The 40,983-nt window shown below is 62.2% G+C and carries 42 protein-coding genes, 4 tRNA genes and 1 riboswitch; of the genes, 24 read left to right on the top strand and 22 right to left on the bottom strand.

What is annotated here, in order from left to right; all coding sequences use genetic code 11:
• Window positions 1–88: 88 nt before the first annotated feature.
• From GNZ13_RS14250 to GNZ13_RS53460, 3 genes are all read right to left on the bottom strand, one after another.
• Entirely contained in the window at window positions 89–1,336 is a 1,248-nt protein-coding gene (locus tag GNZ13_RS14250; RefSeq protein ID WP_172165211.1) for a hypothetical protein, read from the bottom strand.
• Window positions 1,337–1,346: 10 nt separating this feature from the next.
• The gene (locus tag GNZ13_RS14255) at window positions 1,347–3,248 is read right to left on the bottom strand and encodes a hypothetical protein (protein ID WP_172165214.1); all 1,902 of its coding nucleotides are present in this window, start codon (window positions 3,246–3,248) and stop codon (window positions 1,347–1,349) included.
• 122 nt (window positions 3,249–3,370) lie between these two features.
• Window positions 3,371–3,496: a hypothetical protein gene (locus tag GNZ13_RS53460; protein ID WP_268959155.1), complete on the bottom strand. Its 126-nt coding sequence runs from the start codon at window positions 3,494–3,496 to the stop codon at window positions 3,371–3,373.
• Window positions 3,497–3,658: 162 nt separating this feature from the next.
• Between GNZ13_RS53460 and GNZ13_RS14260 the strand changes: the two genes are divergently transcribed.
• Entirely contained in the window at window positions 3,659–3,901 is a 243-nt protein-coding gene (locus GNZ13_RS14260; protein ID WP_172165217.1) for a hypothetical protein, read from the top strand.
• Between the two features lie 240 nt (window positions 3,902–4,141).
• Here the strand turns inward: GNZ13_RS14260 and GNZ13_RS14265 are convergent, their stop codons facing one another.
• From GNZ13_RS14265 to rph, 5 genes are all read right to left on the bottom strand, one after another.
• Complete coding sequence (locus GNZ13_RS14265) at window positions 4,142–4,543, bottom strand: hypothetical protein (RefSeq protein WP_172165220.1); 402 nt, start codon at window positions 4,541–4,543, stop codon at window positions 4,142–4,144.
• Window positions 4,544–4,687: 144 nt separating this feature from the next.
• Window positions 4,688–4,777 (bottom strand) — tRNA-Ser (locus tag GNZ13_RS14270).
• 55 nt (window positions 4,778–4,832) lie between these two features.
• Window positions 4,833–6,062 (bottom strand): radical SAM family heme chaperone HemW, encoded by a 1,230-nt coding sequence (gene hemW / locus GNZ13_RS14275; protein ID WP_172165223.1) that lies wholly within the window; start codon window positions 6,060–6,062, stop codon window positions 4,833–4,835.
• Window positions 6,059–6,706 (bottom strand): RdgB/HAM1 family non-canonical purine NTP pyrophosphatase, encoded by a 648-nt coding sequence (rdgB, locus tag GNZ13_RS14280; protein ID WP_172165226.1) that lies wholly within the window; start codon window positions 6,704–6,706, stop codon window positions 6,059–6,061. Before rdgB ends, hemW begins: the two co-directional genes overlap by 4 nt.
• Window positions 6,699–7,439 (bottom strand): ribonuclease PH, encoded by a 741-nt coding sequence (rph, locus tag GNZ13_RS14285; protein ID WP_172165229.1) that lies wholly within the window; start codon window positions 7,437–7,439, stop codon window positions 6,699–6,701. The genes rdgB and rph overlap by 8 nt, the downstream gene beginning before the upstream one ends.
• 269 nt (window positions 7,440–7,708) lie before the next feature.
• Here rph and GNZ13_RS14290 point away from each other — a divergent pair, with 269 nt between their 5' ends.
• From GNZ13_RS14290 to GNZ13_RS14310, 5 genes are all read left to right on the top strand, one after another.
• Window positions 7,709–8,632 carry a YicC/YloC family endoribonuclease gene (locus GNZ13_RS14290; RefSeq protein WP_172165232.1) on the top strand — a complete coding sequence of 308 codons (924 nt, stop codon included), beginning with the start codon at window positions 7,709–7,711 and terminating at the stop codon, window positions 8,630–8,632.
• Between the two features lie 18 nt (window positions 8,633–8,650).
• On the top strand, window positions 8,651–9,331 hold the full coding sequence (gene gmk / locus GNZ13_RS14295) for a guanylate kinase (protein WP_172165235.1): 681 nt from the start codon (window positions 8,651–8,653) through the stop codon (window positions 9,329–9,331).
• 60 nt (window positions 9,332–9,391) lie between these two features.
• Window positions 9,392–9,595, top strand: coding sequence for a DNA-directed RNA polymerase subunit omega (rpoZ, locus tag GNZ13_RS14300; protein WP_006025620.1), 204 nt, complete (start codon window positions 9,392–9,394; stop codon window positions 9,593–9,595).
• 108 nt (window positions 9,596–9,703) lie between these two features.
• Complete coding sequence (locus GNZ13_RS14305) at window positions 9,704–12,061, top strand: RelA/SpoT family protein (protein WP_172165238.1); 2,358 nt, start codon at window positions 9,704–9,706, stop codon at window positions 12,059–12,061.
• A 129-nt stretch (window positions 12,062–12,190) separates the two neighbouring features.
• On the top strand, window positions 12,191–12,679 hold the full coding sequence (locus GNZ13_RS14310; RefSeq protein ID WP_172165241.1) for a phage protein NinX family protein: 489 nt from the start codon (window positions 12,191–12,193) through the stop codon (window positions 12,677–12,679).
• Window positions 12,680–12,791: 112 nt separating this feature from the next.
• On the opposite strand, the gene GNZ13_RS14315 is transcribed toward GNZ13_RS14310, so the two are convergent.
• Window positions 12,792–12,868, bottom strand: a tRNA-Arg gene (locus GNZ13_RS14315).
• A gap of 89 nt (window positions 12,869–12,957) precedes the next feature.
• Window positions 12,958–13,034 (bottom strand) — tRNA-Arg (locus GNZ13_RS14320).
• Window positions 13,035–13,154: 120 nt separating this feature from the next.
• Between GNZ13_RS14320 and greB the strand changes: the two genes are divergently transcribed.
• Window positions 13,155–13,724, top strand: a complete 570-nt coding sequence (greB, locus tag GNZ13_RS14325) for a transcription elongation factor GreB (protein WP_172165244.1) — start codon at window positions 13,155–13,157, stop codon at window positions 13,722–13,724.
• Window positions 13,725–13,769: 45 nt separating this feature from the next.
• On the opposite strand, the gene GNZ13_RS53465 is transcribed toward greB, so the two are convergent.
• The 3 genes from GNZ13_RS53465 to GNZ13_RS14340 form a co-directional block, all read right to left on the bottom strand.
• A complete protein-coding gene (locus GNZ13_RS53465) occupies window positions 13,770–14,084 on the bottom strand; it encodes a transposase (RefSeq protein ID WP_268959156.1) in 315 nt (104 codons plus the stop codon).
• 73 nt (window positions 14,085–14,157) lie between these two features.
• Window positions 14,158–15,288, bottom strand: coding sequence for a porin (locus GNZ13_RS14335; protein WP_172165250.1), 1,131 nt, complete (start codon window positions 15,286–15,288; stop codon window positions 14,158–14,160).
• 532 nt (window positions 15,289–15,820) lie between these two features.
• Window positions 15,821–16,066 (bottom strand): hypothetical protein, encoded by a 246-nt coding sequence (locus tag GNZ13_RS14340; protein WP_172165253.1) that lies wholly within the window; start codon window positions 16,064–16,066, stop codon window positions 15,821–15,823.
• Window positions 16,067–16,507: 441 nt separating this feature from the next.
• Here GNZ13_RS14340 and GNZ13_RS14345 point away from each other — a divergent pair, with 441 nt between their 5' ends.
• Together GNZ13_RS14345 and GNZ13_RS14350 are read left to right on the top strand one after the other, a co-directional pair.
• Window positions 16,508–16,711: a cold-shock protein gene (locus GNZ13_RS14345; protein WP_172165256.1), complete on the top strand. Its 204-nt coding sequence runs from the start codon at window positions 16,508–16,510 to the stop codon at window positions 16,709–16,711.
• A gap of 368 nt (window positions 16,712–17,079) precedes the next feature.
• The gene (locus GNZ13_RS14350) at window positions 17,080–18,234 is read left to right on the top strand and encodes an exonuclease domain-containing protein (RefSeq protein WP_172165259.1); all 1,155 of its coding nucleotides are present in this window, start codon (window positions 17,080–17,082) and stop codon (window positions 18,232–18,234) included.
• 179 nt (window positions 18,235–18,413) lie between these two features.
• Here the strand turns inward: GNZ13_RS14350 and GNZ13_RS14355 are convergent, their stop codons facing one another.
• The 3 genes from GNZ13_RS14355 to GNZ13_RS14365 form a co-directional block, all read right to left on the bottom strand.
• Window positions 18,414–19,010 (bottom strand): chorismate mutase, encoded by a 597-nt coding sequence (locus GNZ13_RS14355; protein WP_172165262.1) that lies wholly within the window; start codon window positions 19,008–19,010, stop codon window positions 18,414–18,416.
• Between the two features lie 286 nt (window positions 19,011–19,296).
• Window positions 19,297–19,446 carry a hypothetical protein gene (locus tag GNZ13_RS14360; RefSeq protein WP_028200145.1) on the bottom strand — a complete coding sequence of 50 codons (150 nt, stop codon included), beginning with the start codon at window positions 19,444–19,446 and terminating at the stop codon, window positions 19,297–19,299.
• A gap of 511 nt (window positions 19,447–19,957) precedes the next feature.
• Window positions 19,958–21,073 carry an aldo/keto reductase gene (locus tag GNZ13_RS14365; protein ID WP_172165265.1) on the bottom strand — a complete coding sequence of 372 codons (1,116 nt, stop codon included), beginning with the start codon at window positions 21,071–21,073 and terminating at the stop codon, window positions 19,958–19,960.
• Between the two features lie 129 nt (window positions 21,074–21,202).
• Here GNZ13_RS14365 and GNZ13_RS14370 point away from each other — a divergent pair, with 129 nt between their 5' ends.
• The 3 genes from GNZ13_RS14370 (at window position 21,203) to GNZ13_RS14380 (ending at window position 22,755) form a co-directional block, all read left to right on the top strand.
• Window positions 21,203–22,114: a LysR family transcriptional regulator gene (locus tag GNZ13_RS14370; RefSeq protein WP_172165268.1), complete on the top strand. Its 912-nt coding sequence runs from the start codon at window positions 21,203–21,205 to the stop codon at window positions 22,112–22,114.
• Window positions 22,115–22,340: 226 nt separating this feature from the next.
• Window positions 22,341–22,541, top strand: a complete 201-nt coding sequence (locus GNZ13_RS14375; protein ID WP_172165271.1) for a hypothetical protein — start codon at window positions 22,341–22,343, stop codon at window positions 22,539–22,541.
• Window positions 22,542–22,560: 19 nt separating this feature from the next.
• Window positions 22,561–22,755 carry a hypothetical protein gene (locus tag GNZ13_RS14380; protein WP_172165274.1) on the top strand — a complete coding sequence of 65 codons (195 nt, stop codon included), beginning with the start codon at window positions 22,561–22,563 and terminating at the stop codon, window positions 22,753–22,755.
• A 6-nt stretch (window positions 22,756–22,761) separates the two neighbouring features.
• Here the strand turns inward: GNZ13_RS14380 and GNZ13_RS14385 are convergent.
• The 5 genes from GNZ13_RS14385 to pepN form a co-directional block, all read right to left on the bottom strand.
• Window positions 22,762–22,837: transfer RNA gene (locus tag GNZ13_RS14385), tRNA-Thr, on the bottom strand.
• Between the two features lie 55 nt (window positions 22,838–22,892).
• The gene (locus GNZ13_RS14390; RefSeq protein WP_172165277.1) at window positions 22,893–23,909 is read right to left on the bottom strand and encodes a class 1 fructose-bisphosphatase; all 1,017 of its coding nucleotides are present in this window, start codon (window positions 23,907–23,909) and stop codon (window positions 22,893–22,895) included.
• Between the two features lie 122 nt (window positions 23,910–24,031).
• Complete coding sequence (locus GNZ13_RS14395; RefSeq protein WP_172165308.1) at window positions 24,032–24,487, bottom strand: HigA family addiction module antitoxin; 456 nt, start codon at window positions 24,485–24,487, stop codon at window positions 24,032–24,034.
• Between the two features lie 16 nt (window positions 24,488–24,503).
• Window positions 24,504–24,785, bottom strand: coding sequence for a type II toxin-antitoxin system RelE/ParE family toxin (locus tag GNZ13_RS14400; protein ID WP_172165280.1), 282 nt, complete (start codon window positions 24,783–24,785; stop codon window positions 24,504–24,506).
• A gap of 196 nt (window positions 24,786–24,981) precedes the next feature.
• Window positions 24,982–27,678: an aminopeptidase N gene (gene pepN, locus GNZ13_RS14405; RefSeq protein ID WP_172165283.1), complete on the bottom strand. Its 2,697-nt coding sequence runs from the start codon at window positions 27,676–27,678 to the stop codon at window positions 24,982–24,984.
• A 216-nt stretch (window positions 27,679–27,894) separates the two neighbouring features.
• Between pepN and GNZ13_RS14410 the strand changes: the two genes are divergently transcribed.
• A complete protein-coding gene (locus GNZ13_RS14410; protein WP_172165286.1) occupies window positions 27,895–28,593 on the top strand; it encodes a DUF4136 domain-containing protein in 699 nt (232 codons plus the stop codon).
• An 89-nt stretch (window positions 28,594–28,682) separates the two neighbouring features.
• Here GNZ13_RS14410 and GNZ13_RS14415 read toward each other — a convergent pair whose 3' ends face one another.
• Window positions 28,683–29,255 carry a TMEM165/GDT1 family protein gene (locus tag GNZ13_RS14415; protein WP_172165289.1) on the bottom strand — a complete coding sequence of 191 codons (573 nt, stop codon included), beginning with the start codon at window positions 29,253–29,255 and terminating at the stop codon, window positions 28,683–28,685.
• An 11-nt stretch (window positions 29,256–29,266) separates the two neighbouring features.
• Window positions 29,267–29,484: riboswitch (yybP-ykoY riboswitch) on the bottom strand.
• 617 nt (window positions 29,485–30,101) lie between these two features.
• Here GNZ13_RS14415 and GNZ13_RS14420 point away from each other — a divergent pair.
• The 11 genes from GNZ13_RS14420 to GNZ13_RS14470 all read left to right on the top strand — a co-directional run.
• Window positions 30,102–30,890: a beta-ketoacyl synthase chain length factor gene (locus GNZ13_RS14420; protein ID WP_172165291.1), complete on the top strand. Its 789-nt coding sequence runs from the start codon at window positions 30,102–30,104 to the stop codon at window positions 30,888–30,890.
• Complete coding sequence (locus tag GNZ13_RS14425; RefSeq protein WP_172165293.1) at window positions 30,874–31,668, top strand: lysophospholipid acyltransferase family protein; 795 nt, start codon at window positions 30,874–30,876, stop codon at window positions 31,666–31,668. Before GNZ13_RS14420 ends, GNZ13_RS14425 begins: the two co-directional genes overlap by 17 nt.
• On the top strand, window positions 31,643–31,942 hold the full coding sequence (locus tag GNZ13_RS14430) for a phosphopantetheine-binding protein (RefSeq protein WP_172165295.1): 300 nt from the start codon (window positions 31,643–31,645) through the stop codon (window positions 31,940–31,942). The genes GNZ13_RS14425 and GNZ13_RS14430 overlap by 26 nt, the downstream gene beginning before the upstream one ends.
• Before the next feature lie 2 nt (window positions 31,943–31,944).
• Window positions 31,945–32,196, top strand: a complete 252-nt coding sequence (locus tag GNZ13_RS14435; RefSeq protein ID WP_007180827.1) for an acyl carrier protein — start codon at window positions 31,945–31,947, stop codon at window positions 32,194–32,196.
• Window positions 32,196–32,858: a COG4648 family protein gene (locus GNZ13_RS14440; protein WP_172165297.1), complete on the top strand. Its 663-nt coding sequence runs from the start codon at window positions 32,196–32,198 to the stop codon at window positions 32,856–32,858. The genes GNZ13_RS14435 and GNZ13_RS14440 overlap by 1 nt, the downstream gene beginning before the upstream one ends.
• Window positions 32,855–34,573, top strand: coding sequence for an AMP-binding protein (locus GNZ13_RS14445; protein WP_172165299.1), 1,719 nt, complete (start codon window positions 32,855–32,857; stop codon window positions 34,571–34,573). Before GNZ13_RS14440 ends, GNZ13_RS14445 begins: the two co-directional genes overlap by 4 nt.
• A complete protein-coding gene (locus GNZ13_RS14450; RefSeq protein WP_172165311.1) occupies window positions 34,573–36,342 on the top strand; it encodes a glycosyltransferase family 2 protein in 1,770 nt (589 codons plus the stop codon). Before GNZ13_RS14445 ends, GNZ13_RS14450 begins: the two co-directional genes overlap by 1 nt.
• Window positions 36,329–37,936, top strand: coding sequence for an HAL/PAL/TAL family ammonia-lyase (locus GNZ13_RS14455; protein ID WP_172165301.1), 1,608 nt, complete (start codon window positions 36,329–36,331; stop codon window positions 37,934–37,936). The genes GNZ13_RS14450 and GNZ13_RS14455 overlap by 14 nt, the downstream gene beginning before the upstream one ends.
• A complete protein-coding gene (locus GNZ13_RS14460; protein WP_169487327.1) occupies window positions 37,933–38,364 on the top strand; it encodes an acyl-CoA thioesterase in 432 nt (143 codons plus the stop codon). Before GNZ13_RS14455 ends, GNZ13_RS14460 begins: the two co-directional genes overlap by 4 nt.
• Window positions 38,352–39,035: a LolA family protein gene (locus GNZ13_RS14465; protein WP_172165303.1), complete on the top strand. Its 684-nt coding sequence runs from the start codon at window positions 38,352–38,354 to the stop codon at window positions 39,033–39,035. The genes GNZ13_RS14460 and GNZ13_RS14465 overlap by 13 nt, the downstream gene beginning before the upstream one ends.
• Window positions 39,035–40,983, top strand: a 1,949-nt coding sequence (locus GNZ13_RS14470; RefSeq protein ID WP_172165305.1) for an MMPL family transporter, incomplete at its 3' end; no start/stop codon positions are given. The genes GNZ13_RS14465 and GNZ13_RS14470, both read left to right, overlap by 1 nt.

Raw genomic sequence — 40,983 nt, forward strand, 5'->3', positions numbered from 1 at the left:
CGTCTGATCCGTGCGCATGATGCTCTCTCCTTTGAACAGGGACTCGACACGCTGATTTTACGTATCAGTTCGTGGACGACCGGCCTGCCTACATAGGATCTATGCGCACGACGGGATGGGCTGCCTCGTCGCCGGGCGTCCAGGGCGTGGGAAAGGGTGGCACCGGGCGCGTGATCATGCCCGGTAGGCCGTGGTCGTCGGCGATCGGCAATTCGACCACCGAGTGGATCTCGTCGAGCGTGTAGATGTGGTTCACTCTCGCCATGAACTCGAGCGCGGGGTCGTCTTCCTGGAGAACGACGCCGTCGGCGAGCAGGCGCTCGCGCTGGTCGTTACGGAGGTCCGCCGCGTCGCTCGGCGGCTGGCCCGGGACGGGATAGTCGCAGTACATCGTCGGCAGGTCGCGCACGTTGGCCGAGCGCGATGGATGGCGGATCTCGAAGCCCGTCGAGCCGCCAAGGCAGGCGGCGAGCACCGACGCAACGCCCGCGGCGGACTCGGCGGACAGCGCGGCGCACTTGATGCTCGCTTGCACGAGGTAAGCCGCCGGCATGGCGAAGCGGTCGAAGGTGCGCGAAAGCGAGGCGGCGTCGGCGAAGCCCGAGTTCGCCAGCGAGCCTAGCGCCGGGGCGAGCATGCGCCGCCACCCGGCCGCGAGCAGTCGCGACTCGTCCAGCTCCTCCTCCTGCAGCGGGCGCAGTCCGATGGAGATGATCGCCGGCCGATTCGCCAGCATCTGTTCAAACAGGACGCGCATCTCGGCACGCCACCCGTTCAAGCTGCCGAGGAACGGCAGGCACAACCGCTTCTCGTCGAACTGTTGCGGACCCTCCTCAATGTCTGGGAACGCCCGCTTGAGGCGCGCGCTGGCAATTCCGCCTAGGGGCGAGCCCGGCACAATGCGCAGCGAGTCGAACGCGTGGCTCGTGGTACCACGTGGATCGGGTGGCACGTATGGCAGATCCATGATCTGAGCCGTCCGAATCACGCGGGCCACGTGCACCGGCGCGCGGATGCCGCCGTTATAGGCCTTCAGGTCGTTCGAGAGCCGCCAGCCGTAGTCGGCGGGCAGCAGCCGTGCCACCAGCTTAGTTGACGGCCCCTCGGGTTCGCCGGCATCGAGGTCATCGCCGTGCAGCCCAACGAAGCTGTTGATTGCGCCGTCGGCCGAGGCCGCGAACCGGATCTCAAGCGTTGCGCGGTGCCGGATGCAGTGGTCGGTGATCATCGCTGTGAGGAAGGCTCGTTGCGAGACCAGGTTGCCGCCCAGTGCCGCCTTCTCGTCCTCGCCATAGCGGGGCGTGGCCCCGACCTGAAACAACGTTAGCAGCTGCATATCGGGCGGCTCAGAAGCGCCGGCGGTTCGGGCGTGGCAGGCTGCCGCCGTCTGGCGGCGGCAGCGGCGCCGGGCTGGGCGCGAGGGGCTTGGGCAACTGGTTGCCCCAGGCTTCTAGAAACTTTCGCTGTGGCGAGCTCAGCATGGGGCTAGCCATTAGCGTCTGCACGAAAACGTCGACCTCCTTCTGCGAACCCTCCACTTTGGCCTCGGCTTCCTTCTTATCGGTCGCGATCTTGGCCTGCACCGCTCGGGCCTCCTGACGCAACGCCGAAAGCGTGTCGAGCCCGCTGGTTTGTGCCCCGGCGGTGAAGTTGAAAAGGCCGATAACGTCGCGAATCGCCTTGCGCTGCTCGTCGTCCAGAGTGCTTAGCAGCGCGTCGATTCCCTTTATGAAACTCGCCTGTACGCGCGCGGGCAAATCTGTTGCGACGGTCCTGAGCCTGTTCTCTAGAACCAACAGTTGAGCTGCATCTTTGCCAATGCGCTCAATGATCTGCATGGCCAGTGCCTCCTTCTGGCGCAGGGAGTTGATGAACGCCGGTGTGCGGAACAACACGTTGGTCTCCTCCAAGCGATCCGCGGTGTGTACCAGATCGAGCTTGTGGTAGTCCGCCTGCCAACTCGCGCTCATCTCGGCCAAGCGGTCGCCGCCTTGGCCCAGCCCGCCTTCACCCAGGATATCGGCAGTGAGTTCTCGCAAGGCAAGGGCCACCGCGGACTTCATCTGTGGTGCGAGCGCCCCCGGCAGGAACACGTGGTCCTTGAGGTAGGTGAAGGTCTGCTCATTGATGCGCAGGTTCGGTGGGAGCTTGGCCGTCGACGGCTGGGCATAGGGCGTTACCGCGACCTGCACCAAATCCTGCGAGTCGCTGATGATCGTCGGCGCGACGGCTGTACCCCCTGCATCGAGGATGGACTTCGACACCTCATGCAGATCCCATATCGTGAAGCCGGTCTGATTCAGGTCGATGGGCTGGCTTTCGTCCAGCGGCAGCGGCTGGCTGACCACGTATTGGGGCTCCCCCAGCGTCTTCGTCACGAGGAGGATCGGTTGGCCCTGGGGATGAACGTGAAGGATCGCCCGGCGATAGGACGTCTGGATCAGCGGTCGGTGTTCGAATGGTCGACCACCTGTCCCGCCGTCGACGGCGGGATCCCATCGCAGGAGCAGGTTGAGACTCTCTTCGTCGATTTCGAAGGCCAAGAACAGCGTGACGCAGACGACGCTCAGGAAGGCGAGCATCGACCAGTTCGCGAACCGCGTGCCGGCCGCCTCATTGCCGACGCCGAAGGTCTGGATCAGCGGCGGGCTGGTCAAGCAGACAAAGGTCAGGATAAGTGCGGCTAAACCGATACCGCCAGCCACCGTGAAGCGCTGTAGACGCATCGTGCTCGCAACCCCTACCGCCAGCACGCCGACACCCATCCCCAGCAGCACGGCGAGCAGCAGGCCAACGGGTGTTGAGCCAGTCAAGTCAGCGATGCCGTGCGTCAACATTGCTGCCACATAGACCAAGCAGACAAGCCCCCAGCCCAACGCGGCGGCGGAGGCGGGCGTCATCGGGCGGCTCGACAGCCGGGACGCTCGCGTCACCGTTTCCCAGAGGCGACGCCGATACAGGGAGAACCAGCGGCTGTTCCGCATCGCCGACATGCCCACCCACAACAGGGTGGAGTCAAGCAGGACGGCAATCCAGCTGGCGGCGGCGACCGGCGAGACGGCGACCCAGGACAGGAGCCCTGAGGCGAGGAAGCCGGTCGGCCCGCGCCCTAGATGCGACAGCGAGAGCAGGTCCCACAAAACTACGGTGACTGCGGCCAGTCCCAAGGCGTCGCGCCCTGAACTGCTGCTCGGCTGGTGTTCGGCCAATACATCGGACAGATTCGACCGCGTGACTACTAATTGCATGTCGTCAACCCCTTGACTGAAGCAGCTTGCCTGGCCACGGTCGACCGACCCCATAACACAGTTAAGCATAGAACTTGGGGTGTTGTAGCTATTTTTCCCATCGCCTCAGGCTGGTCGCACAGTCACTTAACAAGCGAAGCTCGGACACGTCGTTCGGCTGGCCATCGTTCTTCCGCCTCGATCGGAACATCACGCCCGAAATCTTTCTCGACATCCGCTTCTTTATCACCCGCAGTGATTTCCAACATTCGGGTCTCGGCGACACTTAACGACCCAAACTGCATAGGGCAAGCTCTCCTAGAGCAAATGGTCAAGATTTCTCATCTTCTGACGTTTGCGAATTTGACGATTTCGTATTCATCGGGAAATCCTCTGGCGTTTCATATAGATTGTTATCATCTGATAGCCAGATGACCGGCTCTGACCATTGGCCGAATGCAGCTAACGATGGTCTGAATGATGCGCTCGGCCGGAACACCGGAATGAAGCGTGAGATGAGCCGTCGGCGTGTCGAGGGTTTGACGCTTGCGCTTGCAAGCGCGATAGCACACGGCGAACCTGTGTGGCGGTCTCTGCGCTGCATGCAGCGCATGCTGCGCGAAGATCGCCAGCAGCGCGAACTGCCGTTCAACGAGCACGCCCCGCCGTTCTGACCGTCTGCAGCCGTAGCACAGGGGCCCGCGCGGCCCCTTTGTTATTGAATGTTTCGTTCAACCTTGCGTCGTCGTGTACTGTCGCTTTTACATCGGCGCTCACATTCGCCGCCAGCGGCGCGAACTATGGCAGCCGGCGTTTGATGCATGCGCTGCCCGCATACGTCTCGTGAGTGTCGCACCACCGAATGAACGCCTTAAACAGGCCAAACGCATGACCGGCGTTCGTCGGTCCTCGGGCTATTTCACCCTCCAGCCAGGCGGCCATGCTCTTTGCTGTAATTTCGGACATCCTGCATTGCATGAGCGGAGCGGGCCCCGCACCTTTTCTTTACCGCCTCGTTTGGCGATGCCGCCGCCCGGTGACGAAAGGTTGATATGGTCGGTGATGTATCTCTCCGACCGAGGCTTTTTCGTTTTCGGCGAAATCTTCGTGCGAAGATGCTCGAGATAGTGTGCCCATGCTTCGCCGACCGTCACATCCTGACGGTGCTTGGCAGCCTGCCGAGCCTCGTGCGCTGCCTTCTGCTCGGCCTCGTGTTCCCGCGGATCGATGCCGCCGTCGATGAGCGTCTGGAGGCTACGTGCTCGCTCCTGCGCCTGATAGATCGTCGCAGTCCATCTGGGCTGCGGCGCAACCATAGCCGCCACACTCGTCACAGTGCTTGGACCAATGCACTGCAATTTGGTCCAAGCCAAGCTAGACGCCGATGGCATGCCAGATGGCATGCCGAAAACTAAAAATCCCCGTAAGTCGTTGAATTTACGGGGATTTTTTGATGTATGTGGCGGAGGCGGTGAGATTCGAACTCACGGAAGGATCACTCCTTCGCCGGTTTTCAAGACCGGTGCCTTAAACCGCTCGGCCACGCCTCCAAGCCCTAAATTGTAACCTGAAAAATCTTCGTTGCGGCGCTCGGCGGGGCTGCAATCACTGCGGATCTTTCAGAAACAGCGCTTGCAGATCGTTCAGGAAGGCTTGGCCAAGCGGTGTCGGCGCGATCTTTTCGTGGTCGCGCGTAATCAGCTTGCGTCGTTCCGCCTCCTGCAAAGCCGGTTCGATCGAGGTCATCGACATCCCCGTGCGCTCGATAAAGCGATGCACTGGAAACCCTTCCACCAGCCGCAGCGCGTTCAACATGAACTCGAACGGCAGATCGCGCGGCCCGACCTCATTCTCTTCTTGCACTGCCGTGCCGGCCAATGCCTGCTCGATGAAGGTGGTCGGGTGCTTGTAGCGCACCTGACGCAGTACGCGGTTCGGAAACGACAGCTTGGTATGCGCGCCCGCGCCGATGCCGAGATAGTCGCCGAAGCGCCAGTAATTCAGATTGTGCTTGCTCTGCCGATGCGGCTGCGCATACGCGGACACCTCGTAGCGTTCGTAACCTGCGGCCGTCGTGCGTTCGTGAATCCAGTCCTGCATGTCGGCGGACGCATCGTCGTCGGGGAGCGCAGGCGGGAATTTCGCAAACAGCGTGTTCGGTTCCAGCGTCAGGTGATACAGCGACAAATGCGGCGGCGCGAACGACAACGCCGTCTCCACATCTGCCTGACACTCCGCGAGCGTCTGCTGCGGCAGCGCGAACATCAGATCGAGGTTGAAGTTGTCGAAGGTGCTTGCGGCTACTTCGACCGCGTGGCGTGCCTGCGTCGCGTCGTGAATCCGGCCGAGCGCCTTCAGATGCGCTTCATTGAAACTCTGGATGCCCACCGACAGACGATTCACGCCGCTCGCGCGAAACTGCGCGAACTTGGCGGCTTCGAAGGTACCAGGGTTGGCTTCGAGCGTGATTTCCGCGTCGGCGTCGAGCGGCAGCAGTGCGCGCACGTCGGACAGCATGCGGTCGAGGCCGGCCGCCGACAGCAAGCTGGGCGTGCCGCCGCCGATGAACACGGTATGCACCTGGCGCCCCCACACGAGCGGCAGCGCCATCTCGAGATCGGCGCGCAGCGCGTCAAGATACTCGGTCTCCGGAAATGTGTCGCCTTTCCATTCGTGCGAGTTGAAATCGCAGTACGGGCATTTGCGCACGCACCAGGGAAAGTGCACGTACAACGCCAACGGCGGCAACGACGTCAGGCGAATGCTGCCGGGCGACGTGAACGCCTTGATGACGCCGTTGCCGATATCGGCAGGCGCCGGTTTGATCGGAATCACGCTTCCTCCGTCAAACGCGCGAGCAGGTGGCGCAATGCAATCGCGCGATGGCTGCTGGCGTTCTTCACCGCCGGTTCGAGTTCCGCAGCGCTCGCATTCAGAGACGGCAGGAAGAAGTACGGGTCATAGCCGAAACCATTCGCGCCGCGTGGCGCATCCAGCATTTCGCCGTGCCAGCGGCCTTCGGCGATCAGCGGTTCGGGATCGTCCGCATGACGCACGAGCGCCAGCACGCAGTAGTAATACGCGCGGCGATCGGTTTCGCCCGCCAAGGCCGAAACGAGCTGCGCGTTGTTCGCCGCATCGCTCTTTTCACCGCCTGACAGCTGCGCGTAGCGCGCCGAATAAACGCCGGGCGCACCACGCAGCGCGCGCACGCACAAGCCGGAATCGTCGGCGAGCGCGGGCAGGCCGGTTAGCTTCGCCGCGTGACGTGCCTTGGTCAGCGCGTTTTCGACGAAAGTCGGATGCGGCTCTTCCGCCTCCGGCACGTTCAGCTCGCCTTGCGGAATCAGGTCGATGCCGGCCGCACCGAGCAGCGCCGCGAACTCGCGCAGCTTGCCCGCGTTGTTCGACGCCAGCACGACTTTCTTCAACGGCGAGTCAGACGCAACAGCGCCGTTGTCTTGACGAACCTCACTCACTCTTTTGCTCCAACGCTTCTTTCTGCTTCGCGATCAGGGTGTTGATGCCGTCGCTTGCCAGATCGAGCAGCGAACTCATTTCATCGCGCGAGAAAGGCACGCCCTCGGCCGTGCCCTGAATTTCGACGAAGCCGCCCGCGCCCGTCATCACCACGTTCATGTCGGTGTCGCATTGCGAATCTTCATCGTAATCGAGATCCAGCACTGGCAGACCGTCGTACACGCCGACCGAAATCGCCGCTACGTAATCCGTGATCGGCGAGCTTTCGATGCGCCCCGTAGCCAGCAATTTGGCCACCGCGTCGTGGGCGGCCACGAACGCGCCGGTGATGCCGGCCGTGCGCGTGCCGCCGTCGGCCTGGATCACGTCGCAATCGATATGCAGCGTGCGTGCGCCGAGCTTCTCGAGATCGAACACCGAGCGCAGTGCGCGGCCGATCAGACGCTGGATTTCTTGCGTGCGGCCAGTCTGCTTGCCGCGCGCGGCTTCACGGTCGCTGCGGGTATGCGTGGCGCGCGGCAGCATGCCGTATTCGGCGGTCAGCCAGCCTTGGCCACGGTCGCGCAGGAACGACGGCACGCTCTCGGCGATGCTTGCCGTGCAGATGACCTTGGTGTCGCCGAATTCGACCAGCACCGAGCCCTCCGCATGCTTCGTGTAGTGGCGCGTGATGCGCACGTCGCGCAGCTGATTGGCCTGGCGGCCGCTGGGGCGTTGGGTGTTGTCGGTCATGTTGGGATCGGTCTGGAAGAAAAGCAGGAGGGAAAGCGCAATTTTACCGCCGATCGCGCCGGGCGCGGGGCGGCCTGTCCGTCGGACGACTGGCCGCGTGTGCCGGGGCTCTGCGCGAGGTAGTGCTTCGCGCGCGGCCGCCGTCGTGTGACGGGGCCTTGTCGGTAAAAATGGGATAATGCGGATTCTCCGCCTCGCGTCTCGTACACGCCGGGCGATTCGACTCTCCGGCCATCGTCACACGCATGGCCACAATCGCGAGAAATACGATGATCTACAGCATGACTGGCTATGCGAGCGCCACGCGCGAACTCGTCCCGGCCTCAGGCACAGGCGGCGTGAGCGTGTCGGTCGAACTGCGCACCGTAAACTCGCGCTTTCTCGATCTGAACTTCCGGATGCCGGAAGACGTGCGCGTCTGCGAACCGACGCTGCGCGAAATGCTCGTGAACAAGCTCTCGCGCGGCAAGGTCGATATTCGTATCAACCTGCAGCGCAGCGAACAGTCGGCCAACGCCGGTTCGATCAATCGCGATGCACTGACGCAACTCGCGCTGCTCGAGCGCACCGTGCTGTCGACCTTCCCGGAAGCAGGGCGCCTGCGCACTGGAGAAATTCTGCGCTGGCCGGGCGTGCTGGCCGAAACCGGTGTGGCGCCGGAAGTGCTGCGCGATGCGGTGCTCGCATGCGGCAAGCAGGCGATTACCGATCTGATCGACGTGCGTGCCCGCGAAGGGGCGCAACTGGCGACGATGCTGCTCGCCAACGTCACCGAGATGGAAGCGATCGTCACGAAGATCACGCCACTCGTGCCGGAACTGATCGCCAAACATCAACAGAAAATCGTCGAACGTCTGCAGGAAGCGCTCGGCATTGCCGCGCCCGATACGGCGACGACGACGGTCTCGCGTGAAGAAATCAACGAACGGATTCGCCAGGAAGTGACGATGTACGGCATCCGCATCGACATCGCCGAAGAACTGTCGCGCCTCACGGCTCATCTGAACGAAACGCGTCATGTGATCGAGAAGGGCGGCAAGGTCGGCAAGCGCCTCGACTTCATGATGCAGGAGCTGAATCGCGAAGCGAACACGCTCGGCTCGAAGGCGGCTGCGAAGGAGCTGGCCGATTCGTCGATGACCCTGAAGCTGCTCATCGAACAGATGCGCGAGCAAGTACAGAATCTGGAGTAAGGCAGGAGCCTCGAGAACATGACCGACCACACACGCGAAACCAGCGCACCGCGCAACCCTTACGCCGGTGCTTATCCCGGCAACCTGTTTATGGTGGTCGCGCCTTCGGGCGCGGGCAAGTCGACGCTCGTGAACGCGCTGCTCGCCGGCGACAACGCGATTCGTCTATCGATTTCGTACACGACGCGCCCGCCGCGTCCGAAGGAGCAGGACGGCGAGCACTATCACTTCACGGCGGTCGACGATTTCCTCACGCGTCACGCCGCTGGCGAGTTTCTGGAAAGCGCGGAAGTGCACGGCAACTACTACGCGACCTCGCGCTTGTGGATCGAAGAGCAGATGAAAAGCGGGCATGACGTGCTGCTCGAAATCGACTGGCAAGGCGCGCAGCAGGTGAAGAAACAGTTTCACAATGCAGTCGAAATTTTCATCTTGCCGCCGTCTCTCGATGCGCTCGAAGAGCGTTTGAAAAAGCGCGGCCAGGACGAGCCGAACGTGATCACGCGCCGTCTGCTCGCAGCCGGCAGCGAGATGGCGCACGCGGCCGAAGCGGAGTACGTCGTGATCAACGACAACTTCGAGCGTGCGCTCGGCGAACTGCGGTGCCTCGTGGCCGCGACGCGTTCGCGCTTCGCCTCGCAATACGCGCGCCACACGCAGCTTTTCGTGCAGCTCGGAATCCACCTGCCACACGCGTGAGCGCGGCGGTGGTTCGAGCACATAAGGTAGAATAAGCAACATACTGAGAAGGAACCCAACATGGCCCGCATTACCGTCGAAGACTGCCTCAAACAGATCCCGAACCGTTTCGAACTTGCGCTTGCCGCAACCTATCGCGCGCGTCAGCTCGCTCAAGGTCACACGCCGAAGATCGAAAGCCGCGACAAGCCCACGGTCGTCGCACTGCGCGAAATCGCAGCAGGCCAGGTCGGCGTCGAAATGCTGAAGAAGGTGCCGGTTTAAGGCGCACTGTTCCGTTTTCGATTGCCAGCATTTGCCACACCTATTTGCCACACGTAATTGCATCAACCTGCAGACCGGCGTCCAACCCTAACCGCTACGGAGGCGAAAATGAGTGCTACCCCGCCCGCCGCCACGGAAGTGGAACACGACGCCGACTCGCCCTCGTCTGCACGGAAGTACATCGACGCGGTCCTCGAACAATCGTTTCGCCATCTGTTCGGGCCGACCGCCACGCCGGAGCAACCGCGCCGGCATGACGTCGTTTCGATCGCCAAGCTGACATCCGCTCTGTCCGGCTATTTGCAGCCGGAAGAGATCAAGGACGTCAAGGCGGCGTTCCATTTCAGCGACGAAGCCCACCTCGGCCAGTATCGCCAGAGCGGCGAGCCCTACATCACCCATCCTGTCGCCGTCGCGGAAATCTGCGCCGGCTGGAATCTCGACGCCCAGTCGATCATGGCGGCGCTGCTGCATGACGTGATGGAAGACCAGGGGGTGACCAAGGCCGAACTCGCCGAGCGATTCGGCGCGAAGGTCGCGGAACTGGTCGACGGGTTGTCGAAGCTGGACAAGATGGAGTTTCGCAATCGCGAAGAGGCGCAGGCGGAAAACTTCCGCAAGATGCTGCTCGCGATGGCGCGCGACGTCCGCGTGATTCTGGTGAAGCTCGCCGACCGGTTGCACAACATGCGCACACTGGGTGCGGTGCCGCATGAAAAGCGCCGCCGCGTGGCGCGCGAGACGCTGGACATCTACGCGCCGATCGCGCACCGGCTTGGCCTGAACAATACCTATCGCGAGCTGCAGGACCTGAGCTTCGCGAACTTCAACCCGCATCGCTACGCCACGCTCGAAAAAGCCGTCAAGGCCGCGCGCGGCAACCGGCGTGAAGTGGTCGGCAAGATTCTGGAGTCGGTGCAGCGCGCGATTGCTGACGCGAAGCTCGACGCCGAAGTCACCGGCCGCGAGAAAACCATCTTCAGTATCTATAAGAAGATGCGCGACAAGCAGTTGTCGTTCTCGCAGGTGCTCGACGTGTACGGCTTCCGCGTGGTGGTCGAAAGTGCGCTCGAGTGCTACACCTGCATCGGCGCGCTGCATGCGCTCTACAAGCCGGTGCCGGGCAAGTTCAAGGATTACATCGCGATCCCAAAGGTGAACGGCTATCAATCGCTGCACACCACGCTCGTCGGCCCGTTCGGCGCACCGATCGAGTTCCAGGTGCGCACGCGCAAGATGCACGAGATTGCAGAAGCGGGCGTCGCTGCGCACTGGTTGTACAAGAACGGCGGCGCGGATCTGAACGATGTGCAGAAACGCGCGCACCAGTGGCTCAAGTCGCTGCTCGACATTCAGAGCGAAGCGGGCGATTCGAGCGAATTCCTGGAACACGTCAAAATCGATCTGTTCCCGGACGCGGTCTACGTGTTCACGCCGAAGTCGAAGATCATGGCGCTGCCGCGCGGCGCCACCGCGCTCGACTTCGCGTATTCGATCCACAGCGACTTGGGCAACCAGTGCGTCGCAGTCAAGATCAATAACGAACTGCTGCCGCTGCGCACCGAGCTGAAGAGCGGCGACATTGTTGAAGTGATTACGGCGCCGTATTCGAAGCCGAATCCGGCCTGGCTCGGTTTCGTGCGCACCGGCAAGGCGCGTTCGGCGATCCGCCATTATCTGAAGACGATGCGGTTGAACGAGTCTGTCCAGCTCGGCGAGCGTCTCGTCGACCAGGCGCTGAAGGGTTATGGGCTGGCGTTGTCGGACGTGACGCCGGAAGCGTGGGAAAAGCTCGTGCAGTGGACGGGCAACAAGAACCGTCAGGAAATCTTCGCAGATATCGGTCTCGGTCGGCGTGTCGCCGCGGTCATGGCCAAGCGTATCGAAGTGCTGATGAGTGGCCGCGACGCCGACGACGACGGCTCGCGTTCCGACGGCACAGGGCCGCATGCGCCGCCGGTCGTCATCACCGGCACTGAAGGCATGTCGGTGCAGTTGTCCGCGTGCTGCCGTCCGATTCCGGGCGACGACATCATGGGCTACATCGGCATCGGCCTCGGCATGGCAATTCACACCACGGATTGCCGTGTCGCGCAGCGTATCCACCGGCGAGATCCGGGCCGCTGGATCGACGTGGCATGGGCGCCGCAGCCGGGTCGTCTGTTCGACGTCGCGGTGAAGGTGCTGGTCAAGAACACCAAGGGCGTGTTCGCCCGCGTGGCTGCCGACATCACCTCGGCGGATGCGAACATCGTCCACATCGCGATGGACGAAGACCTCTCGCAGGAATCCACGGTGCTGCGCTTCGTGATCCAGGTTAGCGATCGCGTCCATCTCGCCAACGTCATGCGCCGCGTGCGTACGAATCCGGACGTGATGCGCATTGCACGCGAGCGGCCGAGCGAGGAGGGGCATCACCGTCACGACGGTGGGATGCGGATCGACCGCGAGCGGGCGGATTACTGATCTGACGGCTGGCTGAGTCTGCTCGACGACGTGGACGTCTGGTCGCCTCGGGCCGCTACATGCGGCCTTCGTCGAATCTGAACGCACTCGCCACCAGCAAGTCTCACCTGTTCTTCAGGGAGTGCGTTTATGAACGTAGCTGACCTCACCGGCGTGGCGCTCGATTATTGGGTCGCCCGCAGCCTGCACGACTTCGTGCGCGAAATCTACTTTACCGACAGCGGCGAAACCGTCTCCATCCGCGGCAATGACCGTGGCCGCCCGTGGGACGGCCGTTTTACGCCGTCCACGTCATGGGAAGCGGCAGCCGCGGTGCTCGAGCGCGCACAACGGCTGGAGGTGCGTGAGCGGACGTACCGTGGCGCGGCACATTGCATCGCGGAATTCGAAGGTGGCCGTCGAACAGTGGAAGGGCGGGGAAACTCGTTGCGGGTCGCGCTGCTGCGGGCGTTCGTCGAAAGTCGCTTCGGCGATAGCGTGGACGATGTGTTGCAGCAGGCGCAGGCGGTCACTGGCGAGCGTGCGCAGCCGATCGGCGAGGAATCGGTGGGAAGTTCATTCGAAGATATGCCGAATCCCGACGGGCAGATCGGTGATATTCAGTCGGAGCCGCGATAAGTGTCGTGACGCCGCCGCGGCATTCAAGCCTGGTGGGCGCGTAAGCGCTGAAGCACCAGCAAAACGGTGACGCAAAAACAAAGGGCCTTCCGATCGGAAGGCCCTTTATAGGTGGTGCGGCTGGCAGGATTCGAACCCACGACCCCTTGGTTCGTAGCCAAGTACTCTATCCAACTGAGCTACAGCCGCACGCTAAACAGGTGACGCTAATTTCAACGAAACTGCGATGAAACCGGAGTAAAACATAGGGCCTCCCCGGAGGGAGGCCCTCGAATAAGTGGTGCGGCTGGCAGGATTCGAACCCACGACCCCTTGGTTCGTAGCCAAGTACTCTATCCAACTGAGCTACAGCCGCACGCAGAAACGAGATTATAGCAAAGGTTTTGAAAAAGGGAAGCATGTAATTGCGATTTGTCTCATTGCGCTGATCGTGTACCCTTGATAGGCAGTCGCTTGCTGCAGTTAATGGACCATCATGAACAAGGCCTTTGTCAAAGAGTCGAGTGAAGAGAATGACGACGACCTCGACGTCGCCCAGCCCGAAATCCCCCCGGGTACGAAAAACTACATCACGCCCGCCGGTCACCGGCGTATGCGCGATGAACTGCTGCATCTGATCGATGTCGAGCGGCCGGAGGTGGTCAGACTGGTGTCGTGGGCGGCCTCGAACGGCGACCGCTCGGAAAACGGCGATTACATCTATGGCAAACGCCGTCTGCGAGAAATCGATCGTCGGATCCGCTTTCTGACCAAGCGCCTCGACATCGCCGAAGTGGTCGACAGCAGCAAACAGGAAAACGTCGATCAGGTTTTCTTCGGTGCGACCGTCGAGTACGCGACGGAAGACGGCGAGGTGCATACCCTGACGATTGTCGGCGTCGATGAGGTCGATCTGGATGTCGGCCATGTGAGTTGGATCTCGCCGATCGCGCGGGCGCTGCTCAAGGCGAAAATCGGCGATACGGTGACGTTGTACACCCCGGCTGGCCCGCAGCCGATCGACATACTGGACGTCAAGTATCCGCTGCCTGATACCGGCGGCTAGGCCAACGCATTAGCGTGTCGGATGAGGCGGGCGAGGCTGCCCGGTTCAGGCTGTTTCGACGCAATCGCCGGCACTCGGATCGAAACAATCGCGCGCGGCGGCGTCGGCCAGCAGGGCGTGGACCTGACCCAGCGTGCCGTTGCGCTTCCATTGCAGGTATCTCGCGTAGCAGGTCTGTTGCGGCGGAAAGTGTGCGGGGAGGTACATCCAGCGTTCGCCGGTGCGTTCGATCCACAGGATCGCATCCATTACGGCGCGCGAATCGGTGGCCGGCCGGCCGCTGATCTGTGTTCGGGAACAAGTGTTCGATTCGCTCCCATTCGGCGTCTGACAGCCGGTCCATCTCGTTCTCCTCTGCAAAGCGTGCTTACGGTGCGGAATAAAAAAGGCGCCGCGAACGGCGCCTTCGATACTGCGGGTGCTGCGAGCTGCTTTAGAAGCGGTGACGCAGACCTGCGGTCACAGCGACCTGGCTGTTCGTCGACGACGCAGCGCCCAAGCCGTTGATGTTCGCATCCACGCCCGAACCTTCGTTTACGCGCTGATACACACCCTGCAGGTACACATCCGTGCGCTTCGACAGCGCGTAGTCCGTTTGCAGGTTGAACTGGTTGTAGTTCGGACGCACACCGTTCAGGCTTGCGCGCGTGTAGGTGTACGAACCCGCCACGCTCACTGCCGGCGTGAGGGCATAGCGGCCATTCACTTCGAAGTTCTGGAAGTGAGCGCTGTTGCTCGGCAGGGAGACGGCGGCTGCGGTACCCGCTGCAGCTGTGCTGATGCTGGTCAGGCCGCTCAGGTTGGTTTGCGTGTACAGGAGGCCAGCCGTTGCCGGGCCGAACGTGTAGTTCGCGCCCACCCCCCAGGTTTGCTGACGCTTTGCTCCGAACGTGAAGTCGTCCGACACTGCGCCGTTACTGTTCGCCGTGCCGCTGCCGTTCAGCTGCATAAACGCTGCTGCGACGTTCAGGCCGCCCCAGTTATACGTTCCACCAACGCTGTATGCGCGGTTGTTCGCAAAGCTGCCAGCCTGGTTCGAGAAGCCGTACATCGCGCCGCCCTTGAAGCCGCCGTAGTTCGCGCTGGTGTACTTGACCGAGTTGTTGACGCGGAACGAGTTGTTCAGGTTGTCGTTATCGAACGGGTGGGCGAACTGCGTGCCGCCATATTGCGTGCCCGTCAGGGACAGCGGGCCGACGAAGTCCACCATGCTGTCATATTGACGGCCGAGGGTCACAGCGCCGAACTGGTCGCTTGCCAGACCCACGAATGCCTGACGGCCGAACTCACGGCCCTTTTGGCCCAGCGTGCCGTTGGCGATGCTGAAGCCATTTTCCAACGTGAAGATGGCCTTGAGACCGCCGCCCAGATCTTCAGAGCCGCGCAGGCCCCAACGGCTGCCGTTGACGGAACCGCTCGTTTCTTGCCAGTTGCTGTGGCCGTGCTGGTTATTCGTATAGGTGATGCCGGCGTCGATCAAGCCATACAGCGTGACGCTGCTTTGGGCATGTGCCGCCGTTGCAAAAACGCCCGTGAGGGCCGCGACCATGAGGGTCTTTTTCATCTTGTAACTCCGAGAGCGAGAGTGGGTTTTGAACCCAGGCTTAAGGAGACCTTCACGCGGGCGCTGCGAGAGGCGAAATCCGCATGAGAAGCGCGCTGTACTCCTGGCGCGCCGGTTTCCGATTACGCAGAGTGTAGAGAGACGCTCGCAAAGCGGACGTTCCGATTTTCGCAATAAAGTATTACTGGATGTGAAACGATAAGCGAATGCCGTTTAAGCCTTGCTGATAAAGGCTTGCAGCGTTATTGAGGGGGAGTGGGAAGCGAGCCAGCGCGAATCGCGTTGCTCATTTGCGACAGTAACCGATGCAAAAAAACAACGCGATAAGTCGTAAAAAACGATTGTTGTCGCTATAGCAATAGATGGTTGTCGATTATGTGAATAATCGATATCGTCCAAGCCGCTATACTGAAATCCCTGCTTTCCGAAGCAGACTTTTTCGTTGACGAAAAAGATCTCCAAACCTTTGTCGGCGCGACTTCCCAGTCGCGCTTTTTTTTTCGCCCGCCGGTTGCGGATTCGCGGACGTCAGTCAGTGCGCCGGTGCAGCGCTGTCTACGTCGCTCCAGTCGGCCACCGGGATGCTCCAGTCTTCCATGACATAGTGGCGCGCGTCCATGGGGGACGACAGCAGGTTTTGCCAGTGGTCCCCGTGCCACATAGGATCAAATTCGAAGGCCGAAGGGGACGCGGCGGTCGGACCGGATTGAGCGGGAACCGTCTTTATCTGCGATTGCGTGAGCCAGATGACGAGGCGGCGGAATTCATTGAACAGCATGGCGATCTCCTGACGCGCATTACTTCTCACTACTGATTTCCATCATGCTGCCATGAGTGCAGCGCAACAACTCGGACAAACACTTACTAAAAAAATATCTTGTTACATATTCTTGCCACTATGCAGAAGTTTTTCCCGATACCGGCCGTATCTGGCATTGAGTAAGTAATATTGACGTGAAGGGTTGTTCAGTTTTCGTCGAATATGCTGTCGTGATTTTTGATTCATCTGACATTGGGTTATCGTGCCGCGTACCAAGGACATATGAAAAATTTACTTGACGTTGATTCTTCGTTCCTCGTATAACGGCAATGCTGAATTTCAATTGTCAGATCTGGGAGAGCAGGGCCTTCAGAAATGCTCGATCGCAGATGAAATGGCCATGAAATGCAGCTTGAGGGCAATGCCCGATTTTGATAAATCATCGAGGAAAACTGGAATATGGAAACTGGTATCGTCAAATGGTTCAACGATGCTAAGGGCTTTGGCTTCATTACATCGGATTCGGGTGGCGAAGACCTGTTCGCGCACTTTTCGGAGATCCGCTCTGAAGGCTTCAAGTCGCTGAAGGAAAGCCAGCGCGTTTCCTTCGAGGTCAAGACTGGCCCGAAGGGCAAGCAAGCGGCGAACATCCAGCCGCTGTAAGTCACCCTGTGCTGCTCCGCGTGTGTCGCCGGGTAGCCTGATCGCCAAAAAACGCCTTCGCGAGACGCGAAGGCTTTTTTTATGGCCGTTCATGCTTATCGGAGTTGTTGAGGTTGAGATTGAGGTTATTAACTATCTGGTTCGAATTAAATATGGGGAAGACGCGGAAGGTAAAATGGCGTTTTTGGATTTTCAAACCGGCGTCATGAAAATATAATAATTCGCAGCTTTATAGATGGTTCGTGGATCGCGCAGAAATGCAGTCGTTGCACCGCACGACGTCAAAGGCAAAGCAATGCTGGTTGGGTGCGAGACGGCTAACTGGTGCATACTTGCCGCAAAGCCACGCGTCCAAAGTATCCCTTTCCATGTCTGAACAGTTTTTTCCAGCACCGGCCCTGGATGTGCCGATCGTCTTCGTCGACCTTGAAACCACCGGCGGCTCGACCAGCGAGCATCGCATCACCGAAGTCGGGGTGGTTGAAATCGGACCGGCCGGCGTGTCGCGCTGGAGCAGTCTGGTCGACCCTCAGCAACCGATTCCTTCATTCATTCAGCAGCTCACCGGCATCACGAACGCGATGGTGCGGGGGCAGCCGACGTTCGATGATATCGCTCCGGCCTTGTTCGAGCGCCTGAACGGCAAACTGTTCGTGGCGCACAACGCCAGTTTCGATCGCGGTTTTTTGCGCGGGGAGTTTCGCCGGGCTGGGTTCGCGTTCGATCCAGATGTGTTGTGCACCGTGCGCCTGTCGCGCGCCTTGTTTCCGGCGGAAAAGCGTCATGGGCTCGACGCGTTGGTGGAGCGTCATAGACTCGTCCCGTCCGATCGTCACCGCGCGCTCGCCGACGCCGATCTGATCTGGCAGTTCTGGCAGCGTCTGCACGACGGTCTCGTGCCGCAGGACGTTTTGCAGGCGCAGATCGAGCGAACCACCCGGCGCTACCGGCTTGCCGGCGACATTACCGAAGATCTGCTCGACACTGCGCCGGCCGGATGCGGTGTCTACGCCTTCTACGGAGAAGGCGATCTGCCGCTGTATGTTGGGCGAAGCGTACGTGTGCGTCAGCGGCTGCGTTCACATTTGACTGGTGAGCGGCGCTCGTCGAAGGATATGCGGCTCGCGCAGCAAGTGCGGCGTGTCGAGTGGCGCGCGACTGGCGGCGAGTTGGGCGCCATGCTCGCGGAGGCGCAGTTGATCGCGACGCTGCGCCCCGGCCATAACCGGATGCCGCGCGTCACGAAGAGTGATCCGGTGGATGCGCCCTGGCCGTTCGAAGGTCCGGTCGTATTTGAGGAGCGTGAAGAAACGTCGCACGCACGCGCTTTTCATGTTGTCGACCGGTGGCGTTACCTCGGGCATGCACCTTCGCTCGCGCAGGCGGCGGCGCTGCATGCGTCGAGCGCAGCTGGCCCGTTCGAGCTGTCGACCTATCGTCTTCTGCAGAGCCATCTTGCGCGCGGTTTGCGTGTGGTGCCGTTGAGCGTCTCGAGCGGCACGGCCGTGCCGAGTCTGGCTTAACACTGTTGTTACGCAGCGACCCGCTGCTCAGGGCGGGCTCAATCCACACTTGAGCCACACCTGAGAGCGGCGAACCAACGGGGGTTCCAAGCCCCCGTTTCGACCGCGCAGACCGCGCAGACCGCGCAGACCGCACAGATCGCACAGATCGCTCAGATCGCTCAGATCGCACAGACCGATTAGCCGGTCGCCCCGACTCCACCCGCTTCGCACACGTGGCCGAGAGCGCGTGTCAACGCGCTCGACCGGGTCGAGTCGTAGCGCGTCAGCGATTTCCAGTTAGCAAGCGATTGCGCCACGCGCGACGGACAATCCTGCGCCGCGCGTAGCGGTTGCACGCGCGCGAGCCCGGCCACGAGTGACTGCGTCAGCTGGTCCAACTGCGGCCTCGTGCTGGTGGCCAGGTCCGGCGCAGGGCCTTCGGGCGGGCGCGTGCTGTACCAGTTGGCAAACAGCGCGTTTTGCACGTCCTTGCTGGCGTCGATCTGATCCTGGAAGAAGGCGCGCGCAAACGCCGGATCGACGTTCGCGGCGACAGCGCGCTTTTCGACATCGACGAGCAACGCGTTCTCGCGCGGCGTATCCGTAATCGCCTGATGGTTCGCCCACTTCCAACGCGCAACGGGTTCCGCGAGCGCGAGGCGCTGTGAAACCAGTGCGATCAGATTGGTCAGCGCGGTGTCGTCGCCGTCCGCAACGGCGGGAGTTGGCGCGAGAGCAAGCGCGCTGAGTAATACGAGCGCGCATGACGCTCCAAAGCGATACGAGCGTTTCATGGAAGGCGGGAGTGGCCGGTCGGCCGCAGAAGAAAAACCAGAAGAATAGACGATGCGCGAATCAAGCGGGTGCGCCGATCGATCGAAAAACAATCGACCGGGATATTTAAAGACGTCCGTCAGAGACGTGCGCTATCACTGCGCCGGGCCACATGAGCCAGGCGCCGTAATCAAGCAGGCGTAACCCGTGCCGCGAAAGCGGCAAAAGACAATCGTAGGGGCGCGCGCAAATCTTCGCCGCGCGCCGAACGCGCGGACGCTGATGCTGCATCGCGCCACTGCACAATTACTTCGAGTCGCACGACTTGCGTTGTTCGTCGAAAAATGCGCGAACGTGCTCAGGCAGTTCGGCACCCAGAAACTCGACGCCAGCGGGTTCCGGATCCGGGCTAAAAACTTTATCCGGGGTCGGAATCTTCGGTGGTTTGGCATCCATGATCTTTCTCCTTTACAAACCGATTATCTGCCTCGGTCCCCGTTTTGCACCAGTGTCTGATGCGGCTCACATGTTGTGTGTTGCTTTAACGGTACAGGCCAACATCGGAACGGAATGTTTGAATAGAATTTATCGGTTGACTGCGCATGGTTGAATTTGCCGCTGCCAATCAAAAAAAGTCCGATATCTCCGCCGTTCCATTTCCAGCCTTGCCCCGCGCGCTTTTCGCGCATTATCTCTGCTGCGTCACAGCATCGCCTGTTCATATCAGTTGATATGAACAAATCACAGCGATTTTTGTGCACTGCCGCATTGGCGGGATTTTCTCTGCGTTAGGCCGAACGTTCGTTAATTACCAATTGGTTCAGTGCGTTCACATTCAGCCCCCCAATTTTTGTAAACGAACGATTGCGCGACTTCGTTGACGAGCAGGAATACTTTTCGAGTTATTTTTCGCAAATAAAAAGGCGCCGCGTTCTGGACGAAGCGCGGCGCTTGCAGTGGACGATTTTTACGCCTTCGGCGCCGGAATTTTCACGGGTGCGGAGTAGGCCGCGGGTTTGTCGGCGACTTCGACCTGTCCGTGAATCCTCGCCTGATGACCGTCAGCAAACATGTAGTACGGGAACGGACGGGCAGGTTCCGAGACTGCGTCGAGCCGTGCGATTAATTCTGGCGCGAGCGTGAAATCGAGCGAGCCGAGCGACTCCTGCAACTGCTCTGGCCGGGTCGCGCCGACAATGATGCTCGATACGCCGCGCTTCTGATGCAGCCAGTTCAGCGCGACTTGCGGCATCGGCCGTCCCGCCAGATTCGCAACGGCCTCCAGTTCCGCAACGATCCGAAAGTTACGCTCGGTCAGCTTGTCGAATCCCGGCGGCGGCGCGCTGGCCACACTCGCAAGGCGCCCGTCGCCGGAAACAGGGTTCGCCGCTCCGCCTTGCGAAGGACGGTATTTGCCCGACAGCACCCCCATACCCAGCGGACTCCACGGCACGAGCCCCATGCCGAGATTGGCGGCGAGATCGGCAAACTCGTTTTCGGCGTTGCGCTCGATCATCGAGTATTCGAGCTGCATCGCCGCGACCGGTTCGAAGCCGCGCCAGTCGGCGAGCGTCTGCGCGCGCCCGGCGAACCATGCGGGCGTATCCGACAGGCCGACGTAGCGGATCTTGCCCGCGCGCACCGCGTCGTCCATCGCGCGCATCACTTCGTCGACCGGCGTGACGCGATCCCACGTGTGCAGGTAGTACAGGTCGATGTAGTCGGTGCCCAGACGCTTGAGCGAGCCGTCGAGCGCACGCAGCAGATTCTTGCGATGGTTGCCGCCCGCGTTCGGATTGCCGGTCTCGGCGTTATAGCCGTACTTGGTGGCGATCACGAGCCGGTCGCGCAGCCCGCGCGCCGTGACGAATTTACCAAGCCATTTTTCGCTGGTGCCTTCGGTGTACAGGTCGGCGGTATCGATGAAGTTGCCGCCGGCATCAACGTACAGGTCGAACAGACGTTGCGCCGATTGTTCGTCGGAGCCCCAGCCCCATTCGGTGCCGAAAGTCATCGTGCCGAGTGCGATCGGGCTCACGCGAAGGCCCGAGCGGCCGAGCAAGTTGTAGCGGTCCATCGTCATATCAGTCTCCTTGAGCGGTCAGGCGGGAAGAATTGAATCGATGGCGCTATCTTGCGCCGATTTTTTTACTTGGAAAAATGCCGCCTATCTGCAAGGATTATGAAGTCTGACTTAATAATAGGGATTGCGATGGATCCAGCCCAGTTGCCGGCGTTGATGGCGTTCGCGTGCGTGGCGCGCCACGGCAGCTTCACTCGCGCGGCCGCTGAATCCGGTGTGACAGCGTCGGCGTTGTCGCAAAGCATTCGCGCGCTCGAGACGCAGCTGAATGTGCGCCTGTTCAACCGGACCACGCGGCGTGTCGCCCTGACGGAAGCTGGTGCACAGTTTCTCGCGCGCGTGGTGCCTGCGCTGGGTGAGCTGGAGGCGGCCTTCGAGGCGCTCGATGAAACTCGCGACCAGCCCGCCGGCACGCTGCGCATCAATTTGCCGAGGGTCGCGAGCGAATTGCTGGTGCTGCCGCATCTGGCCGAGTTCACGCGCCGCTATCCGCAGATCCGTCTCGACCTGACGCTCGACGATGGTTTCGCCGACGTGGTCGGCGAAGGCTTCGACGCGGGCATCCGGCTCGGCGAACGGGTCGCGCAGGACATGGTGGCGGTGCCGTTAGGTGGGGAGATCCGCATTGTCGTAGCTGGCTCGCCGGCCTACTTCGAGCGCTACCCGGCGCCGGTGACGCCTGCTGATCTCGCCGCTCACGATTGCCTGCGCTACCGCTTCTCGACCAGCGGCGGTATTTATCGATGGGAGTTCGCGCCACCCGACGATGCGTCGCGCGTTTTCGAAGTCGAGACACGCGGGAGTCTCGTCACCAACGATCTGCGCACGATGGTGCGGGCGGCGGAGCAGGGTGTGGGTCTCCTTCATGTGATCGACGATTACGTGAACGAACAACTCGAAGACGGCCGCCTGGTGCGTGTGCTGGATGCATGGTGTCCGAGCTTTCCGGGTTTTTATCTATACACGGCGAGCCGCGCACAGATGCCGTTCAAGTTGCGCGCTCTGATCGACTTCCTGAGGGAGAAGCGCGGAGTCCGGTAGAGCTTGCGCGCAGCTTCGGCTTCAGCTCCGGGCCGCGAGCCGTTGCTTCAGATAGGTTGCCGTGCAGCTGTCGCTCGTGCGCGTAACTTCAGCTGACATGCCACTCGCCACGATCGTGCCGCCGTCTATCATTGAAGCTGCTATTTGCGACGTACGGTGCGGTGGCTAACGGACGCGTCGAGTCTGGCGCGGAAGATGGCTGTCTTCGCCTTTCGGAGAGTTCACCATGGAAAACGCTGTCTACTGGAAAGGACGTCAGGTCGGTATCGAGTGCGCCGGCAGGATATTGTGGTTTTCGTCGGCGCCGCTGGAAGCGGCCGCGGCGTATCGCACAGAGCGGGCTGAAAACGTGATCGTTGAAGATGCGGTGGTGGCTCGCAATCTCGGCATGACCGCGCGATGCGATCGATTGGATTTTGGCGGGTGAACCGGAGCCATCGTGGTCAATGTCGGCAGTCGATGTTGAAGTGACGGTTGCGTTGACCGAGGTGAAGGCGAAGCTGAATCTCCAAGGATTGCGGAAAGCAGGCGCAGGGGAAAAGCGGAAGCCGGAGAAGGAAGCAGAAAGCAGGCAGCAGAAAGCAAAAAGCAAAAAGCAAAAAGCAAAAAGCCCAGTCACGAGGACTGGGCTTTTTGCTTGAATCTTGTGGTGCCGGAAAGAGGAATCGAACCCCCGACCTTCGCATTACGAATGCGCTGCTCTACCGTCTGAGCTATTCCGGCATCAGGAGAAACGAGATTATAGGGACTTCTTCAGGAACTTGGCAAGCCCCTGCAGTCACTTTTTTGTTTCGAGATGGTAGCGGGTGACGCGGTCGACTTCGTTCTTCGAACCGAGGAACACCGCCACACGCTCATGCAAGGCTTTCGGCTGGATGTCCAGAATACGCTTCTCGCCATTGGTCGCGGCGCCGCCCGCCTGTTCGACGATGAACGCCATCGGGTTCGCTTCGTACATCAGGCGCAGCTTGCCCGGCTTGTCCGGCGTGCGCTTGTCGGCCGGATACATGAAGATGCCGCCGCGGTTCAGAATACGGTGCACGTCGGCCACCATCGACGCGATCCAGCGCATGTTGAAGTCGCTCTGGCGCGGACCGTCCTTGCCTGCCTTCAATTCGCCGATGTATTTCTCGACCGGCTCATACCAGTGGCGCTCATTCGACGCGTTGATCGCGTATTCACGCGTTTCAACCGGAATGCGCATATCGCTTTGCGTAAGCACCCACGAACCCAGTTCGCGGTCGAGCGTGAAGCAGTTCACGCCGTTGCCGGTGGTCAGCACCAGCACGGTTTGCGGGCCGTACACCGCATAACCTGCCGCGACCTGCTGCGTGCCGGGTTGCAGGAACGACTGTTCGGTGGGCTGCTGGCCGTCCGGGCAGCGCAGCACCGAGAAGATCGTGCCGATCGACACGTTGACGTCGATGTTCGAGGAGCCGTCGAGCGGATCGAACACCAGCAGGTATTCGCCCTTCGGGTAGTTGGCCGGGATCGGGAAGAACTGCTCCATTTCCTCGGACGCCATGCCCGCCAGGTTGCCGCCCCATTCATTCGCTTCGAGCAGGATTTCGTTCGACAGGATGTCGAGCTTCTTCTGCACTTCGCCCTGGACATTCTCGCTGCCCGCCGTGCCGAGCGCATCGCCCAGCGCGCCCTTGCTGACGTGGTAGCTGATTGCCTTGCACGCGCGCGCGACGACTTCGATCAAAAGGCGCAGGTCGGCAGGCAGGTTATTGGTCTCGCGCTGCTGCTCGATCAGGTACTTCGTGAGAGTGGTACGACGTTGCAAAGCCATTGCTGTACTCCGGGAAGGCTTGAGGAATGTCTCGATTTTACCCGCTCGCTGTGTCGGTTCCGTGCTTTTGAGATGCAAGGATGTGCGTCCGTGTTGCTGAGCGCTGTAAAGGCCCGTGAAATTCAGGCTTTGCGGCGAGCCTTGATGGCCGTGACATGGCCGGCGAGGCGGGTGGCAAGCGCTGCGGCACGGGCGTGTTCGGCTGAGACTTTCGGCATTTTCGGCCGGTTCGCCTTGGGCATCGGCTCGATCTCGCGTTCGATCTGCTCGCCGGCTGCCGCGGTGGCGACGCGCAGGTCGTAGGCGATCTGTAGATTCAGCCAGAACTGCGCGCTCGCTCCAAAGTAGCGTTCGAGCCGCAGCGCGGTGTCAGCCGAGATGGCGCGCTTGCCACGCACGACGTCGTTGATGCGCGGCGCCGGTACGCGTAGCGCAAGTGCGAGCGCATTGACGGACATGCCAAGCGGTTCGAGGAACTCGCAGCGCAGGATCTCCCCGGGGTGAATCTCCGGGATGCTTTCTCCCGTTTCGATGTCGGAGAAATCGATGCTGCCCAGATCGGAGCGTTTGATGACCATGCCGGTCTCCCAATAATCAGTGATAGTCGACAATTTCGACATTCAGCGCCTCCCCGTCGACAAAATAAAAACAGATGCGCCACTGCGCGTTGATGCGAATGCTCCACTGCCCGCTGCGCTGGCCTTGCAAGGCTTCGAGCCGGTTGCCCGGCGGCGCATGCAGGTTGCGGATGGATTCAGCAACGTCGATCATCAACAGCTTGCGGCGTGCGAGCGCCTGCATGTAAAGCGGCAGTGAATGCACGAACTTGCCCTGAAAGATTGCCGCCGTAGCTTTGTCGCCGAATGTCGTGATCATGGGATGATATAACGCATAGCGTTAAACGTAAACCGTTAAATGAATGCGTTTACTTTCACCCCGCCGAGCCGATGCGAACAGCCGTCCAGACGGCTAACGTTGAGGTCCGCACGCCGCCTCATGGCGAAATTCAGGACGAAAAAAAGCCGGCAACGTGTGCCGGCTTGTCGATGCGGGAAGCGCTTTCAGACGATCATCACGCCAACGCTTTCTCCACGATCTCGCGCACGTCGCGCGATTTCACCTGCGACGCCACTTTTTCCAGCGCCGCACGCATGCCGTCACGCAGCGTCGGCGTAAAGCGTTGCCACAGTTCCAGCGAGCGGGCGAGGCGGGCGGCCACTTGCGGATTGATGGCGTCGAGCGCGATCACCTGGTCGGCCCAGAACGCGTAGCCCGAGCCATCTTCGGCGTGGAACTGCGCGGGGTTCGCGGCGCAGAAGCTGAAAATCAGCGAGCGCGCGCGGTTCGGGTTCTTCAGGTTGAATGCCGGGTGCGCCATCAGCTTGCGCACGATCTCGATCACCGGACGCTGCGCGCTGCCGCGTTGCGTGGCTTGCAAGGCGAACCACTTGTCGATGACGAGCGGCTCCTTTTCGAAGCGCCGGTAGAAGTCGTCGAGCGCCTGCTGCGCCTCAACGCTGCCGCCATTCGCCGCCGCTGCATTGAGCAATGCCGAGAGCGCCGCTGAGCGGTCGGTCATGTTGTTGGCAGCGTCATATTGCGCGGACGCGAGACGCACGGCTTCAGCCGGATCGTCCAGTTCCGCGAGATACGACAACGCAAGATTCTTCAACGCACGATGGCCGGATGCCTCGGGTGTAGCTTCATAGGCGCCCGGCGTGCGGTGCTTTTCGTACACGGCAAGCCAGTCCTGTCTGAGCGCATTCGCGAGGCGCTTGCGGACGAATTGCCGCGCAGCGTGCACGGCAGCAGGATTCGATTCGGCCATCTGCTCAGCCAGATACGCTTCCGAAGGCAGCATCAACGCCAGTTCGCGGAAAGAGGGCGAGAGCGTTTCGTCGGTCAGCATGCGGGCGAACGCGGCGACGACCGAGTCATCGAGCTGCAGCGGCACCCCGGTGGCGGCGCGCCCGGCGAGCGTCAGCAACTCGCGTGTGGCGAGCCGTTGGCCGGCTTCCCAGCGGTTGAACGGATCGCTGTCATGCGCGAGCAGGAAAGCGAGCTGGTCGGCTGAGTAGTCGTATTCGACGATCACCGGCGCCGAGAAATTGCGCAGCAGCGAGGGCAGCGGTTCCTGCGCGACGTTGACGAACGTGAAGGTCTGTTCGGTCTGCGTGAATTCCAGTACGCGCGTGGTGGCGTCCGAAGCCCTGGTTTCGCCCTCCAGTTGCAGCGGCAGGTCACGGCCGTCGTTGCTGATCAAACCGATTGCGAACGGAATCAGCAACGGGCCCTTTTGCGTGTCACGCGCGGCCGGCGCGGCGTCGCCGTAGCCTTGCGTAAGCGTCACGCTGTAGCGCTGTTGCGCGGCGTCGTACTTCGTGCGCACCGAGACGCGCGGCGTGCCGGCCTGGTTATACCAGCGCTCGAATTGCGCGAGATCGCGGCCGTTCGCATCGGCGAGCGCGTGACGGAAATCGTCGCAAGTCACCGCCTGGCCGTCATGACGCTTGAAGTACAGGTCCATGCCCTTGCGGAAGCCGTCGCGGCCGAACAGCGTCTGATACATCCGCACGACTTCGGAGCCCTTTTCGTAGACCGTCATCGTGTAGAAGTTGTTGATCTCGACGTAGCTTTCCGGGCGTACCGGGTGCGCCATCGGACCGGCGTCTTCGGCGAACTGCATCTGGCGCAGCACGCGCACGTCTTCGATGCGTTTGGTGGCGCGTGCGGCTTCATCCCTCGCGCCGCCCGCCATGTCAGCCGAGAATTCCTGATCGCGGAACACCGTCAGGCCTTCTTTCAGGCTCAGCTGGAACCAGTCGCGGCACGTCACGCGGTTGCCGGTCCAGTTGTGGAAGTACTCGTGGCCGACCACCGCCTCGATGTTAGCGAAGTCGGTGTCCGTCGCCGTTTCGGGGTTCGCCAGCACGTACTTCGTGTTGAAGATGTTGAGCCCCTTGTTCTCCATCGCGCCCATGTTGAAGTCGCTTACCGCGACGATCATGAAGCGGTCCAGATCCAGTTCCAGCCCGAATCGCTCCTCGTCCCAGCTAATCGAGTTGATCAGCGAATCCATGGCGTGACGGGTCTTGTCCAGATCGTGCGGTTCGACCCACACCTGCAGCAGCTTTTCCTTGCCCGAGCCGCTCTTCACACGTTCTTCGAGCGCGACCAGCTTGCCCGCGACCAGCGCGAACAGGTAGCTCGGCTTCCTGAACGGATCTTCCCAGCGGGCGAAATGGCGGCCGTCCGGCAGATCGCCTTCTTCGCGCAGATTGCCGTTCGACAGCAGCACTGGATAGTCGGCCTTGCTGGCGCGCAGCGTGACCGTGTAGGTCGCCATCACGTCGGGGCGGTCGAGGAAATAAGTGATGCGGCGAAAGCCCTCGGCCTCGCACTGCGTGAAGAAGTTGCCGCCCGACACATACAACCCCGACAGCGTGGTGTTTTCCGCCGGATTGCAGACGCTGGTGAGCGTCAGTTCGAAGTCATCCGGCACGTTGTCGAGCGTGAGGCCGTGTTCGTGCGCATGTGCGTTGGCGAACGGGGCGCCGTCGATCGCGGCGCTGACGAACTCAAGTTGTTCTCCCATCAGTTCGAGATTCGCGGCGTGGGACGCGTCCGGGTTGCGGCGCACACGCATCGTGTTCCTGACGACGGTACGTTCGGGGACCAGATCGAACTCGAGAGCGACGGTGTCGATCAGGAAGGCAGGCGGCGCGTAATCGGCGCGGCGGATCACATTGGGCGTTGCGGTATCGGCCATGGCGTTCTGTAGTGATGGGATTCGAGCCGTCACGCATGCTTATGGCGCGCGAGCCGGGCTTGTCGAGCCATTGTACAAAGGCTCGGCGGATTGTGCGGGGCGAACTTTTTACCGAATCGCCTGGTCAGCGTATTATCGGGGCCGCTCTGCGCGGCAAAGCGTGCGCACGAGCCAACCCGCTCAAGAATGGCGACAACAGGCATCACGAGGTAGACCATGAAATTCGATCGATGGACACGCCGTGCCGCGCTTCTGCTGGGCGCGCTGACGGTGCTGCTGTCTGGGTGCACGACCTACGTGACCACCCAGGTCACGGCTTTCTCCGACTGGAGCGGCAATGATGCCACCCGTACGTATGCCTTCACACGGGCGGCGGATCAGCGAAACAATCTCGAACTCACCACCTACGAGCGCTTCGTCGGCAACGAACTTGCCACGCACGCGTTCCGTCAGGTCGACGCCTCAGCGGCACGCTATCTGGTCGGGCTGTCGTACGGGATTCGCTCGGACATGGTGACGGTCGCGCAGCCGGTGTATTACAACCCCTGGCCGGCGCCCTACTGGGGCCGGTCGTTCGATCCGTGGGGTCCATGGGGTCCGTATCCGACCGCGTACGTGAATCAGAGCTACCCGATTTTCACGCACCTGCTCGGCGTGCGGATCACCGAGCGCGCTAGCGGCAAAGAGGTCTATAACGTGACGGCGCGCAACTCGGACGAAGAGTCGTCGCTGGTGAGAGCCATGCCGTATCTGGCGCGCAGCGCTCTGGCCGACTTCCCGCTCGGCAACGGCGTGGTCCATACCGTGAAGATTCCCGTCGACAAGAACGGTGGGATCTCGAACGAAGTCGCTGCGACAGGCGCCGCACCCGCGGCTGCGCCGGCGTCAGCATCGGGCGCGAAGGTCGTGCAGTAAGCGCGCGATGGGAAACGCCTGGCTGCCGAACGGCAGCCAGGCGTTCAAACGACGACTGGGTGAACGCTTCAGCGCCGCTTAACGATCGACTAAACACCCACGCCGAACAGCGCCATCGTCCCCAGAATCACGAACATCACCGCGGCGATGGCGTGCACGGTTTTGGTCGGAAGCCGGTGGGCGAAGCGGTCGCCGAGAAGGATCGCCGGTACGTTGGCGATCATCATGCCGAGCGTCGTGCCGGCCACCACACCGAAGAAGTCGTGAAAGCGCGCGGCGAGGGCGACAGTCGCGATCTGCGTCTTGTCGCCCATTTCAGCGAGAAAGAACGTCACCACGGTCGCGCCGAATACGCCGAAATGCGTGCGGCTGGTGTTGGCTTCTTCATCGTCGAGTTTGTCTGGCACAAGTATCCACAAACCCATCGCAATGAACGACGCGGCTAATGCCCAGCGCATGAAGGTCGGCGTGAGCAGCGAGCCGAGCCAGGCGCCGAGCGCGCCGGCGCAGGCGTGATTGGCGAGCGTAGCGGTCAGCACGCCGAGAATGATCGGTATCGGCTTGCGATAGCGGGCCGCGAGAACGAGCGAGAGCAGTTGCGTCTTGTCGCCGATCTCGGCGAGCGTGACTGCTCCGGCCGAAATGAGAAAAGCGTGATCCACGATGTGTTGGTTCCCCGGGCCGAGATATGAACGAGCGACGACCCACGACACCGCCGGGCCCTGTTGCGGCGTGTGTGGATCATCGGTCTCGCCAGGCCAGAGGCTGCGGCTGCCATGGCCGTGTAGGCCAAGTTTGTTGACAGGCGCCCCCGCGAACCGCACGTTCGACGCACCCGTATGACAGCGGTGCGGACATGCCGCGGGGCGGCTACTCCCCAATGAGGGACGGAGTATAGCAGGCATGGCCGCGCGTCGCCGCGAAATCCGATGGCGCCGCCACGACCCTGCAAAAATGGCGTTGCGGTAAGCACCCGCAAGTCGCACGTGAGACTTCGGCGATGCGGGGTGCATGATCAGCAGATAGGGCCCGAAGCATTGAAGTGTTCCGAAACGAAACACTTGTTTAGAAAGTTAATTGAAAGTATCGGTGCCTGTTGGTGGATGTTGTTAGCGTCCAGCCGGGCCGCGAAGCTCGCTGCAAGTGGCTTTGCGGTCCGGTCACAGGTTGTGCGAGGGCCGCCCGGCCTGCATTTTGGCGCTGTCCAGCGACCCGTCGCACCAGCGATACGGATACAGATGGATACGTCTTTTGTGGCTGATTTAATTCACAATATTCAGTATGATTCCGGCGACCACAGGGCGCCTGAGTCAATTCATCAGACTAATTGGCAAAGGCACCTAAATAATCGGGGCCAAGTGCCGTTAAATCGCTGAACCCTATATAAGACCATTGGATTGACCCCCCGGCTGGAGATTGTCGTTCCGCGCGGCGCGCAGACGCTGTGACGGCTGCGTATTCCGTCAGGCGCCCTCAGCCTCTCCTCGCTTCTACGCGCGAACACCGATATGCCCGATCTGCACTGGACCATTCCGGTCGCTCGCTGGTCTAGCTGGCCTGCTGCCGCATCTGCCGCACCCGATATCGGCTTTATCGAGCCGATCGTGCGGCGTCGCCTGAGCACGCTGTCCAAAGTCGCCCTGAAGGTCGCGCACGATTGCGTGGCGCAAGATGAGGCCCGGGTCGTGTTCGCTTCACGCCACGGCGAATTGCGGCGTACTACGGACATCCTGCGCACCATCAGCGCGGGCGAACCGGTCTCGCCGACTGCCTTCAGCCTGTCGGTGTTGAACGCAATGACCGGCGTGTTCGGCATCGCGCGCGGCGATCGTTCCGCTGCCAGCGCGATCTCGGCCGGTGCTGAGACGCTCGGCTACGCGCTGCTGGAAGCGTACGCGCAATACGCAGCGCAGCCCGGTTCGCCGGTGCTGCTGGTGTACGCTGACGAACCGGCCGATCCGGCGTATGGCACGATTGAAGACGAAGTGCAGGGCGGCGCGATCGCGATCCTGCTGAACGGCGAAGCGGCGGCGGGGCAGTTGGTCTGCACGTTGTCCGGCGCAGGTGAGCCGGGGGCAGCAGAGGCCGCCGAGGCCGCCGAGGCCACGCAGCAGGCAAGCCACGCAAGCGAGGGAAATGAGGCGAGCGCGGCAAGCGCAGCCGGCGAGGCAGACGCGGAAGAAAGTTTCGCGACCCAGAGCCAGGCGCTGCTGCACTGTCTGGAAACGGGCAGTCCTGCCGCCTGGCAAGGCGCCGGCGCCGCCTGGCATTGGAGGTGGCATGCACGCGCGGCTTGATTACCTTTGGCGGTTCTGCGCGACGGGCATGGCCTTCGTGGTGTTCGGCATCTGCGGTGTGCTGTTTTCGGTACTGGTGTTCCCGTTCGCGTGGTTGTGGCCACATCGTGCGTCGCGCCAACGCGCGGTGACGACTGTGATCCACTGGTTCTTCCGCGCGCTGGTCGCGGTATTGCGGTGCATCGGCGTGATGGAGCTCGAGGTGTCGGGCGCACAGGCATTGCGCGCCGGCGGCCCGGCAATCGTGGTCGCCAATCACCCGACGTACCTAGACGTGATGGTGCTATTGTCGCTCACGCCACGGGCCTGTTGCGTGGTGAAAAACGCGCACTGGGGCAATCCGTGTTTCTGGGGAATCGTGCGCTCGGCGGAATATGTGAGCAATGCCGACCCCTCGGAGCTCGTCGAAGCCGGCGCGCGGCAGCTCGCAGCGGGCTACACGATGATTATTTTTCCCGAAGGCACGCGCAGCCCCGCCCCGAACCGGCTGCACGCGTTTTCACGCGGTTTCGCGCACATGGCGTTGAAGGTCGGCGCGCCGATCGTGCCGGTGCTGATGGATTGCGATCCACCGGCGTTCACCAAGCAGATGCGCTGGTACGACGTGCCGGCGCGCGCTTTCCGGATGCGCGTGAACGTGCTCGAGCCGCTTGGCGTCGAGCAACTCGCGGACCACGACGCTTCACCGTCTCTCGCGGCGCGCAGCGTGACCAGCGCCATCGAAGCACACATTACTCAGCACCTGTTCGATTATGGATTCTTTAAAACTGGAAATTAAACAGCTTCTGATCGAAGCCCTCGATCTGGAAGACCTGAGCCCGGCCGATATCGACGACGACGCCCCGTTGTTCGATACCGACGGCATCGGTCTCGACTCGATCGACGCGCTCGAGATCGGCATCGTGCTGCGCAAACAATACCAACTGACCATCGCAGCGAACGACGACCGCACCCGCGAACACTTCCGCTCGATCAGCACGCTGGCTGCGCTGGTCGCGAGTCAACGCGAAACGGCGCATGCTGTGACCGAAACCACAAGAAAAGGGGATTGACCGTGTCCGAGGCAGAGATTCTTGAACGCATCCGCGCCATCTTCAAAGAGAACTTCGCGATCGAGCCGGAGCGCGTGACGCCCGAGGCGCACCTCTTCGAGGACCTCGATCTCGACAGCATCGACGCCGTCGACCTTGCGATCAAACTGCAGGAAATGACCGGCCGCCGGATCAAGCCGGAAGAATTCAAGTCGGTGCGCACGGTCGGCGATGTGATCGGTGCGGTCGAATCCCTGCTGGCGGCACAAGGCTGATGCCATCCGTGCGCTCGCGAATGCAAGCGGCGGCGAGCCAGCCCGCCGAGGCATCGCCCGGCACTGAGCACCACTGGGCCAAAACGGTGGTGCAGGTTCTGTTGAAACTCGCGTATCCCGCGTCGATTCTGTGCGCCTGGCGCTGGGACACGCCGCGCTATGTCGGCTGCGTGCTGTTTGCGATTCTGTGGCTGCAACGCTGGGCCGGCAGCGGTCCGGTCGCGACCTCGCTGCGCCGGCTCTCCTCGATCGATTGGACCGTGGTCGGCCTGCTGAGCTGCGCCTCGGCGGCGATCGTGTTCACCAACAGCGAGCTGCTTTTGCGTCTCTATCCGTCGCTCGTCAATCTGGGCCTGTTGATTGCGTTCGGCGCAACGCTCGTGAGCGGGCCGTCGATGATCGAAAAATTCGCGCGGCTGGGCAATCCGAATTTGCCGCCTGGCGCCGTGCGCCATACGCGGCGCGTGACCCAGGTGTGGTGCGCTTTCTTCGCGCTGAACGGCGCGTTCTCCGCTTATACGGCGCTGTACTGGAGCCGTGCAAGCTGGTCGCTCTATAACGGCGCGATCGCTTATGGGTTGGTCGGCGTGCTGCTGGTGGCCGAGGTCATCTGGCGTTATCTGGTGGTGCTGCCGCGAGCCGCGCGTTCGGAGGCGGCATGATTGCGTTGCATGATCTGTTGTTGGCGGGCCATGAGTCCGCCGTCGTGAATGCGCCGGTATGCCGCGACGGCGCGACGGTGCTCGACCGCGCAGTGTTTCGCGCGCGCGTCTCGGCGCTGGTTACACTGATGCAAACGCAAGACGCGCAACGTTACGCGTTGTGCATCGACGATCCGTTCGATTTCGCCTGCGCGCTGTTTGCGTTGTTCGCGTGCGGCAAGGAGCCGGTGATTCCGGCCAATGCGACGCCGGGCTATCTCGCCGATCTCGCCGACGCGTACGACGCCGTGCTGACCGACGCCGACCTGCCGCATGGTGTGCAAGACGTCGATGCTGATTCTGATTCTGATGCCATACACGCGCGGGGCGCTTCATATACGATCGATCCGGAAGCCCCGTTGACGCTCTACACCTCCGGTAGCAGCGGCACCCCCAAGCCGATCCGCAAGACACTCGCGCAATTCAACGCCGAAGTGCACACGCTCGAAAAGCAGTGGGGCGCGCTGGTCGGCGATGCGACGATGCTCGCGAGCGTGCCGCATCATCACATCTACGGTTTGCTGTTTCGCGTGTTGTGGCCGCTCGCAGCGGGCCGCGCGTTCGACCGCGCGATCAGCATCGAGCCTGTGCAATTGCAAACGCAAATCGAGCAAGGCGGCGCGACGGTGGTCGTCTCGACGCCCGCGCAATTGTCGCGTTGGCCCGCGTTGCCTGGCTTCGCCGCGTTGACGCCGGCGCCGCGTGCATTCTTTTCTTCAGGCGGCCCGCTCGCCCTGGAAGCCGCGCAGGAATACGCGACGGCCTACGGCACTGCGCCGCTCGAAATCTACGGCAGTACGGAAACCGGCGGCATCGCGTGGCGTCGTCAGGACCAGACCGATGCCTGGCAACCGGTGACCGGTATCGAAGTGCGCTGCGATGAAGACGGCGCGCTGAATGTTCGCTCGCCGCATCTCGATCACACCGGCTGGCATCGCACGGACGACAAAATCGCGTTCGACGCTGACGGCCGCTTCCGCCTGCAAGGCCGGCTTGATCGCGTGCTCAAGCTGGACGGCAAGCGCGTGTCGCTGCCGGAACTCGAAGCGCGTCTCGCCCTGCATCCGTATGTTGCGCAAGCGGCGATCGTGCCGCTGGAAGGCGCCTCGCGCGAGCGCGTCGGCGCCGTGGTGGCGCTGAGCGAAGCGGGCAGCGAGGCATTGCGCGCCGAAGGCCGCGTGCTGCTTGCGCAAACCCTGCGCCGGCACCTCGCTGCCTATTTCGACGTGGTGGTGCTGCCGCGTCATTGGCGTTTTCGTCTCACGCTGCCGTTCGACACCCGCGGCAAACTGCCGGTGGCCGCGGTCGCGGCGGCTTTCGAGCCGCGCGCGGACGGCGTGGAAGTGCTCGCCGAAGCCCGCAGTGCCGACACGTTGCACTACGAACTGCGCGTGCCGCCGACGCTCGTGCATTTCGCCGGCCACTTCCCCGGTCTGCCGATTCTGCCGGGCGTGGTCCAGGTGCACTGGGCCATGCATCTGGCCGCGGAACACGTGCCCGCCGTGCGCACGCTGGCATCGGTCGATCGGCTCAAGTTCATGGCGCCGGTGTCGCCGGGCGCGGTGCTGAATCTCACGCTCGCACACGACGCCGCGCGTAGACGAGTGCAGTTCACGTACCGGCTGAGCGGGCGTGAATGCGCATCCGGCGTGATCGTGTATCGGGAGCCTGCATGATGAGATTCGCTCCGTGCATCGTGATTCCGATTTACAACCACAAGGACGCGATCGGCGCGACCGTTGCCCACCTCGCGGTGCACGGCTTGCCGATCTTAGTTGTCGACGACGGCAGCGATGAGGCGACCCAGCAGGTGCTCACCGCGCTCGCGCAACAGTACGCGGGGCAGCTCACGCTGCTGCGGTTGCCGGTCAACGGCGGAAAAGGCGCCGCGGTGATGGCGGGGCTGCGCGCCGCGCGCGCTGCGAATTACACGCACGCGTTGCAGATCGATGCCGACGGCCAGCACGACGCGACGGACGTGCCACGCTTTATCGAAGCAGCGCTTGCCGAACCGGGCGCGGTGATCCTCGGCCGCCCGGTCTACGACGAGAGCGTGCCGAAATCGCGCCTTTACGGCCGTTATCTGACGCACGTATGGGTGTGGATCGAAACGCTCTCGCTGACGATTCGCGACTCGATGTGCGGCTTCCGCCTCTATCCGCTTGCGCTGGCCTGCGAGCTGATCGACAGCGTGCAATTGCCGACCCGCATGGACTTCGACATTGAAATTCTCGTGCGCCTCTACTGGCGGCGCGCGGCGTTCCGCTCGATTCCAACGCGCGTCACGTACGCAACCGACGGCGTCTCGCATTTCGACGTGCTGTGGGACAACGTGCGCATCAGCCGCAGCCATACGCGGCTCGTGTTCGGCATGCTGTGGCGTCTGCCGATGCTGCTCGCGCACAAAGTGATGCCACGCCGCGCGGTAATTGCAAGCGAACCGGGTGAGCAGAACGAACCGTGCAAGCAGGCCGAACAACGCGAACAGAGCGAACAGAGCCCCCAGGACTGGTGGCGGATCGCCGAACGCGGCAGCCATCTGGGCATGTCGTTGCTCGCGCTCAGTTGCAAGTTGTTCGGCCGCCGTTTCACCGCGCTCTGGCTGCATCCGATCGTCGCGTATTTTCTGCTGACGGGCCGCGCCACGCGCGAGGCATCGAGCAATTACTTCACGCGTCTTAGCGAAGCCGCACCGCACGGCGATACGCCGCGCCCGGGTTGGCTGTCTGCCTATCGCCACATGCTGGCGTTCGCGCAATCGGGCTTCGACAAGCTCGCGGCATGGTCCGGCCGTGTCAATAACGCCGACGTCAAATTCGAAGATCCATCGGCGTTCGAAGCCTTGGTGGCGAGCGGCAAGGGTGCGCTCGTGATCGGCGCGCATCTCGGCAATCTGGAAATGACCCGCGCGCTCGCCGCGCAAGGCGCCTACGCGAAAGTCACCGCCGTGGTCTACACCGAACACGCGCGGCGCTTCAATAGCGTACTGGCTTCGGCAAACAGCCAGTTCGCGCGGCATCTACTCGAAGTCAGCGACTTCGGTCCCGAGACCGCCATGATGATGCAGGAGCGCGTCGACGCGGGCGAGTTGCTGGTGATCGTCGGCGACCGCGTGCCGGCACACGAAGCGGGCCGCACGACGGAAGCGCAATTTCTCGGCTCGACCGCCCCGTTCGCGCAAGGCCCCTACGTGCTCGCGCATGCGCTGGGCTGCCCCGTCTATCTGTTCTTCTGCCTGAAAGAACACGACGGTTACCGTCTGTATTTCGAACCGTTCGCCGAACGCATCGAGTTGCCGCGCCGCGAACGCGCGCAGCATCTTGCCGCGTGGGCGCAGCGTTACGCAGCGCGTCTCGAACACTATTGCCGCAAGGCACCTTATCAATGGTTCAATTTCTTCGATTTCTGGGCCAGCCCCAAGCGAGGCACACATGGCCGAACATGATCTGATCGAGGCGCCGAACGTCAGCGCAAGTGAGAACACCCGTGCGAACGCGACGGCGGTGACGATCGGTGGGCGCAAGCTGACGATCGAAGAGGTCGTCGCGATCGCCCGGCATCGCGCGCCGGTTGCGTTGAGCGCCGATCCGGCGTGGCGCGCGCGCATCCAGCGCGGCGCGGATTTTCTGCGCCGGCATCTGGCGTCGGGCGCGACCGTGTACGGCGTCAACACCGGTTATGGCGATGCGTGCGTGGTCGACGTGCCGATGGAACTCGTCGAAGCCCTGCCATTGCAACTGACGCGTTACCACGGCTGCGGTATGGGCCAGTATCTCGACGATGCGCAAACGCTCGCAGTGATCGCCGCGCGGCTGAACTCGCTGGCCTACGGTTTTTCCGGCGTGCGCCCCGTGTTGCTCGAGCGTCTCGCCGATCTGATCAATCATCGCGTGTTGCCGCGTATTCCGTCGGAAGGCTCGGTCGGTGCAAGCGGCGATCTGACGCCGCTTTCGTATGTGGCCGCCGCGCTTGCTGGCGAGCGCGACGTGATGTTCGAAGGCGCCCTGCGCAATGTGCGCGAGGTATGGACCGAACTCGGTCATGCGCCATTGACGCTCGCGCCGAAAGAAGGCCTCGCGCTGATGAACGGCACCGCGGTGATGACGGGCCTCGCCTGCCTCGCGTTCGCACGCGCCGATCATCTGACGCGCCTCACCGCACGCCTCACGGCGCTCTCCACCGTCGCACTCGACGGCCGCGCCGCGCATTTTGACGCAACCCTGTTCGAAGTGAAGCCGCACGCAGGTCAGGCCGAAGCCGCAGCGTGGATTCGCGACGATCTGACCGGGCGCGACGATACGCCGGGGCATCGTCTGCAAGACCGTTATTCGATTCGCTGCGCGCCGCATGTGATCGGCGTCGCGCGCGATGCCTTGTCGTGGGTGCGCCGCGATGTCGAGAACGAACTGAACAGCGCGAACGATAACCCGTTGATCGATCCCGACAACGAGCGCGTGCTGCACGGCGGCAATTTCTACGGCGGCCATATTGCGTTCGCCATGGACTCGCTGAAGGTCGCGGTCGCCAATCTCGCCGATCTGATGGACCGGCAGCTCGCACTGCTGGTCGACGTGAATTTCAACAACGGCTTGCCGCGTAATCTGTCGGGTGCGGCTCCCGCGCGTGCCGCGATCAATCATGGTTTCAAGGCCGTGCAGATTTCGTCGTCCGCATGGACGGCCGAGGCGTTGAAGAACACGATGCCCGCGAGCGTTTTCTCGCGTTCGACCGAGGCGCACAATCAGGACAAGGTCAGCATGGGCACGATCGCCGCGCGCGACTGTTTGCGCGTGCTGGAGTTGACCGAGCAGGTCGCCGCCGCGCATACGCTCGCGACGGTGCAAGCCGCCCGTTTGCGTTTGAAGATCGACAGCGCCACGCCGGTTCCCGCGCCGCTGCAAGCCTTCATCGACAGCGTGACGGCGCACTCGCCGTTCGTCGACGAAGACCGCGCGCTGGAAAGCGACCTGCGCGCGCTGACCGCGCGCATCGCCGCGTGTGATCTGTTGAACGACTATCGCGGAGGCTCGCACGCATGACCGGCTCCCCTAAAGTGCTGACAGCCAGCGCGATGGTCGAAGTGCCGTTTCACGACGTCGACGCGATGAACGTGTGCTGGCATGGCCACTACCTGAAGTACTTCGAGATCGGCCGCGCGGCGCTCTTACGCACCTTCGACTACGACTACCGCGAGATGCAGGCCTCGGGTTACCTGTGGCCGATCGTCGAGGCGCATCTGAAGTATGTGCGCCCGGCCACCTACGGTCAGGCGATCGAAGTGCGCACGCAACTGCTCGAACACGAAAACCGCCTGAAAATAGGCTATGAAATAGTCGATTGCGCGTCCGGTACGCGGCTGACGAAGGGCTACACGATCCAGGTTGCGGTCGATGCCGCGACGCAGGAATTGCAGTTCGTGTCGCCGCCGGTCGTATTCGAAAAGCTGGAGCGCGTATGGGGACGATGAACTTGCGCCGTGTGGCAGCGGGCGCGTTGCTCGCGCTAGGCAGCCTAAGCGTATTGAGCTTGGCAGCATGGCCGACGGTGACATCCGCCGCAGAAGAAGCGCAGGCCGCCGGCAACCCAGCCCTGGTCTCGCAAATCGCCTCACATCTCGCACAGGCCAAGGGTGTTCGCGCGCAATTCACGCAGACGCAAACGCTCGCCGCGATGAAGCAGCCGCTCGTCAGCACAGGTTCGCTGCTGTTCTTCCGAGATCGTGGCGTGATCTGGCAGATCGACACGCCATACAAAGCCACCTACGTGATCACCGACGCGGGCGTCGCCGAAGTCAACGCCAGCGGCCAGCGCGTGACGGCTCACAGCGCCCAGGGCACGCGCGGCGTCGCACAGGTGTCGAAGATGATGCGCGCGATGCTCGGCGGCGATCTGTCGGCGCTGTATTCGCAATTCGACGTGCAGGCCGAAGGCAGCGCCGCGCAGTGGCGCATGCAACTCACGCCGAATCAGCCGCAGATCGCGCAGTCGATCAAAGGCTTGCAGATGAATGGCGGCGACTATCTGCAAAGCCTGCGCATCACGCTCGCGAACGGCGACATCACGAAGCTCGACTTTGCGAAGAGCGCGGCGGTGACCGAACCGACGCCGGCTGAGCGCAGCTTGCTCGGAGCGCCGTAATGCAAGTGCTGCGACAGCGGTCCGCGAAACAGGCGTGGGGCATGCGCGCCGCGTGGCTGCTGCTCGCGCTCGCCGCGGCGCTGTATTGCGGCTGGCGTTTCGCGGGACCTTCGCCGCTGCAGACCAATCTGCTGGCGCTGTTGCCTGCCACCGAAGCGGATCCAGTTGCCGAAAAGGCGGTCGATACGCTGGCGGGTGCGCTCGGCGATCGCACTGTTTTTCTGGTCACCAGTAACGATGACGCGCACGCGAAAGCGGCAGCGAAACAGCTCGGCGCGTCATTGCAGAAGAGCGGGGCGTTCGGCTCGGTGACGGCGGAATTGCCGCCGTTCGATCTGTCGCAGATCGCTGCGTTGTACATGCCCTATCGCTTCGGTTTGCTGACGCCTGTCGACCGCGCGACGCTCGCGCAGAGCAATGCGTCAAGCGTCACGTTGCGCGACGCGCTCGCCCAGCGCATCTACAGCCCATTGCGCGGCGGCCTGACCACGCCGCTCGCCGACGATCCGTTCGGTTGGCTCGAACACTGGCTCGGCGCTTTGCCGCTCGCCACGTCGAATCTCGAACTCGAAGACAACATGCTGGTGTCGCATCGCGGCGCCGCAACCAGCGTGCTGATCGTCGCCACGCTGCCGGGTTCGGCCTACGAATCGAAGACCCAGCACGCCGTGCTCGCCGCGCTCGCACAAGGCGAAAGTGCGTTGAAGCAGGCGTTCCCCGACGTGTCGGTGGCGAGAACCGGCGCGGTGTTTTATGCGGAATCGGCACGCAGCGCATCGGAACACGAGGTGCACCTGATCGGCGTCGCGTCGCTGTGCGGGATTGCGCTGTTGATGATGTGGGTGTTCCGCTCGCCGCGTCTGTTGCTGCTCGGTTTCGTTTCGACGGCGCTCGGCATCGTCTGCGCGCTCGCGGTGACGATGCTGGTGTTCGGCCAATTGCATCTGTTGACGCTGGTGTTCGGCGCGAGCTTGATCGGGGAAGCGGTCGATTATTCGATCCAGTATTTCGTGGTCTATCTCGGCGCGGGGCGCGATTGGGATTCGCGCCGCGGTGCGCGTGCGGTACGTCCGGCGTTGACGGTTGCGCTTGCCACCAGCCTGCTCGGCTACGCGATCCTCACGTGGGTGCCGTTCCCCGCGCTCAAGCAGATTGCATGCTTTGCGATGGCGGGCATCCTCACAGCGTTTGCTTCGGTGCTGTGGTTATTGCCCGCGCTGCTCACGCGCCCGCCGAAGCGCAGCCCACAGCGCCTGTTCGCTGGCGCGGCGCGTGTGCTGACGGTCTGGCATCGCACGATCGGCGGCAAGCGCGCATGGTTCGTCGCGGCGCTGTTGCTGATCGTGGCGATTCCCGGCTGGCTGCGTCTTACGAGCGACGACGATATCCATTTGCTGATCCAGCGTGATCCTTCGCTGGTCGCGCAGGAAGACAAGGTGCGTGCGGCGGTCGGTGTCGATAACAGCGCGCAGTTTTTTGTGGTGCGTGGGGAGACGCCGGAGATCGTGCTGCAACGCGCCGAAGCGCTGGGCACGAAGCTCGACGGGTTGAACAGCACGGCGAACAAGGTCGGCAGCTATCAGTCAGTGGTGCAATTCGTGCCGTCCGCGAAACAGCAAAACGAAGACCGTGCATTGCTTGCGCAGCACGTATTCAACGATCCCGCGGCATTGCGCGCAACGCTGCTGCAAGCAGGTTTTAAAGACAAAGTCGCCGACGCCTGGCTCGCCGCGTATGCGAAACCGCAGCCGCTGCTCACGGTGGACACGTGGCTCGCCGCGCCATGGTCGCAGCCGTACAAACATCTGTGGCTGGGTGTTGTCGATTCGGCCACCAAAGCGTATGCAGCAGTCGTGATTCCACAAGGCGTGACGCCGCAGAACGAACCCGCGCTAATCGCTACCGCGCAGGCAGTGCCCGGCGTTGTATTCGTCGACAAGGCGGCGAG

Origin of the sequence: Paraburkholderia elongata (assembly GCF_013177735.1) — a bacterium.
Taxonomy (GTDB): Bacteria; Pseudomonadota; Gammaproteobacteria; order Burkholderiales; family Burkholderiaceae; genus Paraburkholderia; species Paraburkholderia elongata.

Coding starts and splice junctions, on each gene's coding strand:
- GNZ13_RS14250 (WP_172165211.1), bottom strand. CDS start 1,336: ATGCAGCTGCTAACGTTGTTTCAGGTCGGGGCCACGCCCCGCTATGGC.
- GNZ13_RS14255 (WP_172165214.1), bottom strand. CDS start 3,248: ATGCAATTAGTAGTCACGCGGTCGAATCTGTCCGATGTATTGGCCGAA.
- GNZ13_RS53460 (WP_268959155.1), bottom strand. CDS start 3,496: ATGTTGGAAATCACTGCGGGTGATAAAGAAGCGGATGTCGAGAAAGAT.
- GNZ13_RS14260 (WP_172165217.1), top strand. CDS start 3,659: ATGACCGGCTCTGACCATTGGCCGAATGCAGCTAACGATGGTCTGAAT.
- GNZ13_RS14265 (WP_172165220.1), bottom strand. CDS start 4,543: ATGGTTGCGCCGCAGCCCAGATGGACTGCGACGATCTATCAGGCGCAG.
- rph (WP_172165229.1), bottom strand. CDS start 7,439: ATGACCGACAACACCCAACGCCCCAGCGGCCGCCAGGCCAATCAGCTG.
- GNZ13_RS14290 (WP_172165232.1), top strand. CDS start 7,709: ATGATCTACAGCATGACTGGCTATGCGAGCGCCACGCGCGAACTCGTC.
- gmk (WP_172165235.1), top strand. CDS start 8,651: ATGACCGACCACACACGCGAAACCAGCGCACCGCGCAACCCTTACGCC.
- rpoZ (WP_006025620.1), top strand. CDS start 9,392: ATGGCCCGCATTACCGTCGAAGACTGCCTCAAACAGATCCCGAACCGT.
- GNZ13_RS14305 (WP_172165238.1), top strand. CDS start 9,704: ATGAGTGCTACCCCGCCCGCCGCCACGGAAGTGGAACACGACGCCGAC.
- GNZ13_RS14310 (WP_172165241.1), top strand. CDS start 12,191: ATGAACGTAGCTGACCTCACCGGCGTGGCGCTCGATTATTGGGTCGCC.
- greB (WP_172165244.1), top strand. CDS start 13,155: ATGAACAAGGCCTTTGTCAAAGAGTCGAGTGAAGAGAATGACGACGAC.
- GNZ13_RS14335 (WP_172165250.1), bottom strand. CDS start 15,288: ATGAAAAAGACCCTCATGGTCGCGGCCCTCACGGGCGTTTTTGCAACG.
- GNZ13_RS14340 (WP_172165253.1), bottom strand. CDS start 16,066: ATGCTGTTCAATGAATTCCGCCGCCTCGTCATCTGGCTCACGCAATCG.
- GNZ13_RS14345 (WP_172165256.1), top strand. CDS start 16,508: ATGGAAACTGGTATCGTCAAATGGTTCAACGATGCTAAGGGCTTTGGC.
- GNZ13_RS14350 (WP_172165259.1), top strand. CDS start 17,080: ATGTCTGAACAGTTTTTTCCAGCACCGGCCCTGGATGTGCCGATCGTC.
- GNZ13_RS14355 (WP_172165262.1), bottom strand. CDS start 19,010: ATGAAACGCTCGTATCGCTTTGGAGCGTCATGCGCGCTCGTATTACTC.
- GNZ13_RS14360 (WP_028200145.1), bottom strand. CDS start 19,446: ATGGATGCCAAACCACCGAAGATTCCGACCCCGGATAAAGTTTTTAGC.
- GNZ13_RS14365 (WP_172165265.1), bottom strand. CDS start 21,073: ATGACGATGGACCGCTACAACTTGCTCGGCCGCTCGGGCCTTCGCGTG.
- GNZ13_RS14370 (WP_172165268.1), top strand. CDS start 21,203: ATGGATCCAGCCCAGTTGCCGGCGTTGATGGCGTTCGCGTGCGTGGCG.
- GNZ13_RS14375 (WP_172165271.1), top strand. CDS start 22,341: ATGGAAAACGCTGTCTACTGGAAAGGACGTCAGGTCGGTATCGAGTGC.
- GNZ13_RS14380 (WP_172165274.1), top strand. CDS start 22,561: ATGTCGGCAGTCGATGTTGAAGTGACGGTTGCGTTGACCGAGGTGAAG.
- GNZ13_RS14390 (WP_172165277.1), bottom strand. CDS start 23,909: ATGGCTTTGCAACGTCGTACCACTCTCACGAAGTACCTGATCGAGCAG.
- GNZ13_RS14395 (WP_172165308.1), bottom strand. CDS start 24,487: ATGGTCATCAAACGCTCCGATCTGGGCAGCATCGATTTCTCCGACATC.
- GNZ13_RS14400 (WP_172165280.1), bottom strand. CDS start 24,785: ATGATCACGACATTCGGCGACAAAGCTACGGCGGCAATCTTTCAGGGC.
- pepN (WP_172165283.1), bottom strand. CDS start 27,678: ATGGCCGATACCGCAACGCCCAATGTGATCCGCCGCGCCGATTACGCG.
- GNZ13_RS14410 (WP_172165286.1), top strand. CDS start 27,895: ATGAAATTCGATCGATGGACACGCCGTGCCGCGCTTCTGCTGGGCGCG.
- GNZ13_RS14420 (WP_172165291.1), top strand. CDS start 30,102: ATGCCCGATCTGCACTGGACCATTCCGGTCGCTCGCTGGTCTAGCTGG.
- GNZ13_RS14425 (WP_172165293.1), top strand. CDS start 30,874: ATGCACGCGCGGCTTGATTACCTTTGGCGGTTCTGCGCGACGGGCATG.
- GNZ13_RS14430 (WP_172165295.1), top strand. CDS start 31,643: ATGGATTCTTTAAAACTGGAAATTAAACAGCTTCTGATCGAAGCCCTC.
- GNZ13_RS14440 (WP_172165297.1), top strand. CDS start 32,196: ATGCCATCCGTGCGCTCGCGAATGCAAGCGGCGGCGAGCCAGCCCGCC.
- GNZ13_RS14445 (WP_172165299.1), top strand. CDS start 32,855: ATGATTGCGTTGCATGATCTGTTGTTGGCGGGCCATGAGTCCGCCGTC.
- GNZ13_RS14450 (WP_172165311.1), top strand. CDS start 34,573: ATGAGATTCGCTCCGTGCATCGTGATTCCGATTTACAACCACAAGGAC.
- GNZ13_RS14455 (WP_172165301.1), top strand. CDS start 36,329: ATGGCCGAACATGATCTGATCGAGGCGCCGAACGTCAGCGCAAGTGAG.
- GNZ13_RS14460 (WP_169487327.1), top strand. CDS start 37,933: ATGACCGGCTCCCCTAAAGTGCTGACAGCCAGCGCGATGGTCGAAGTG.
- GNZ13_RS14465 (WP_172165303.1), top strand. CDS start 38,352: ATGGGGACGATGAACTTGCGCCGTGTGGCAGCGGGCGCGTTGCTCGCG.